Source organism: Paeniglutamicibacter sp., assembly GCF_046714615.1.
Lineage (GTDB): Bacteria > Actinomycetota > Actinomycetes > Actinomycetales > Micrococcaceae > Paeniglutamicibacter.
In genome coordinates this window covers 1-53,491 of the sequence record NZ_JBKKAP010000179.1, presented here as the reverse complement: position 1 = coordinate 53,491, position 53,491 = coordinate 1, and the positions used below count along the sequence as shown (strand labels likewise).

General features: G+C 67.7%; 50 protein-coding genes and 1 riboswitch. Of the genes, 19 read left to right on the top strand and 31 right to left on the bottom strand.

Annotation, left to right across the window (positions count from 1 at the left end):
* Positions 1-411: 411 nt before the first annotated feature.
* A complete protein-coding gene (locus tag ACLQ7E_RS21085; protein WP_411734540.1) occupies positions 412-1,428 on the top strand; it encodes an NAD(P)H-dependent flavin oxidoreductase in 1,017 nt (338 codons plus the stop codon).
* Positions 1,429-1,447: 19 nt separating this feature from the next.
* Here ACLQ7E_RS21085 and panC read toward each other — a convergent pair whose 3' ends face one another.
* From panC to dacB, 14 genes are all read right to left on the bottom strand, one after another.
* Positions 1,448-2,383, bottom strand: a complete 936-nt coding sequence (gene panC / locus ACLQ7E_RS21080; RefSeq protein WP_411734539.1) for a pantoate--beta-alanine ligase — start codon at positions 2,381-2,383, stop codon at positions 1,448-1,450.
* 34 nt (positions 2,384-2,417) lie between these two features.
* The gene (locus ACLQ7E_RS21075) at positions 2,418-3,314 is read right to left on the bottom strand and encodes a Rossmann-like and DUF2520 domain-containing protein (protein WP_411734538.1); all 897 of its coding nucleotides are present in this window, start codon (positions 3,312-3,314) and stop codon (positions 2,418-2,420) included.
* On the bottom strand, positions 3,311-4,861 hold the full coding sequence (locus tag ACLQ7E_RS21070) for a PH domain-containing protein (protein ID WP_411734537.1): 1,551 nt from the start codon (positions 4,859-4,861) through the stop codon (positions 3,311-3,313). Before ACLQ7E_RS21070 ends, ACLQ7E_RS21075 begins: the two co-directional genes overlap by 4 nt.
* The gene (locus ACLQ7E_RS21065) at positions 4,858-5,370 is read right to left on the bottom strand and encodes a PH domain-containing protein (RefSeq protein WP_411734536.1); all 513 of its coding nucleotides are present in this window, start codon (positions 5,368-5,370) and stop codon (positions 4,858-4,860) included. The genes ACLQ7E_RS21070 and ACLQ7E_RS21065 overlap by 4 nt, the downstream gene beginning before the upstream one ends.
* The gene (locus ACLQ7E_RS21060) at positions 5,351-5,851 is read right to left on the bottom strand and encodes a DUF3180 domain-containing protein (RefSeq protein ID WP_411734535.1); all 501 of its coding nucleotides are present in this window, start codon (positions 5,849-5,851) and stop codon (positions 5,351-5,353) included. Before ACLQ7E_RS21060 ends, ACLQ7E_RS21065 begins: the two co-directional genes overlap by 20 nt.
* Positions 5,852-5,855: 4 nt before the next feature.
* Positions 5,856-6,347 carry a 2-amino-4-hydroxy-6-hydroxymethyldihydropteridine diphosphokinase gene (gene folK / locus ACLQ7E_RS21055; RefSeq protein ID WP_411734534.1) on the bottom strand — a complete coding sequence of 164 codons (492 nt, stop codon included), beginning with the start codon at positions 6,345-6,347 and terminating at the stop codon, positions 5,856-5,858.
* Positions 6,348-6,352: 5 nt separating this feature from the next.
* Positions 6,353-6,721, bottom strand: coding sequence for a dihydroneopterin aldolase (folB, locus tag ACLQ7E_RS21050; protein WP_411734533.1), 369 nt, complete (start codon positions 6,719-6,721; stop codon positions 6,353-6,355).
* A 24-nt stretch (positions 6,722-6,745) separates the two neighbouring features.
* Entirely contained in the window at positions 6,746-7,663 is a 918-nt protein-coding gene (folP, locus tag ACLQ7E_RS21045; RefSeq protein WP_411734532.1) for a dihydropteroate synthase, read from the bottom strand.
* Between the two features lie 9 nt (positions 7,664-7,672).
* Entirely contained in the window at positions 7,673-8,275 is a 603-nt protein-coding gene (gene folE / locus ACLQ7E_RS21040) for a GTP cyclohydrolase I FolE (protein ID WP_411734541.1), read from the bottom strand.
* Between the two features lie 40 nt (positions 8,276-8,315).
* Positions 8,316-10,283, bottom strand: a complete 1,968-nt coding sequence (ftsH, locus tag ACLQ7E_RS21035; protein ID WP_411734531.1) for an ATP-dependent zinc metalloprotease FtsH — start codon at positions 10,281-10,283, stop codon at positions 8,316-8,318.
* 233 nt (positions 10,284-10,516) lie between these two features.
* Positions 10,517-11,068 carry a hypoxanthine phosphoribosyltransferase gene (gene hpt / locus ACLQ7E_RS21030; protein WP_217390814.1) on the bottom strand — a complete coding sequence of 184 codons (552 nt, stop codon included), beginning with the start codon at positions 11,066-11,068 and terminating at the stop codon, positions 10,517-10,519.
* Between the two features lie 152 nt (positions 11,069-11,220).
* Positions 11,221-12,273, bottom strand: a complete 1,053-nt coding sequence (gene tilS / locus ACLQ7E_RS21025; protein WP_411734530.1) for a tRNA lysidine(34) synthetase TilS — start codon at positions 12,271-12,273, stop codon at positions 11,221-11,223.
* Between the two features lie 31 nt (positions 12,274-12,304).
* Positions 12,305-13,462, bottom strand: a complete 1,158-nt coding sequence (locus tag ACLQ7E_RS21020) for a zinc-dependent metalloprotease (protein ID WP_411734529.1) — start codon at positions 13,460-13,462, stop codon at positions 12,305-12,307.
* 91 nt (positions 13,463-13,553) lie between these two features.
* Positions 13,554-14,978, bottom strand: a complete 1,425-nt coding sequence (gene dacB, locus ACLQ7E_RS21015; RefSeq protein WP_411734528.1) for a D-alanyl-D-alanine carboxypeptidase/D-alanyl-D-alanine-endopeptidase — start codon at positions 14,976-14,978, stop codon at positions 13,554-13,556.
* A gap of 131 nt (positions 14,979-15,109) precedes the next feature.
* Between dacB and ACLQ7E_RS21010 the strand changes: the two genes are divergently transcribed.
* Positions 15,110-15,595, top strand: coding sequence for an inorganic diphosphatase (locus ACLQ7E_RS21010; protein ID WP_217390818.1), 486 nt, complete (start codon positions 15,110-15,112; stop codon positions 15,593-15,595).
* 117 nt (positions 15,596-15,712) lie between these two features.
* Here ACLQ7E_RS21010 and ACLQ7E_RS21005 read toward each other — a convergent pair whose 3' ends face one another.
* The gene (locus tag ACLQ7E_RS21005) at positions 15,713-17,125 is read right to left on the bottom strand and encodes a PLP-dependent aminotransferase family protein (protein WP_411734527.1); all 1,413 of its coding nucleotides are present in this window, start codon (positions 17,123-17,125) and stop codon (positions 15,713-15,715) included.
* Between the two features lie 60 nt (positions 17,126-17,185).
* Between ACLQ7E_RS21005 and ACLQ7E_RS21000 the strand changes: the two genes are divergently transcribed.
* From ACLQ7E_RS21000 to ACLQ7E_RS20990, 3 genes are all read left to right on the top strand, one after another.
* On the top strand, positions 17,186-17,869 hold the full coding sequence (locus tag ACLQ7E_RS21000) for a YczE/YyaS/YitT family protein (protein ID WP_411734526.1): 684 nt from the start codon (positions 17,186-17,188) through the stop codon (positions 17,867-17,869).
* A 79-nt stretch (positions 17,870-17,948) separates the two neighbouring features.
* Positions 17,949-18,563 carry a hypothetical protein gene (locus ACLQ7E_RS20995; protein ID WP_411734525.1) on the top strand — a complete coding sequence of 205 codons (615 nt, stop codon included), beginning with the start codon at positions 17,949-17,951 and terminating at the stop codon, positions 18,561-18,563.
* A 122-nt stretch (positions 18,564-18,685) separates the two neighbouring features.
* Positions 18,686-19,102: a DUF1761 domain-containing protein gene (locus ACLQ7E_RS20990; RefSeq protein WP_411734524.1), complete on the top strand. Its 417-nt coding sequence runs from the start codon at positions 18,686-18,688 to the stop codon at positions 19,100-19,102.
* Between the two features lie 21 nt (positions 19,103-19,123).
* Here the strand turns inward: ACLQ7E_RS20990 and ACLQ7E_RS20985 are convergent, their stop codons facing one another.
* The 3 genes from ACLQ7E_RS20985 to serS form a co-directional block, all read right to left on the bottom strand.
* Positions 19,124-19,555 (bottom strand): hypothetical protein, encoded by a 432-nt coding sequence (locus ACLQ7E_RS20985; RefSeq protein WP_411734523.1) that lies wholly within the window; start codon positions 19,553-19,555, stop codon positions 19,124-19,126.
* A gap of 184 nt (positions 19,556-19,739) precedes the next feature.
* Positions 19,740-20,591 carry an HAD family hydrolase gene (locus tag ACLQ7E_RS20980; RefSeq protein ID WP_411734522.1) on the bottom strand — a complete coding sequence of 284 codons (852 nt, stop codon included), beginning with the start codon at positions 20,589-20,591 and terminating at the stop codon, positions 19,740-19,742.
* A gap of 182 nt (positions 20,592-20,773) precedes the next feature.
* On the bottom strand, positions 20,774-22,060 hold the full coding sequence (gene serS, locus ACLQ7E_RS20975) for a serine--tRNA ligase (protein WP_411734521.1): 1,287 nt from the start codon (positions 22,058-22,060) through the stop codon (positions 20,774-20,776).
* Between the two features lie 38 nt (positions 22,061-22,098).
* Here serS and ACLQ7E_RS20970 point away from each other — a divergent pair, with 38 nt between their 5' ends.
* The gene (locus ACLQ7E_RS20970) at positions 22,099-23,142 is read left to right on the top strand and encodes a diacylglycerol/lipid kinase family protein (protein WP_411734520.1); all 1,044 of its coding nucleotides are present in this window, start codon (positions 22,099-22,101) and stop codon (positions 23,140-23,142) included.
* Positions 23,143-23,193: 51 nt separating this feature from the next.
* Here ACLQ7E_RS20970 and pheA read toward each other — a convergent pair whose 3' ends face one another.
* Positions 23,194-24,123 carry a prephenate dehydratase gene (pheA, locus tag ACLQ7E_RS20965; protein ID WP_411734519.1) on the bottom strand — a complete coding sequence of 310 codons (930 nt, stop codon included), beginning with the start codon at positions 24,121-24,123 and terminating at the stop codon, positions 23,194-23,196.
* Positions 24,120-24,446: a rhodanese-like domain-containing protein gene (locus ACLQ7E_RS20960; RefSeq protein ID WP_411734518.1), complete on the bottom strand. Its 327-nt coding sequence runs from the start codon at positions 24,444-24,446 to the stop codon at positions 24,120-24,122. Before ACLQ7E_RS20960 ends, pheA begins: the two co-directional genes overlap by 4 nt.
* 258 nt (positions 24,447-24,704) lie before the next feature.
* Between ACLQ7E_RS20960 and ACLQ7E_RS20955 the strand changes: the two genes are divergently transcribed.
* Positions 24,705-26,087: an amidase gene (locus tag ACLQ7E_RS20955; RefSeq protein ID WP_411734517.1), complete on the top strand. Its 1,383-nt coding sequence runs from the start codon at positions 24,705-24,707 to the stop codon at positions 26,085-26,087.
* 52 nt (positions 26,088-26,139) lie between these two features.
* Positions 26,140-27,597: a peptide MFS transporter gene (locus ACLQ7E_RS20950; protein WP_411734516.1), complete on the top strand. Its 1,458-nt coding sequence runs from the start codon at positions 26,140-26,142 to the stop codon at positions 27,595-27,597.
* Positions 27,598-27,699: 102 nt separating this feature from the next.
* Here the strand turns inward: ACLQ7E_RS20950 and ACLQ7E_RS20945 are convergent, their stop codons facing one another.
* Positions 27,700-28,242, bottom strand: a complete 543-nt coding sequence (locus ACLQ7E_RS20945; RefSeq protein ID WP_411734515.1) for a DUF4190 domain-containing protein — start codon at positions 28,240-28,242, stop codon at positions 27,700-27,702.
* 144 nt (positions 28,243-28,386) lie between these two features.
* Between ACLQ7E_RS20945 and ACLQ7E_RS20940 the strand changes: the two genes are divergently transcribed.
* Positions 28,387-29,604, top strand: coding sequence for a M4 family metallopeptidase (locus tag ACLQ7E_RS20940; RefSeq protein ID WP_411734514.1), 1,218 nt, complete (start codon positions 28,387-28,389; stop codon positions 29,602-29,604).
* Positions 29,605-29,804: 200 nt separating this feature from the next.
* Positions 29,805-31,442 (top strand): phosphoglucomutase (alpha-D-glucose-1,6-bisphosphate-dependent), encoded by a 1,638-nt coding sequence (pgm, locus tag ACLQ7E_RS20935; RefSeq protein ID WP_411734513.1) that lies wholly within the window; start codon positions 29,805-29,807, stop codon positions 31,440-31,442.
* Positions 31,443-31,604: 162 nt separating this feature from the next.
* Here the strand turns inward: pgm and ACLQ7E_RS20930 are convergent, their stop codons facing one another.
* Positions 31,605-33,068: an aldehyde dehydrogenase family protein gene (locus ACLQ7E_RS20930; protein WP_411734512.1), complete on the bottom strand. Its 1,464-nt coding sequence runs from the start codon at positions 33,066-33,068 to the stop codon at positions 31,605-31,607.
* Between the two features lie 127 nt (positions 33,069-33,195).
* Positions 33,196-33,296, top strand: a riboswitch (TPP riboswitch).
* On the opposite strand from ACLQ7E_RS20930, the gene thiM reads away from it, so the two are divergent.
* The 4 genes from thiM (at position 33,288) to ACLQ7E_RS20910 (ending at position 37,695) form a co-directional block, all read left to right on the top strand.
* Entirely contained in the window at positions 33,288-34,106 is an 819-nt protein-coding gene (gene thiM, locus ACLQ7E_RS20925; protein WP_411734511.1) for a hydroxyethylthiazole kinase, read from the top strand. Its footprint overlaps the riboswitch before it by 9 nt.
* On the top strand, positions 34,106-34,765 hold the full coding sequence (gene thiE, locus ACLQ7E_RS20920; RefSeq protein ID WP_411734510.1) for a thiamine phosphate synthase: 660 nt from the start codon (positions 34,106-34,108) through the stop codon (positions 34,763-34,765). Before thiM ends, thiE begins: the two co-directional genes overlap by 1 nt.
* Positions 34,762-36,297, top strand: coding sequence for a bifunctional hydroxymethylpyrimidine kinase/phosphomethylpyrimidine kinase (gene thiD / locus ACLQ7E_RS20915; RefSeq protein WP_411734509.1), 1,536 nt, complete (start codon positions 34,762-34,764; stop codon positions 36,295-36,297). Before thiE ends, thiD begins: the two co-directional genes overlap by 4 nt.
* Before the next feature lie 78 nt (positions 36,298-36,375).
* Positions 36,376-37,695 (top strand): uracil-xanthine permease family protein, encoded by a 1,320-nt coding sequence (locus ACLQ7E_RS20910; RefSeq protein ID WP_411734508.1) that lies wholly within the window; start codon positions 36,376-36,378, stop codon positions 37,693-37,695.
* A gap of 131 nt (positions 37,696-37,826) precedes the next feature.
* Here ACLQ7E_RS20910 and ACLQ7E_RS20905 read toward each other — a convergent pair whose 3' ends face one another.
* The gene (locus ACLQ7E_RS20905; protein WP_411734507.1) at positions 37,827-41,081 is read right to left on the bottom strand and encodes a beta-phosphoglucomutase family hydrolase; all 3,255 of its coding nucleotides are present in this window, start codon (positions 41,079-41,081) and stop codon (positions 37,827-37,829) included.
* Positions 41,082-41,685: 604 nt separating this feature from the next.
* Here ACLQ7E_RS20905 and ACLQ7E_RS20900 point away from each other — a divergent pair.
* From ACLQ7E_RS20900 to ACLQ7E_RS20885, 4 genes are all read left to right on the top strand, one after another.
* Complete coding sequence (locus ACLQ7E_RS20900; protein ID WP_411734506.1) at positions 41,686-43,023, top strand: ABC transporter substrate-binding protein; 1,338 nt, start codon at positions 41,686-41,688, stop codon at positions 43,021-43,023.
* A gap of 153 nt (positions 43,024-43,176) precedes the next feature.
* The gene (locus ACLQ7E_RS20895) at positions 43,177-44,310 is read left to right on the top strand and encodes a carbohydrate ABC transporter permease (RefSeq protein ID WP_411734505.1); all 1,134 of its coding nucleotides are present in this window, start codon (positions 43,177-43,179) and stop codon (positions 44,308-44,310) included.
* Positions 44,310-45,263: a carbohydrate ABC transporter permease gene (locus ACLQ7E_RS20890; protein ID WP_411734504.1), complete on the top strand. Its 954-nt coding sequence runs from the start codon at positions 44,310-44,312 to the stop codon at positions 45,261-45,263. The genes ACLQ7E_RS20895 and ACLQ7E_RS20890 overlap by 1 nt, the downstream gene beginning before the upstream one ends.
* Positions 45,264-45,331: 68 nt before the next feature.
* On the top strand, positions 45,332-46,324 hold the full coding sequence (locus ACLQ7E_RS20885) for a hypothetical protein (protein ID WP_411734503.1): 993 nt from the start codon (positions 45,332-45,334) through the stop codon (positions 46,322-46,324).
* 23 nt (positions 46,325-46,347) lie between these two features.
* Here ACLQ7E_RS20885 and ACLQ7E_RS20880 read toward each other — a convergent pair whose 3' ends face one another.
* The 6 genes from ACLQ7E_RS20880 to ACLQ7E_RS20855 form a co-directional block, all read right to left on the bottom strand.
* Positions 46,348-47,205, bottom strand: coding sequence for a glycerophosphodiester phosphodiesterase (locus ACLQ7E_RS20880; RefSeq protein WP_411734502.1), 858 nt, complete (start codon positions 47,203-47,205; stop codon positions 46,348-46,350).
* 53 nt (positions 47,206-47,258) lie between these two features.
* Positions 47,259-48,089 (bottom strand): HAD family hydrolase, encoded by an 831-nt coding sequence (locus tag ACLQ7E_RS20875; RefSeq protein ID WP_411734501.1) that lies wholly within the window; start codon positions 48,087-48,089, stop codon positions 47,259-47,261.
* A 16-nt stretch (positions 48,090-48,105) separates the two neighbouring features.
* Positions 48,106-49,017: a carbohydrate kinase family protein gene (locus ACLQ7E_RS20870; RefSeq protein WP_411734500.1), complete on the bottom strand. Its 912-nt coding sequence runs from the start codon at positions 49,015-49,017 to the stop codon at positions 48,106-48,108.
* A 10-nt stretch (positions 49,018-49,027) separates the two neighbouring features.
* Positions 49,028-49,879 (bottom strand): alpha/beta hydrolase, encoded by an 852-nt coding sequence (locus ACLQ7E_RS20865; RefSeq protein ID WP_411734499.1) that lies wholly within the window; start codon positions 49,877-49,879, stop codon positions 49,028-49,030.
* 20 nt (positions 49,880-49,899) lie between these two features.
* The gene (locus ACLQ7E_RS20860; protein ID WP_411734498.1) at positions 49,900-50,709 is read right to left on the bottom strand and encodes an enoyl-CoA hydratase/isomerase family protein; all 810 of its coding nucleotides are present in this window, start codon (positions 50,707-50,709) and stop codon (positions 49,900-49,902) included.
* Between the two features lie 127 nt (positions 50,710-50,836).
* Positions 50,837-51,592 carry a substrate-binding domain-containing protein gene (locus tag ACLQ7E_RS20855; protein WP_411734497.1) on the bottom strand — a complete coding sequence of 252 codons (756 nt, stop codon included), beginning with the start codon at positions 51,590-51,592 and terminating at the stop codon, positions 50,837-50,839.
* A gap of 29 nt (positions 51,593-51,621) precedes the next feature.
* On the opposite strand from ACLQ7E_RS20855, the gene ACLQ7E_RS20850 reads away from it, so the two are divergent.
* Positions 51,622-52,008, top strand: coding sequence for a DUF5997 family protein (locus tag ACLQ7E_RS20850; RefSeq protein ID WP_411734496.1), 387 nt, complete (start codon positions 51,622-51,624; stop codon positions 52,006-52,008).
* Positions 52,009-52,035: 27 nt separating this feature from the next.
* Here ACLQ7E_RS20850 and ACLQ7E_RS20845 read toward each other — a convergent pair whose 3' ends face one another.
* Complete coding sequence (locus tag ACLQ7E_RS20845; RefSeq protein ID WP_411734495.1) at positions 52,036-52,467, bottom strand: universal stress protein; 432 nt, start codon at positions 52,465-52,467, stop codon at positions 52,036-52,038.
* 60 nt (positions 52,468-52,527) lie between these two features.
* Positions 52,528-53,226, bottom strand: a complete 699-nt coding sequence (locus ACLQ7E_RS20840; protein WP_411734494.1) for a dienelactone hydrolase family protein — start codon at positions 53,224-53,226, stop codon at positions 52,528-52,530.
* Between the last annotated feature and the right edge of the window lie 265 nt (positions 53,227-53,491).

The following is a 53,491-nucleotide window of genomic DNA, read 5'->3' as shown; positions in this document are numbered from 1 at the left end:
TTGGTATCAACAAACTTGGCACACTATTGAGTTCTCAAACAACAGACGCTTCCAACCTCCACGACCCGGGCTTATGATTCCTGCCGGCGCTTCGCTCTGGAGCAACTTTACTATCTTAGACCCATTCTAACCCGGAGTCAAATCGACTTCCGAAGTTCATTTGGAATTCCTTGCAATCGGCTCCGCGTTTCACCCTTTCGGGCTACGTTGCGGTGCTCGGTGCGAGAAATAACTCTACGCGCATCCGGCCCGAATGTCCAAACGGCGGGCACCTGCACCGCCGGAGCACCAAAACCCCGGGAACACGGGGCCGGACCCCGGCTTGGGACTGAATTTCCAGTCATTCGGTAGAAAATATCAATTGAGCGCTGCATCACAACGACATCACGGAGTCGGTCATAGACTGAAAATATGCCTGAACTTCCAGTAAACGCATCGGCCAGTCTCCATCCCGTCAACGCTTTGCAGCAGATGCTCGGCTACACCGAGCCCATCTTCAATGCCTCCATGGCCGGGGCGGCCGGCGGCGCACTGGCCGCTGCGGTATCGTCGGCCGGCGGCTTTGGCATGTTGGGCATCGGTGGCGATGTCACCAAGGAATGGATCGACAATGAGGCGTTACTTGCCTCGTCCTCCGGTCGGGGCTGGGGTGCCGGGCTCATGGCCTGGGTCCTGGCGAAGAACTTGGAACCCCTGGAGCATGTTCTGGCACATGGCCCGTCCTTTGTCTGCGTCAGCTTTGGCGAGCCCGGCCCCGCCGCCGCGCTGGCACATGAGTCCGGGACCTTGGTGGGAATGCAGGTCGGGAATGCAGCAGAACTTTCCCGCGCCTTGGAGGACGACATCGACGTGGTGATCTGCCGGGGGAATGAAGGCGGAGGACATGGGCGCAATGAAGTCTCCACACTTCCCCTTCTCCAGCTGGCCCTGGAGAAAACCTCCAAGCCGGTCATTGCCGCCGGAGGCCTGGCCACGGCGGCCGGGGTCGCCGCCGTACTGGGTGCCGGTGCTTCGGCCGCATGGATCGGCACACGCTTTGCCGCAGCGACGGAATCGATCAGCCACCGGAACATCAAGGAAGCCATTGGGGCCGCCGGCATTGATGACACCCTCTACACCCGCGCCTTTGACATCGCCCAGCGCATTGACTGGCCGCTTGAATACGGCGGCCGGGCCCTTCGCAACGACTTCAGCGACACCTGGGCCGAAGACCTCGAGGCCCTCGGCGCCGTCGTCGGGGCAAACGATGCCCTGACCAACTCCATCAACGACGCCCGCGCGAAGGCCGACATATCCTTGGCGCCTGTCTATGCCGGCCAGTCGGCGGGGCTGTCGGTGGCTGGGCAAAGCGCCGCGGAGATCATTGCCGACCTTGCCGGCTTCCGTTCGTTGCTGCTGCAGGCTGCCCGACTTTGGGATACCGCATAGGCGAACCGGGCAGGAAAGGTCAGTAGCCCAGTGTCATGTTGTCGATCAGCCGGACCTCGCCGACCTTCGCCGCCACCAGCAGCAATCCCTCTCCGGTGAAGGGGGTGTCCTGGCAATTGAAGGCCAGCTCCTGCAAGGTGTTCGGGTCAACCAGCTCGAAGTAGTCCAGCTCCACCAGCGGTTCCATCTCGAAGAGCCCCGCTGCGTCCTCCAGATGGAGAGGTTCGTGGCGATCGGCCCGGTCCCTGACCAGGCCCAGTGCCCGGTGGATCACCAGCGCCGCCTTGACCTGCTCCGCGGTAAGGAATTGGTTCCTGCTGGAAAGGGCCAGGCCTTCGGTGCTGCGGATGATCGGCACCGAACGGATTTCGACGGGGTAGTTCATGTCCGCCACCATGCGGTTGATGAGCACCAGCTGCTGCGCATCCTTTTGCCCGAAGTAGGCGCGGTAGGAAACGGGGACCCCGAGCGTGGCAGGGGGCATGGCAAAGTGGAGCAGCTTGGCCACCACGGCGAGCATCCCGTCGAAGTGCCCGGGGCGCGAGGCCCCCTCGAACTTCGAACCCAGCGCGCCGGAATCGAGCTTGATCAGCGGGCGGCCATCCGGGTAGACCTCGGCCGCCTCGGGGGCAAAGACGATGTCGGCGCCGGCGCGGGCCAGGATCTCGACGTCGGCCTCGAGGGTGCGCGGGTACCTGGCGAAATCCTGCGCATCATTGAATTGCAGCTCGTTGACGAAGATGCTGACCACCAGCACGTCGTTCTGCGCCCGGGCGGCGGACACCAGGGACTCATGTCCCGAGTGCAGGGCGCCCATGGTGGGCACCAGCCCCAGGGTGGCGGTGCCCCGCGCCGGCGCCTTCGACTCGATGGCCCGGGAAATCGCCGCCGAAAGCTCGGCTGCGGTGCGGACGATGCGGGGGGTGCGGCTGGCGGGATCTGCTGGTGTGCTCACCGGCCCAGTTTATCCGCCGGTTCCGCCGATGGACCTAGTGTGTCGGTGCGCCCAATGCGGCCAGGATCCCGTCGAGGGTCTCCCTGTTGATCAACCCGCGGGCATGGGCGCGGAGCGCGGTCGCCCGGCTCATGGCCAGGTAGCCCTCCCGGGTGTCCTCGCCGATGTCCTCTCCGGCCAGTGCGGCCCGGTGCGCGGCAACCGTCTGCACGTCCCCGCGGGCCACCGGCCCGGTCAGCGCGCCCTCCCCTGAAGCCAGCGCATTTTCCAGCGAGGCACGCATGAGCGCGGACAGCACCCGCTCGGGATGCTCGACGCCGATGCCCGCCAGGATGCCCGCCGCCTGCCCGGCAACCGTCACCAGGTGGTTGGAGGCGTGCGACAGGGCCGCGTGGTACTTGACGCGGTCCTCCTCGGCGATGACCACCGGTTCGCCGCCCATTTCCACCACGAGCGCCTGGGCGATGGGAAGAACCATGTTCGAGGCGCTGACACCGAAGACGCAGTCGCCCAGCCGCTCCAGGTCCATGCTCATCCCGGTGAACGTCATGGCCGGGTGGATCGCCAGCCCGATGGCGCCTGCAGCCATCGCCGGGGCCAGCACCTCGGTGCCGTAGCGCCCGGCGGTGTGGACGACCAGCTGGCCGGCCTGCCAGTGCCCGGCCGCGGCAAGCCCGGCGACCAGGTCCGCCAACGCGTCGTCGGGAACCGCCAGGATGACCAGTTCGGCGCGGCGCAGGATCTCGGGGATCTCCAGCACCGGCACATCCGGAAGGAGCATCTCGGCACGTTCCCGCGAGGCCTCGGAGACGGCATGGACGCCAACCACCTGGTGCTCGGCCGCGCGCAAGGCGGCACCCAGCACGGCGCCGACCTTGCCGGCGCCGATGACGCCCACCCCCAGCCGTCCAGGCTTGCCCGTGTTCCTCATGCGTCCCCCAGCCAGTGGTTTGAATCGGTTTGCTTCCGCGCCGCGGCGGCGCGGTCGGCCTGTTCCAGGAACAATGCCCGTCCCGCGTCGATGTCGAGCTGGCGCACCAGCGGCACCACGGGCCCCGGGATCGTGGCCAGCGACAGGTCCACCACGCCCAGGCGCCGCGCCAGCGGGCCCTGCCGCAGGGAAAGGCCCTGGGTGCGGGCATGCGGCACGATGGCGATGGTGCGGTGCAGCGCGCCGTTGCGTGCCACCAGCGCGGTGTCGGTCAGCGCGTAGCCCTGCCGGTGGTACGCCAGGGGGGAGAGCGGGCGGACCCTGGGCGGGGACACCACGAAGCCGTGGTCGGTGCCGCTTCCGTTGATGGCAGCGGCAAAGAATTCGCGCGGCGCCTCGACGCCGGGGGCAGGCAGCACCACCGAGAGCACCGCCAGCACGTCCTCGTAGGTGCCCACCGGCAGCAGCACGCTGCGTTGCTCGGCGTCGTTGGCGGCCCCGCCGCCGATGCCCGCAACATTCACCGTGACCCTGTACCAGCCCAACCGCCGCCAGAGGAAGGGCGCGGAGACCTTGATGGCCTGGACCCGGCCCGGGGGCACCGTTTGGTGGCGGGTGTCCAGCAACCCGTAGCCCAGGCGCAATCCGTCGGCGCTCGTGGCCGCCTTGAAGTTGTAGCCGGTGTTGAGGTTGTTCCACAGCGCGCCCGCCATGCCCAGCAGCGCCGGCAGCAGGTAGAACGGTGCGAAGCCGTCGATGGTTGACATGCCGATGGCCAGCCCGATGATGCCCAGCACCATGACCACGGTGGAGGGGCGCAACAGGATGGAACCGGCCAGCCGGCCCAACGGGACGCTTGCGACCACGCGCTCGCTGGCGGCCAGGGCGGTGCGAGGTGCCGCATCGGCGGGAGGGAACGGCGTCTGCGCCTCGGGACCGGATTCCTGACCCTGCGCGGCGGCGGGACCCGGGTCCCCTGCAGCTGTCGCCGGCGGGGCCGCGGGTGCCGGGGGCACAGGTGTTGCCTTCAGCCCGGCTGCGCGGGCCAGGATCGCGTTGCGCAGCTCGTGGGCCTCGGAAAGCTTCACGAAGGCCAGGTTCATGGCGGCGGAGCCCGAGTCGGCGACGTCAAAGCGCAGCTCGGCAAGCCCGAAGATGCGGGCGACCAGCGGCTGGACAATGTCGATCGACTGCACCCGGTCGATGCGTGCCTGGCGCTGCTGGCGGAAGACCATGCCGGAATTGACGTTCACGTGGCGGTCGGTGATCTGGTACTTGGTGAACCACCAGGAGCCCAGGAACCCCAACAGGATCAGCACCAGGATCCCGCCGCCAAAGAGCAGCGAAACCAGCAGCGAGGCGCCGGAGACGAAGCCGCGCCCGGGGCTTGGATCCTCGTCGCCGAAGAAGGAGGAGACGGTGTTTTGCCCGTAGACGAAGGCGATGGCAACCACCGCGAGCCAGCCGCGCACCAGGGGCGAGACCGGGTGGACCCGGTGCCACGGCATCTCGGGGCCGCGGAGCTCCGGCGCTGGTTCGGGGTTCACAGCCCGGCCAAACGCGATTCGCCGCGGGCCGCAAGCTGCTCACGCAAACGCGTGCCCTCGGCCACCGGCAGGCCGGGGATCTCCGCGGTGGCGTCGGCGGCAGCGGTGTGCAGCTTGACCTTGCACAGCCCCAGCATCCGGTCGATCGGGCCCACCGCCACGTCGACGAATTGCATCCGCCCGTACGGGACCACCAGGACCCTTTGGAACATCAGTCCCTGGCGCACCAGCAGGTCGTCCTGGCGTTCGGCGTAGCCGATCGCGGCGACCTGCCGCGGGATCAACACCAGGCGCACGATCTCGATGGCCAGCACGACGGCGGGGACTGTGACGGCCAGCCAGAGCGGGAGTCCTGTCCACACCCCGACCCGGTTCAGCACCAGCGGAATGCACAGCACCACCAGCGTCACCAGCGCGCCAATGGCCCAACCCGCCATGCGGACCTTCGCGTAGCTCGGGGACACCCGGGTCCAGTGGATTCCGGCGGGGTCAATTGGTTCCTGCGGCATAGCCTTCCTCGTCCTTGCCCTCGGTCTTGGCCGCCGGGTCTGAGGGATCTTCCGGGGGCAGCTTGCAGAACTGTTCCACAACCCATCCCACGATAACCATCGCCAGCGCGCCGCCGATCATCACCAAGGATGATTTCACCGCCTCGCTGCCCATCCCGGCTGCCGTGAGCAGCCCCAACAGGATCCCGCCGTGCCATCCGGCGATCGTGGACCCTGCATACACGCTGGCCTGGGCCAGCACCAGGGTCCGTGCCGCGGCAATCGGGTGTACGCGCTTCTTGCTGCGCCCCGAGGTGAAGGCCTTGATGCGGATGCCCATGACCAGGGTGAACAGGGCTGCAGCCCCCATGGTCACCAGCGAGGTCCAGTGCAGCACGGGCACCGGGTAGCCCCGGGTCGTGGCAAATATCTGCAGGGCGTAGCCGGAGACGATGCCGATCACCAGCACCGTGAAGACCCACAGGGGCCGCAGCGAATTCATGGCCCTAGGCCCCCGCTTCGGCACGTTTGATGCCCGGGGTGTCGGCTGCGGCGGCGGCCAGCTCGGCCACCGGCGTTCCTGCCAGCACGGCGCCGGGTTCCATCCAGGACCACGGCAGCAGCACGAATCCGCGCGCCGAGGCCCGCGGGTGGGGAAGGGTCAGCACCGGGTCCGAGCTGGTTTCGTCCCCGTAGGTGATCACGTCGATGTCAAGGGTGCGCGGCCCCCAGCGCACCTCGCGGGTGCGGTGGTGCGCCAGTTCGATCTCCTGGCAGGCGGCCAACAGCTCAAGCGGGGCCAGGGTGGTGTTGACGCGCAGCACGAGGTTCAGGAAGTCGGGTTGCCCGGCCGGCCCGCCCACGGGCTTGGTCACCGCGGTGTCCGAGACGCCCACCAACTCGATGCCCGCGGCGGCGGCCAGCTCCGCGACCGCGGCCTGGAGCGTTCCGGCACGTTCGCCCAGGTTGGAACCCAGGGCAAGGATGCAGGAGACCATCGGGCTCACTCCCGTTCGCGGTGGATGTGGATCGTGACGTCGGAAAAGGTCACGGTGATCGGGGCCTTGGGCTTGTGCACGATGACCTCCACCCCCGAGACGGTGGGGAAGGACGCAAGGATCGCCGCGGCGGTCTTCTCCGCCAGCGTCTCGATCAGGTCCCAGGGCCCGTCCTGGATCTGGGCAACCACGAGTTCACCGAGTTCCCCGTAGTGCGCGGTGTCGGCGACATTGTCGCTGGCAGCGGCCTTCCGGATGTCGGTGTGCAGCACGATATCGAGGGTGAAGGGCTGTCCGTCGCGCTTCTCGTGCTCGAAGACGCCGTGGTGCCCGATGGCGGTGATCCCCGTGAGGGTGATGGTGTCGCTGCGCATGGTGCTCCCGGCGCCCCTTGCTTCCTAGAGTGCCGGAACGCGGGCCGCGGACCAGGCGCGGGCGACCTTGATGGCGTCCAGGGAGGAGGGCACGTCGTGCACGCGCACGCCCCAGGCGCCGTTGGCCGCCGCAAGCGCGCTGGTCGCTGCGGTTGCGGCGTCGCGCTCCGTCGGGGCGGCGGGCTTGCCGTCGACCGTCAGCAGGGCGCCGAGGAAGCGCTTGCGGCTGGTGCCCACCAGGACGCGGTGGCCCAGCGCCGTGAAGCGCTCCAGGGCGTTGAGCAGCTCCCAGTTGTGCTCGTGGTCCTTGGCGAAGCCCAGTCCCGGGTCCAGGATCAGCGCCTCGGGCTTGACCCCGGCGGCAACAAAGCGCTCGCGCAGCGCAAGCATCTCCTCGATGACCTCGGAGACCACGTCGGTGTAATTGGCCTCGGTGACCATGGTGGCGGCGTCCCCGCGCCGGTGCATCAGCACGTAGGGGGCGCCGGTCTCGGCCATCAGCGCCGGCATGTCCGGCTCGTGGGTCAGCCCGGAGACGTCGTTGATGATGTGTGCGCCGGCCTCAAGGGCGGCGCGGGCGGTGGAGGTGTGCATGGTGTCGACCGAGATGATCGCCCCGGCCTTGGCCAGCGCCTTGATGACCGGCAGGATGCGCTTCTGCTCCTCGAGCGGGTCCACCGCCACTGCCCCCGGGCGGGTGGATTCCCCCCCGACGTCGATGATGTCGGCCCCGCCGTAGTACATGCGCAGGCCGTGGGAGATCGCATCGTCGGTGTTAAGGTACTTCCCGCCGTCCGAGAAGGAATCCTCGTTGATGTTCAGGATGCCCATGACCAGGGTGCGGTCGGCGGGCAGGTCGGCCAGGGTGCGGGCCGTGATTTTCTTGATGACCGGCAGGGGGCTGGTGGCCGGACCGGTTCCGGGGATTGCTCCAAGTGACATGGGGTTTATCTACTTTCCGAGGATGAGGCTCATGGCCTCTGCGCGGGTGGCCGGTTCGCGTAGCTGGCCACGCACGGCGCTGGTGACGGTCTTGGCGCCCGGTTTGCGGACGCCCCGCATGGACATGCACATGTGTTCGCATTCGATCACGACCATGGCGCCGCGCGGGCTCAGGTGCTCCATGAGTGCGTCGACGATCTGGGTGGTCAGGCGTTCCTGGACCTGCGGGCGGCGGGCAAAGACCTCCACCAGGCGGGCCAGCTTGCTCAGGCCCGTGACCTTGCCCTCGGGGCCGGGGATGTAGCCGACGTGGGCGGTGCCGTGGAACGGCACCAGGTGGTGTTCGCAGGTCGAGTAGAACGGGATGTCCTTGACCAGGACCAGCTCGTCGTGTTCGATATCGAAGGTGGTGCTCAGGTGGTCCGCCGGGTTCTCATGGAGTCCGGAAAAGAACTCCGCATAGGCCTTGGCCACGCGCTTGGGCGTCTCCACCAGCCCGTTGCGGTCCGGGTCCTCGCCAATGGCATGGAGGATCTCCCGCACCGCTTTTTCAATGCGGACCAAATCCACACCGCCGGCGCCCTGGGCGTTGTCATCTTCAAACTGATCGATCTCGTTCACCCTTCAGATCCTAGCGTGTGTGTGCGATCGGTTACTCGCCGGTGACGCCGCCGGTAGCGGCGGCCGCTGCGTCGGCCGCTACATCTGCGGCGATTTCCTTGGCGGAGAGGACCGGACCGGCGGCGTGCACCGGGCGGGTGTCCTTGCTCAGCCAGACGTCGCGCACGGGGCGCTTGACGAGGTCGTGGAAGATCTCCTCGATCTCCTTTTGGTTCAGCGTCTCGTGTTCCAGCAGCGCAAGTGCCAGCCGGTCAAGCACGTGGCGGTTCTCGGTCAGCGCTGCGTAGGCGTCGTCGTGCGCGGCGTCGATGAGCGTGCGAACTTCCTCATCAACCACGTTGGCCATGGTCTCGGAGTAGTTGCGGCTCGCGGCCTGGCCGTACATGGCGTCCCCGGAGGAGGAACCCAGCTTCACGGCGCCGATGCGTTCGCTCATACCGTAGTCGGTGACCATGGCACGTGCGGTGGAGGTGGCCTTCTCGATGTCGTTGGAGGCGCCGGTGGAGGGATCGTGGAACACGATCTCCTCGGCGACGCGGCCGCCCATGGCATAGGCCATCTGGTCCAGCAGCTCGTTCCGGGTCACCGAGTACTTGTCGTCGTCCGGCACCACCATGGTGTAACCCAGGGCGCGGCCACGCGGCAGGATGGTCACCTTGGTGACCGGCGCGGTCTGGCGCATGGCTGCCGCCACCAGGGCGTGTCCACCCTCGTGGTAGGCGGTGATCTTGCGCTCGTGTTCCTTCATCAGGCGGCTGCGCTTCTGCGGGCCGGCCATGACGCGGTCGATGGCCTCGTCCAGGGCGCGGTCATCGATCAGCTGGGCGTTGGAGCGCGCGGTCAGCAGCGCCGCCTCGTTGAGCACGTTGGCCAGATCGGCGCCGGTGTACCCGGGGGTCTTCTTGGCAACTGCCTTGAGGTCGACGTTGGTGGCCATCGGCTTGCCCTGGGCGTGGACCCTGAGGATATGTTCGCGGCCGATCATGTCCGGTGCCTCCACCGGGATCTGGCGGTCAAAGCGGCCCGGGCGCAGCAGCGCCGGGTCAAGGACGTCCGCACGGTTGGTCGCGGCGATCAGGATGACGTTGGTGGTCGCGTCGAAGCCGTCCATCTCGACCAGCAGCTGGTTCAGGGTCTGCTCGCGCTCGTCGTTGCCGCCGCCGATGCCTGCACCGCGGTGGCGTCCGACTGCGTCGATCTCGTCCACGAAGATGATGGCAGGGGAGTTGTTCTTGGCCTGCTCGAAGAGGTCGCGGACGCGGGAAGCGCCCACGCCGACGAACATTTCCACGAAGTCCGAGCCCGAAATCGAGTAGAAGGGGACGCCTGCCTCGCCGGCGACGGCCTTGGCCAGCAGCGTCTTGCCGGTGCCCGGAGGGCCGTACAGCAGCACGCCCTTGGGGATCTTGGCGCCGACGGCCTGGAACTTGCCCGGTTCGCGCAGGAACTCCTTGATTTCGTGGAGCTCCTCCACTGCCTCTTCGGCACCTGCAACATCGGCGAACGTCACCTGGGGCATGTCCTTGGTGATCAGCTTCGCCTTGGACTTGCCGAACTGCATGACCTTGGATCCGCCGCCCTGCGAACGCGAAAGGATGAACCAGAACAGGCCCACGATCAGGATCATCGGGATCATGAAGCCGAGCATGGAGGTGAACCAGTTGCTCTGCACGGGCTGGTCGGTGAAGCCGGTCAGGCTTGCCTCGTCCACGGCGTCAACGACCTGAGTGCCACGCGGCTGGGAGTAGAAGAACGAGACGTTCTTGCCCTTGTCCTCGCCGTCGATGGTCAGCGGGTTCTTCAGCGTCAGGTCCACGCGCTGCTCGCCGTCGAAGATCTTCGCCTCGGAGACCTTGTCGTCCTTGAGCAATTGCATGCCAACGGAGGTGTCGATGCGCCCGGAGTTGCCGCCCAAAAGCGTCGGCAGGAAAATCAGCAGCACCGCGGCACCCAGAAGCACCCATACGATCCAGCTGTTAAAGATCTTTTTCGCGTTCATTGATTGGGGGTCCCGCCCCATCCCTCCTGCTTTCAGGCCCTTGTCGGCCCGGGCGCCTGGGCGACGCCGGCATCTTGCTACAAGTTAATTAAGTAAACGCCCTCATGTGTACCCACGGATGGGCTTGGCGGTAAGTTCCCCTTTGGGCGTAAGAACACCAATGGCCGCCCCCGGGGAACCGGAAACGGCCATGGAACGCCGCAAAGGATGCGGGCGCGGGCGAGAGCCTCGCGCTACTGGTAGACGTGCGGCGCCAGGGTGCCGATGAAGTCCAGGTTGCGGTACTTCTCGTCGAAGTCCAGGCCGTAGCCGACAACGAATTCGTTGGGGATTTCCATGCCGACGTACTTCACGTCGATCTCCACCTTCGCGGCCTCAGGCTTGCGCAGCAGGGTGCAGATTTCCACCGAGGCCGGGCCGCGGGAGTGCAGGTTCGCCAGCAGCCAGGACAGGGTCAGGCCGGAGTCGATGATGTCCTCGACAATCAACACGTCCTTGCCCAACAGGTCGGTGTCGAGGTCCTTGAGGATCCGCACGACGCCGGAGGACTGGGTGCCCGAGCCGTAGGAAGAGACAGCCATCCAGTCCATGGTCACGTGCGAGTGCAGTGCGCGCACCAGGTCGGCCATGACCATCACGGCGCCCTTGAGAACGCCGACAACCAGGATGTCCCGGCCTACGTAGTCGGCGTCGATCCGGGCGGCAAGCTCATTGATCTTGGCCTGGATTTCTTCCTTGGTGTAGAGGACATGCGCCAAATCGGCGCTGACATCTTTCGAATCCACGAGGGCTCCTGGTTCTGGGGTCGGCGATATACCGGTCGAGGGGTTTTCTACCCACGAACTAGAGTGCCACAGTCTTGCTTGCGGTGGGGAGCACGGCACCGGCTTGTTGCCGCGACTTGGCGGCAAGCAGCCCCGGGGATGTGAGGCAATTCTCACCCTCCGCCGTCCCGCAGTGCGGTGGCGTCCAGCCGCAGGAAGGGTTCGGCACCGGCCGGCAGCCTGGTCCCGGCGATCCGGGTGGCATACACCGGGCCCTCGAGCTGGATCGGGCCGGCGGACTTCGACCCGAGCACCAGGGCGCCGAGGGGCCCCATGCGTTCGAAGTCAGGTGCCGGGGCACCCAAGCGCACCACGGCCAGGCGCAACGCGCGGGAGCGCAGCGGTTCGGGCATGGCGCGCAGGCGGCCCAGGTCGATGATGCACCCCGTGGAGGCGGCCCCGGGGATGGCCTCGCCGTCGGCAGCCGGGACCGCGGCGCGGATTGCCTCCTCAAGCGCCCTTGCGGCCAATTCGTCGAGGTATTCGGCGTCCGCGCGGGCCAGCGCGGCGGTCCGCGCCAGGGCGGCAGGCACCTGGTCCCCCAGCACGCTCCGCAGCACCGGCATCAGTTCGTGGCGCACCCGGTTGCGCAGGTAGCGCGGATCGGTGTTGGTCGGGTCGCTCCAGTACTCAAGCCCCTCGTGGCGGCAGATCTGTTCGATCTGAGCCCGGTCCAGGCCCAGCAGCGGGCGCAGGTAGGGCCCGCGGACGGCCGGCATCCCTGCCAGCGAGAGCGTTCCGGAGCCGCGGGCCAGCCCCAGCAGCACCTGTTCGGCCTGGTCGTCCAGGGTGTGTCCGAGCAGCACGTGGTCGGCGCCGGTTTGCTTCAGCGCCTGCCCGAATGCGGCGTAGCGCGCGGTGCGGGCGGCCTGTTCGCTGCCGCCATCCACGTCCACCTGGATAACCAGCACCTCGCCGAGGCCCAGGGCGCGGCATTGGGCTGCCGCCCGGCGGGCCACCTCGGTGCTCCCCGGTTGCATCAGGTGGTCGACGATGACTGCCCCGGCGTCGATCTCGTTCTTGCGGTGCAGGAATGCCGCGGCCGCTGCAAGCGCCAAGGAATCCGCCCCGCCGCTGCAGGCGACCAGCACCTTGCCGCCGGGCAGCACCATGGCACGGATCGCGTTGCGGGCCTCGGCCAGCACGCGCGGCAGCTTCCCGCCCATCGTTGTCCCTCTCCCCTGTGGGGGTGTGTGCCTAGTTGTTCGCCGGGGTTGTGTCCCCGGCCGTGTTCCCGCCCATGCGCGCCACCCATTGATCAGGGTGGTGCAGCTCGTGCTCGGATGGCAGGTTTTCCGGCCCCTCCCAGACCCGGTTGAAGCCCTCCATGCCCATGAGCTTCACTGCCCGGCCCACAAAGCGCTGCCCGTCGGCGTATTGGCGCATCTTCGCATCCAGCCCCAGCAGCTTGCGCAGCCACTTCTCCACCATGCCGCGGTCCTTGCCGCGGGCGCCGAAGCGCTGGCGGATGGTGCGCACCGAGGGCACGATCGAGGAGTCCACGGCGTCCATCACCACATTGGCGTGCCCCTCCAGCAACGACATCACCGCGGTGATGTGGGAGAGGATCTTCTTTTGCTCGCCGGTGCGCAGCGAGGCAAGCAACCCGGTTTCCGGGGTGGTACCGGTTTCCCCGAGGTCGGTGTCTGCCGCCTCCAGGTCCTTCTTGCCGCGGATGACCTCTGACGCGGCGGCGCGCAGACGCTCGCCCAGCGCCTCGGGCTCGGCCAGCAGCGAGGCCAGTAGCTCGGCGATCTTGGACTGCAGGTGTTCGCGCAGCCACGGGGCGGCGGCGAATTGCACCCGGTGGGTTTGCTCGTGCAGGGTGACCCAGAGCCGGAAGTCGTCGGTGTCGACCTTCAGTTCCCGCTCGATGGCCACGATGTTCGGTGCCACCAGCATCAGCCGGCCGCCGGCCGGAAGGTCGGCGCGCAGCAGGCCCGCGAAGGGGTCGTACTGGCCCAGCACCTTGGAGGACATGAACGCGAGGATGGCGCCCATCTCCATCCCGGTGGCCGTGGAGGAAAGAACCTGGGTGGCTTCACTGATCTTCTCGCCGCGGGTCTTGGCCAGGTTCTCCATGGCGGGGCCCAGCAGCGCCTCGAAGCTTTGCGTGTTCGCCTTGGCCCAGCCGGGCCGGTCGACGATGAGCACCTGCGAATCGCGCAGGTCCGCGGCCGCCGCCAGCCCGGTGATGCGGTGCACGTGTTCGACCGATGCCTCGGCCTTGGCGCGCAGGTCCGCGACCACCGAAGTGATCTCGGAGGGGGCCAGGCTCGGGCCGGCGCCGACCAGCTTGGCCGCGGTGGTGGCGGCGAGGTCCCAATTGATCAGCCGGAAGTCGGTGGTGTCCATGCCTTCCATCCCATCACGCTTTTCACCCGCGCGGCGGGATTGCGCGCTGGGCAAAAAATTCCTGCGCCCGGCAAAGGGACCACCGGGGGGGCTAGCGGCATCCACAGCCGGTGAGCACGGCGGCGGAGGCATCGAGGATCTGTCGATGCGGTCCGACGGCCCGGTCATTGGTGTTCACGAAGAACGAGAAGGCAAGCGCCCGGCCGTCCCGGGTCACGGTGAGCCCGCTGAGGCTGGAGACTTCCATGAGCGATCCGGTTTTGGCGCGCACCATCCCGCGCGTGTCCGCGGCGCCCAGCCGGGTGGACAGGGTCCCGGTGGCCCCGGCGACCGGGAGGGCGTAGCCGAGGTTGCGCAGCGACGCATGCTCCGAGGTGGCTGCGTATCCCAGCGCCCGGGCCAGGGCCAGGGGGGCGACGCGGTTGGTGTCGGCCAGTCCGGAGGTGTCCTTCAGTTCCATCCCCGTGGTGTCGATGCCGAGGTCGGCAAGCACCTGCGCCACCGCCGCGGCGCCGTGGGCGTAGTCCCCCGGCTGCCCCAGCTTCACCGCGACGAGGCGGCCGAGCGCCTCCGCCACGTAGTTGTCCGAGACCTCCAGCATGAACCGGATCTGTTCGCCCAGCGTGGCGGAGGTGACGGCAGCCAGTTCGGTGCCCTGCGCACCGGCGGCGGCGCGCGTGACCTCGGTGGCGACCTGCGGGCCGCCGGCCGATGAGCCCACGGCGGCGCGCAGCGCCTTGGCAAAGGTCGTGGCCGCAAACATGCCCGGGTCCCCCACCCGCTCGGCCTTGGGATTGGCGTTGGCGCGCGCCCCGTACATGGCGATGGGTGAAAGGGGCGAGATGTTGTTGGTGGTGACCAGCGACGCGTCCCAGTCGGGGTTCAGCGCCGGGCCGGCAAAGAGCGAGTCGTCCAGCTGGACTGACACCGCATCCCCTGTTTCCCCGGCGGCGTGCGCATCCAGCAGCGCCGTCGCGGCAAGACGCGCAAGCGTCTCGAGCCCGGCCCGGCCGCTGGCGGCCTCCGAACCCGTGCCGGCACCCAGCAGCACATCTCCCCCGCCCACCAGCACGACGGTGTTCGGATCCCTGAGCACGGCCTTGGTGGTGAAGCGATGCTCCTCGCCGATTACCTGTGTGGCGGCGATGGCGGTGAACACCTTCAGGCTCGAGGCCGGGATGCCCGGCTGGTCGCCGGCATGCGAATACAGTTCCTCGCCGCTTGCCACGTCGATGACGCTGGCGCTGACCGAGGCATCGGCCGGGGAGGAGGAAAGGATCGGATCCAGCTTCGCGGCCAGCATGGCGGCAACCGGTGCCGGCGCCGCGGGATCAAGCGGCGGCAGCGCCGTGGCAGCGGCAGCGGCGAGCACCCGGGGAACCGGCGCCTCGACGGCTTCCTTGGCTGCGGATCCCGAAGCCATCACCGGAATGAGGAAGAACGCCAGCAGGCCCAACAGCAAGCCCGTGACCACCGCCGTGACGCCCAGGCGCTGGATTTGGCTCGCATGCTTCATTCAACATCCCCGAAATCGTCGTAGTCAGCGTGCGCCATATACCCTTAAGCGCAGCTACCTAAGACTAGACGGCAATCGGACGCGCCCGCATCCGTGAGTGCCGCTGGTCGCGAGAGTCGAGGAGACTTTTCATGAGCCACGACGTCACCATCGAGATCCCTGCCGGATCACGCGTGAAGTACGAGATCGACCACGAGACCCACCGCCTGCGTCTGGACCGCGTGCTGTTCACTTCCATGCAGTACCCGACGCACTACGGCTTCTTCGATGACACCCTGGGCGAAGACGGCGACCCGTTGGACGCACTTGTCTTCATCCCGGGCGTTGACCTGTTCCCGGGCGTCGTGGTGGAGTCCCGCCCGATCGCCGTGTTCAACATGACCGACGACGGCGGCGGAGACGCCAAGCTCGTCTGCGTTCCTGCAGACAAGCGCTTTGACCACATCCAGGAGTTCGAGGACCTCGACGGGTGGCTCATCAAGGAAATCGAGCACTTCTTCCTGCGCTACAAGGACCTGGAGCCGGGCAAGTGGGTCAAGGCCGAGGGCTGGATGGGGCGCGCCGAGGCCGAGGCCGAGCTGGAGCGTTCGATCGAGCGTTACAAGGCCCAGGCCTAGGTTATTCGCGGCTTTGCCGCATCCCGGGGACGGGGCCCGACGTGTCGTGAGATCCGATGCTCGGGCCCCGTCGCCGTTTAACGCCGCGTGCCCGGGCTTGCGACATCGGTGCCGGTTTCAGGCCACCGCATTCCAGGCCCGAACCAACAGCGGCACGGCGCGGTCCAGTCGTTCGCCGTCAAGTGCGTAGGGCACGCGCAGCCAGTGGTCCAGGCCGTGGTCATCCACGGCAAAGGTGGAACCGGGGCTCAGCACCAGGCCGGATTTCCTGGCCTGCGCCACCAGGGCCATGGAGCGGGGTGCCGGGAGATTGCACCACAGCGACATGCCCCCGCCCGGTTTTTGGATCTTCCACCCGGGTAGTTGTTCAGCAAGGGCGCCATGGAGGCGATCGCGACTCTGCCGCAGCCGGGCCCGCGTCGGTGCGTCCAGTCCCGCGCGTTCGGTGATGAGCAGGCTCAGCACCAGTTGCTCTAGCACCGGTGCTCCGAGGTCGACGGTGGCCCGCACCTGGTTGATGGCCCCGACAAGTGCACGTGGTGCCCTGATCCAGCCCAGCCGCAGCCCTCCCCAGTAGGTCTTGCTGGCGCTGCCCACGGTGATGAGTCCCTCGGCAAACTTCGCCATGGGGAACACCTGCGGCCGCTCATCGAGCCACAGGTCGGCGTTGGTCTCGTCGATGATCCCCTGCGCGCCGTTCCTGGCCAATGCCCGCGCCCAGCGCTCCCGTCCCTCGTTGTCCAGCAACGTACCGGTCGGGTTGTGGAAATCCGGCAGGCACAGCATGGCGCCAATGCCGCCGCGTGCCAGCGCGGCCTCGATTCCGGGGATGTCGCTGCCGTCGGGTCCGATGGGCAGGGCGGTCATGCGGGCACCGTGCTGCCGCAGCGAGGTCACGGAATTGGGGTAGCTGGGGCTTTCCGCCAGCACCCGGGCACCGCGGGCAAGCACCGCCCGGGCCGCGGTGGCCACCCCCGACAGGGCGCCGGCCGTGACGATGATCTGTTCGGGACTGGTCGGCAGGGAGCGGCGGGTGTAGTCCTCCGCTATCGCCTCGCGCAGCACGGGCAGCCCCATCGGGTAGTAGCCCATCCCGCCAATGTAGCCGGGCAGCTGGTCAAGGGCGCGTTCGTAGTAGCTGGCCAGGCCCAGTGGGGCCGTGGGAGCTCCGCAGGTGAGGTCGATTCCCCCGGGCGGAAGCGTTTCCTGGACGCCCACGGCCAGCGGTTCGGAGCCTCCCCCGATCTCCCCGCCGGGAATCCGGATCCTTGTCCCCGAGCCCTGCCTGGCCTCGGCAAAGCCGCGTTCGCGAAGCTCCTGATAGGCGCGCGTGACGGTGGTGCGACTCATTCCAAGCTCGGCCACCAGTTCCCGCTCGCTGGGCAGCATGGTTCCGTGCAGCACCCGGCCGTTGGCCACGAGGTGCCGGATTCCCTCCGAAAGCCAGGTGTACGCGGGCTGGTCCCCCGCCCGCTCGCCCAGCATGCCGCTGAGGCGGCGGGCGGGAAGATGGCGCTGGATGACTGGCATGAGTCCAGTGTGCACCAATTGGCACTTTTTTTGAAGGCCACTTGCCGGGATGATTGATCCATGACAAAGTTCCGCTCCCCCGAATTGGCCCGACTGACACCACTCGCGCAATTGCGCGCCGGGCGACTTCCCCTGCGCCTCATCCAGCTCTTCGTGGGCCTGACGCTCTTTGGCCTGGCCATGGCGGGCTTTGTCCGTTCGGGGCTCGGCCTGGCCCCGTGGGACGTGCTCCACTACGGCGTCACCCTGCACACCGGCCTCAGCCTGGGCACAGTGGTGATCATCTTCGGATTCCTGGTCCTGCTGCTCTGGATCCCCCTGCGCCAGATGCCCGGTCTGGGCACCATCGCCAACGTCCTCTGGCTTGGCGTTTCGGCCGACATCGGATTGGCGCTCATTCCCGAGGCCCACGGCCTCCCCGCCCAGCTGGCCCTCTTCGTCGGCGCCCTGCTGGTGAACGGGCTCGGCGGCGGGCTGTACATCGGCAGCCAGCTTGGCCCGGGCCCGCGCGACGGACTGATGACGGGGCTTCATGCGCGAACCGGCGTCAGCCTGCGCCTGGCGCGCACCGGCGTCGAGGTCGTCGTGCTGGTCATCGGCTGGTTCCTGGGCGGCATCGTCGGTTTCGGAACCGTCCTGTACGCCGTGGCCATCGGACCGGTCACCCAGCTCTTCCTGCGCTTCTGCATCGTCGAGCTGCGCTCGGAGAGCCCCGCCGAGGAAGTGCGCGCGCCCGCCTCGTAGGCTCCCGGTCACCCGGCGGCTGCATTCCAAACCGGCGTTAAACCAGACGGAATCGGTGTTTCGCTGCATAATTGGGAAGGTGTACCTCGTAACCCTCAAACAACGTGATCGGCGCGCCGACGGCGACCTCGGCGACGAAATGCTGCGTTCCCTGTCCGGAATCGCCACGTTGACCCCGTTCCAGCGCTCCGGTTCGTCCCTGCTCATCGGCGTCCCCGAGCGCGCCGAAGATGCCGTCGATGCGACGCTCCGGGCATTGCGCAGCCACCATTGGATGGTCGGCCTCGGCGTCGGCAGCCTCTACGAGCCGGTGCCGCGCGAGGCGCAATATCTCCAGGGCACCGCACTGGGCTACGCCCACACCGCCGTGGAGCGGTCCGAGCACACCGGGGAACGCATACCGCTGAGTGTCATCGGCCCCGACGCTGCCGTCGCCGCGGAAGCCGAAGCGGTGCTGCGCCTGCTCGGGCAGATTGTCAGCACCCGCAGCATTGCCGAGTGGGCAGTGCTCGATCTGCTCACCCCGGGGGTGCGCGGACAGCAAAAGCATGTCGCGGCGGAGCTGGGCATCAGCGCCCAGGCCGTCTCCAAGGCAGTGGTTCGATCCGCATGGGTCGAGGAATGGGCGGCACGCCCGGCAGCCGCCAGGCTCTTGCGCTGGATTGAATCCCCCGACGCCACGTCCGCCCTCTAGGCCGCTTCAAGAATCTCCGGTTCCCTAGTCAACCAATGGTTTTGGACGTAGTATCGGCGATATTGATGACCCGTACACCGGGGTAGGGATTCCGCCCCGGACGATGGCACGAGGAGCAAACGATGGTTCCGGAAATTAATTGGATCGCCGTGGTAGTTGCCACGATTTCGACCATGGTGGTTGGCAGCATTTGGTACACGCCGAAGGTGTTCGGCAACTACTGGATGCGGGTGGCGAAGGTGACGCCCGGCGGAACCAAGACCGCGGTCATCCCGATCGTGGTGACCCTCATCGTCAGCTTCATCAGCGCCTGGGTCCTGGCCGGGGCTACGTACCTGTCGTTCGACTTCTACGGCGGTTCTTACCTCACCAACGCGCTATTGACGGCCCTGATCCTGTGGGGCGGCTTCACGGCGGCGCGGTTCATCACCCACGATGCCTTTGAAGGCCGACCCATGGGACTCACCGCATTGAACTGCCTCCACGAGCTCGTGACATTCATGGTGATGGGCCTGATCATCGGGTTGTTCGGCGTCTGATCGGCAGCATCGGCCCCGGCGTTACTTCTTCGGGGCCGGCGACGGCAGCGGTTCCTGCTCGAATTCGAGCCACCCGATGGTGTACTTCCCGCCGCGCTCGAACACGTCAAAGCGCTCGCCCTCGGGGTGGCTAGGAGTGCTCAACGTCAGTTGGGACCATTGACCTATGGTCGAATCCGCCACAGGTTCCACGGTAAACCCGGAGGCAACGCCCAGCCGGCTGAATTCGGCTGACAACCTGTCGAATTGCTCTCCCACGGTGTCGGTCCCGCCCGTGGTGGTCACCCTGCATACCTCGACCTGGTCCCCGGCAAGCGTCGAATCCACCAAGTGGTCCATGGCCTGTTCGATGTCGGGTTTGCCGGTATTGCAGATGACATCCGGGGAAGTGCACCCGGTCATCAGCACCCCGGCGCCGAACAAGGACAAGGCAAGGATTCCGGCGCGTTTCATGGGTTTAAGCATAGCCAGTGAATCGATGGCGCGCGTTCGCGATCCAACCCATGGGCGCAGACAGGGAACGAAGATTCCACGCAAATGCCCTTGGTCCTCGTACTCGCGACCTTCGGGCGGCTTGAGCCGAACGTCCGCCGCGGCGCAGTGCCGTGGCGGACGTTGCGGTGGTTCCGGACCGTACTCAGGCGGCCTTGCGCACCAGGAGGTCCTGCAGGACGATCGCCAGTCCGTCGTCGTCAACGCCGGCGGCGATCTCGTCGGCCACGGCCTTGACTTCGTCGGGGGCCTGGCCCATGGCCACGCCACGACCGGCCCAGGACAGCATTTCGATGTCGTTGCGGCCATCGCCCACGGCAATGGTCTGCTCGATTTCGAATCCGCGACTTGCACGCAGGGCCTCGAGGCCGCTGGCCTTGGTGACGCCCTCGGCGGCGATGTCCAGCCATGCCGTCCAGCCCACCGAATAGGTGACTCCGGACAGTCCCAGGGTGCCGACGGCTTCGCCGAATTCCTCGGCGGTGGCGTCGGTGGAGAAGACCACCAGGCGAACGGCGGTGGCTTCAAGCATCTTGTCCAGCGTCACCGGGGTGGCAACGACGCCGAAGCTGGCATCCTCGAAGCGCTCGGTGGAAAGGAATTTGCCCTTGTCGTCCTCCAGCGCGTATTTCGCGGTGGGCATTGCCTTGAGCAGCGCACGCAATGCCGGAGCAGGGTCAAAGGTCTTGCGTTCGATGACTTCGTAGCCGTCTTCCAGGTCGGAGTCGATGCGCACGGTGACGCCTCCGTTGCAGCAGACGGCATAGCCGTTTTCAATGCCGAGCATTTGGATGACCGGCAGTGTCGCACCGAGCGAGCGTCCGGTGGAAATAACGACCTCGTGTCCGGCCGCGACGATGGCGCGCGCCGAGTCCTTGACCGCCCGGCTCATCGCCCCGTCGTGGTTGACCAGGGTGCCGTCGACATCAAGGCAGATCATGTAGGTATCGGTTGCTTCTGACCGGTCTTCGATGCCGGTTCTTGTCATAACTGTCATTTATCCAGTGAAGCATCAAATCCACTATCTGGGCATGAGCCAACGCACAATGTGTCGTGAACGATGCGTGAATGTCTCCGGAACCGCCGGTTTCCCCGGCGCCGAAACCGGTGGTTAACCGCCGTTGGGAGGAGGCTTATGCCTCCTCCCAACGGTTCGTGCCTTGGTCCTTGGTCCTTGGCCTACAGGACTGGAAGGACTTCCATGCCACCGAGGTACGGGCGCAGCGCCACCGGCACGTTGACCGAGCCATCGGCGTTCTGGTGGTGCTCCAGGATGGCGACGATCCAGCGGGTGGTCGCCAGGGTGCCGTTGAGCGTCGACACCGCACGGGTCTTGCCCGGCTTGCCGTCGGCGCCGATTTCGCGTTCGCGGATGTTCAGGCGGCGGGCCTGGAAGGTGGTGCAGTTGGAGGTCGAGGTCAGCTCGCGGTACGCGTCCTGGGTCGGGACCCATGCCTCGCAGTCGAACTTCCGCGCCGCGCTCATGCCCAAGTCCCCGGCCGCGGTGTCGATCACGCGGTAGGGCAGCTCCACCTTGGCGAGCATTTCTTCTTCCAGGGCCAGGAGCTTGGTGTGTTCGGCCTCGGATTCCTCCGGGGAGCAGTAGACGAACATCTCGAGCTTGTTGAACTGGTGCACGCGGATGATGCCGCGGGTGTCCTTGCCCGCGGAACCGGCCTCGCGGCGGTAGCAGGAGGACCAGCCGGCGTAGCGAGTCGGACCGGCCGACAGGTCAAGGATCTCGCCTGCGTGGTACCCGGCCAGGGCGACCTCGGAGGTGCCCACCAGATACAGGTCGTCGCGTTCGAGCTTGTAGATCTCGTCGTCGTGCTCGACGTCGAAACCGGTGCCCTGCATGGTCTCGGGGCGGACCAAGGTCGGGGTGATCATCGGGATGAAGTCTTTTTGCAGGGCCAGGTCCAGGGCCATGTTCATGAGCGCGATTTCCAGGCGGGCGCCGACGCCCTTGAGGAAGTAGAAGCGCGAGCCCGAAACCTTGGCGCCGCGTTCCATGTCGATGGCGCCGAGCAATTCGCCGAGCTCGAGGTGGTCGCGCGGTTCGAAGCCCTCGGCGGCGAAATCGCGCGGGGTCCCCACGTGCTTGACGACGGTGAAGTCGTCCTCGCCGCCGGAGGGCACCCCGTCCAGGATCAGGTTCGGGATGGAGCGCTGCAGCTTCGTGTAGGTCTCCGAAGCGGCGTCGGAGGCGGCCTGCGCCTCTTTGACGTTCTTGGAGAGGTCCTTGACCTCGGCGAGCAGTGCCTGCTTTTCTTCGCCCTTGGCCGCACCGACCTTCTTGCTGAAGGCATTCTGTTGGGCACGCAGCGCCTCAAAGGATGCAATCGACTCGCGGCGCGCCGAATCGGCGGCCAAAATCGCATCGATCAGGGACTCATCCGCCCCGCGGGCGCGCTGCGAAGCGCGGAAGGTATCTGGATTTTCACTGAGTACTTTTACGTCGATCACGCCATAAGCCTAGCAATCCCCGTTAGTCTGGGAAGACTATGCAACGCAATCGACTCTTTGCCCTGATCAGCGCGGGTGCCGCGGGCACGGCGGCAACGATTAGTTGGCTCTCCGTGCGCCGACTCGTTGACCGCAATCGCCCGGCATCCCTGGCTCCCGTCGTGGGCACTGCCACGTCCGCCCTCAAGGTGGCATTGGTGGTGAATCCGTCCAAGTCGGGAACGGATGAAGCGATATCGGCAGTACAGCATGTGTGCGCCGAGGCAGGCCTGGTGGAGCCCTTGGTCTATGAGACCGAGGTGGATGACCCGGGACAGGGTGCAGCCCGCAAGGCCCTGGAGGCTGGCTGTGACGTGGTCATTGCCGCAGGCGGCGACGGCACCGTCCGCGCCGTGGCCGAAATCCTGCGCGACACCGATGCCACCCTCGGGCTGATCCCGCTGGGCACGGGGAACCTGCTGGCCCGCAACATGGATATACCGCTCGAGGACATGGGCACTGCAGCATTCGGGGCCGTCCGCGGCCCGGTGCGCACCATCGACACCGGCTCAATCACGCTGAACCACCTCGACGGAAGCACCAGCGAGCATGCATTCCTGGTGATCGCGGGCGTGGGCACGGATGCCGACGTCATGGATGACACCAACGAGGAGCTCAAGGCCAAGGTCGGCTGGCTGGCCTATTCGGAGGCCGGGTTCCGGCACCTGCCGGGCAAGCGCAAGAAGATCTCGATCGCCCTGGATGGGGGTTCCGAGCAGACCCGTAGCGTTCGTTCGGTGCTCTTCGCCAATTGCGGGAAGCTGCAGGGCCTGGACCTGGTTCCTGAGGCAAAGATCGACGACGGCGTGCTCGATGTGGTGGTGCTCAGCCCGCGCAGCGCCGCCGGCTGGGGCTGGATCTTCCTCAAGACCGCGTTCCGGGCCCGCGGAGCGATCCCGGTGATGGGTTTCTACCCGAGCGCGTCACTGAGCGTCCGTTGCCACGAACCCATGAACACCCAGATCGACGGGGACGGCACCGGGCTGGTGAACGGGCTCCAGGTTTCCGTGAAGCCCGCATCACTGAAGATCCGGCTGGGCTGACCGCCCGAGGTTGCCGGGGCGGGCGGCTAGTCCGGCCCCGGCCGCTCGAACCTACGTGGCCAGGCGCGTCTTGAGCCCGTGTACCCATTCATGCGCCTTGGAAAAGGCGTCGTCGGAGTTGTGCGCATCCACGGAAGAGGAAAGCCCCTCGGCCGCCGGATAAGATCCCAGGAACCGCAGGTCCGGGCAGACACGATGCAGGCCTGCAAGCGCGTCGGCAACTCGTTCCTGCGCCAGGTGCCCGTCGACGTCCACGGAGAAGAAGTACTTGCCCATGCCCTCGCCGGTGGGCCGCGATTCGATGCGGCTGAGGTTGACCCCGCGCACCACGAACTGTTCCAGGATGTCCATCAGGGCCCCGGGGCGGTCTTCGGCCAGCGGCAGGATGACGGTGCTCTTGTCCACTCCGGTGGGTGCCGGAATCGGACCCGGGCGGGCAACCAGGACGAATCGGGTGACGGCTCCCTGGTAGTCCTCGATGCCTTCGCGCAGGATCTTCAGGCCGCGTTCCCGGGCCACCAGCGGCGAGCAGATCGCCGCGTCGTGGCCGGTTTCCTCGTCCAACAGGCCAAGCGCACCGGCTGCCGTTGAGGAGGCGGGAACGAATTCCGCACCGGGAATATTCGCTTCGGCCCATCCGCGGCACTGCGCCCAGGCATGGCCGTGGGTGGATACGGTGCGGATCTGCTCGAGCGAGTCGATGTTCTGGCGCACCGCCAGCACAAAGCTGATGGTCACCAGGGCCTCGCGCATGATTTGCAGGGCCTCCCCGGTGGCTATGGCGTCCAGCGTGGCGGACACCCCGCCCTCGACCGAGTTCTCGATCGGGACCATGGCCGCGTCGGCTTCGCCGCTGCGGACCTTGTCCAGTGCCGCGTTGACGTTGGCTGCCGGGATGCGTTCGGCGTCCGGGGCGCCGGGAACCTGCAACAGGGCGGCCTCGGTGAAGGTTCCCGCGGGACCCAAATAGGTGTAGATCATCGGACGTTGGGCTCCTGCCCGTTTTCGCTCTCGAGCTTCAACCCGGCTTCGAGCCAAGCTCCGGATCCGCCTGCGATGTTGAAGGCGCTGTATCCCTGGGAGACCAGCCAGCCCGCGGCCTGGGCCGAGCGTCCACCGGTGCGGCAAATGATGTAGGCGTCGGTGTCGGGGTCGAGTTCCTCGAGACGGAGCGGCAGGTCGGCCAAGGGGATGTGGATGGCGCCCGCGGCGTGCCCCTCGACCCATTCGTATTCTTCACGGACGTCGAGGATCAGCGCGTCGGCGGGAATCTGGTCGACCGAAACCGTTTCAAAATCACTCATGGCTCTCCTTTGGCTCACCAGTTGTTCTGTTGCCCACAAGCCTAGCGCCGGGCGTGTTTGCCCATGGATTCGGTGAAGCGCATGTTGCGCCCGAAGCCACGATTGAAGCCGGTTCTTCAGGCGCCGCCCGGGGGCCCGCGCCCGCGGACGCCGACCCGTACTAGGCTCAAGGGTGGGGATCCAGGGCCCGGTCCGTTCCGGCGGGGCCCTGCCGGGTGGCGGCAGGCGCCGCCCCCGTCACTGCACAAGGAGTCGTTGATGTCCGAGATTGCCAGGTTGACCGCGCTGGAACTTCGCGATGCGATGCGCGGCGGGAAACTGGGCGCCCGCGAGGCCGCCGGGCACTTCCTGGCGCGGATCGAGGAACTCAACCCCTCCCTGGGCTCGTTCATCACCATCACCGCCGAGCAGGCGATGGCCACTGCCACGCGCGCCGATGAGCGGCACGCCGCCGGGGACCGGCTCGGGATGCTCCACGGCATGCCGCTGGCCTACAAGGACCTGCTGGACGTGGCTGGCGTGCCCACCGGCTACGGGACCGCTGCCTTCGAACCCGTTGTTGCCGCAAAGGATTCGCCGCTGGTGGCCACCCTGTCGCGGGCGGGTGCCATTTCACTGGGAAAGACCCAAGTGCCTGAATTCGGGTTGAGCTGCCACTCGGAAAACGATGTGGCACCCCCTGCCCGCAACCCGCTGAACCCGGCACTGTCCGCCGGCGGTTCCAGCGGCGGGGAGGCGGCGGCGGTGGCGTCCGGGATGCTGCCCTTCGGTCCGGGCAACGACGGTGGCGGCTCGGTCCGCATCCCCGCTTCGGCCTGTGGCCTGATCGGGCTCAAGCCCGGCCTGGGAACCATCCCCAGCGACGTCCTTGACGGCACGCTCGACGGCTTCGGGGCTCCCCGGCTCACGGTCTCCGGCCCGCTGGCCCGCACCGCCCTGGATGCCGCCCTGCTCATGGATGCCATGATCGACCCGACCCGGGAAACCTATCTGGACGCCCTGCGGGACGGTGCCGTCGATGCGCTGCGCGGCCTGCGGATCGGAGTCAGCACCGACAGCCCCTTTGCCTCGGCGTATGAGATCAAGCTCGCGGCGGACGCCCATGCGGCGCTGAACCGGGGGATCAAGGGGCTCGGCGCACGGGGCCACCATATCGAGGAGGCCGAGATCTTCTACGACGCCGCCTACCCCGAGACGTTCTCCACGGTGTGGACCAGCGGCCTGGCAGCCGCCCCCATCCCGGCGGGCAACGAGGCGAAACTGGGCACCCTGGCACGTTCCTTCCGCGAACGCGCCACGATCCGCGATCCCAAGACCTCCGCAAAGGCCGCCCGCCGGCTGACGGAAATCGCCGCGGACTTCCGCACCCAGTGGGGGCACTACGACGTGGTGCTGACTCCCGCCATGGCGTTCGCTCCCCCAGAAATCGGCTTCTACACCTCGCAGGACGCGGACACCGACTACATGCGCCAATGCCAGTACACCCCCTTCACCTCGATGGTGAACGTCTCCGGCCTTCCGGCCATCACGGTTCCGACGTTCACGACCGCCGGCGGACTGTCGATGGGCGTGCAATTGATCGGCCGGGCCGGTTCGGAAATCCAGCTCCTGGCACTGGCGGGGCAATTGTCCGAAATGTGAGATTGGTCTACAAAGTGGGCATGACGCGCGTCACGGGCGAAAAATTGATGACATGTCTATATCCACCTCGCTGAAGGATCAGTCCTCGACCGGTTTCTTTGGCCACCCCAAAACGCTTTCGAATCTGTTCAGCATCGAGATGTGGGAACGCTTCTCCTTCTACGGGATGCAAGCGATCCTGGCGTACTACATGTACTTCTCCGTCACCGACGGCGGACTCGGGATCCCCCAGGACCTGGCGCTGTCGCTGGTCGGCGCCTATGGCGGCGCCGTCTACCTGAGCACCATTCTTGGCGCCTGGCTCGCCGACCGCCTGCTGGGATCCGAGAAGGTCCTGCTCTGCTCCGCCTTCCTGATCATGGGCGGACACATTGCCCTGGCCGCCCTGCCCGGCGCGACCGGCCTGGCCGTCGGCCTGGTCCTGGTTGCCGTGGGCTCGGGCGGGTTGAAGGCCAACGCCACCGCCCTGGTTGGTTCGCTGTATTCCAAGGAAGACACCCGCCGCGACGCCGGCTTCTCCATCTTCTACATGGGCGTGAACATCGGCGGCCTGCTTGGCCCGCTGCTCACCGGTTTCCTGCAGCAGCGCTGGGGCTTCCACGTCGGTTTCGCCGCGGCCGCGGTCGGCATGGCCATTGGCGTCGCGATCTACCTCAGCGGCCGCAAGAACCTGCCCGAGTCGGTCAAGGTGGTCGGCAACCCGCTTCCCGCCAACGAGCGCAAGAAGTACCTGATCGGTTTCCTCGCCTTCATCGTCGTCGTCGTGGTGGCATTCGCGTTGAAGATCATCACCGCGGAATCACTGGCACGCACCATTGCCTACGCCGTCATCCTGGCCTCGGTCATCTACTTCACCCTGATGCTGCGTTCCAAGCGCGTCACCGCGGTTGAGCGCAAGCACGTTCTGGCCTTCATCCCGCTGTACATCGCCTCGGCCGCGTTCTGGGCGCTGTTCCAGCAGCAATTCACGTTCATCGCCGTGTACTCGGAGGAACGACTGGACCGCTCGCTCTTCGGCTGGGAGATGCCCGCCTCCTGGGTCCAGTCGATCAACCCGGTCTTCATCATCGTGCTGGCAGGCATCTTCGCCGCCCTGTGGACCAAGCTGGGCACCCGCCAGCCGGGCACCGTGGTCAAGTTCTCCGTGGCGCTGGTCCTTGTCGGCCTGGCATTCCTGGTCTTCATCCCGATGAATTCCCTGGAGAAGACCCCGCTGCTGGCGCTGGTCGGGATCCTGCTGCTGTGCACCCTGGCAGAGTTGCTGCTGAGCCCCATCGGACAGTCCGTGACCACCAAGCTGGCCCCGGCCGCCTTCGGCACGCAGATGATCGCGTTGTTCTTCCTCTCGGTGTCACTGGGCACCACGCTGGCCGGCATCCTGGCCGGTTTCTACACCGAGGGCAATGAGGTCACCTACTTCCTGGCCCTCGGCGGCACCGCCATCGTCCTGGGCGTTGCCCTGTTGCTGGCCACCCCGGCCCTGAAGAAGCTGATGGGCGAGGTCCGCTAGCCACGTCTCGTCCCGCCTCCCAGGTGCGGGGCCACGAACGCAGACAGCGGCCACACCCGGATGCCGGGTGTGGCCGCTGCTTTCGTGCCCGCGAATCCCGTCCTAGTACGACGATGCCAGGGTGCTTCCCAAGAAAATCACCACGACGATCATCAGCACAATGAACGCTGCTCCCAGGTAGCCTGTGACGAGCCCGGCAATGGCGACCCCGCGCATGTGCGGTTCGCGGCGCAAGGCAAGGTGTCCGCAGATGATCGCAACCACTTGGGGAAAGAACAACATCCCCGCGGTGAACAACCCGATGATTCCGGCCACCAGCGACACGATGGACAACGCGCTGGTCGGGCGCTGGAGCTGGTAGCCGGGCTGCGGGTAGCCGGGCTGCGGAAATCCGTTTTGGAGATGGCCTTGCTGCGGGTAACCGGGGTTCTGGTAGCCGTTTTGGCCCGGTTGGCCTGCCTGACCCGCACTGCCAGGCCGGCCCGGGCCGTTGCCCAGACCCACCGGCGGGGCGTCCAGCGGTTGGTCCAGGTAGGGGTTTCGCGGCGGTGCCGCATGCGGATTGTGCGACCAGCGCGGATCCCTCGGATCGTCAAACGACGGTCCGGTCTCGGGATCGTGCGCTGCGTCCTCTGGATTCCCCATGATTCCTTTTCCTCACCTGTGCCCGGCGGCCCGTGCACCCTCATGCACCGGCGCGGCGCCGTCTCTGGCCCCCAGTTTAGCCACAATTGCCTGGCACAGCGTGCTCACATTCACTGCTCAGGAACCGGTGCGAGAGTTGGCACCATGAACAAGGCAGCACACCCTCCGGCCGCAAACCCCCACCCCCGGCACCATGCCGTGCCCCCGTACCTACTGATGTCGATGGCTGCCTGCGACGGCGCCTGGGAAGCGCCGGAGGCCATGCGCAAGTTCATTTCCCGTCCGCCGGGCCCCGGGGAACCGGAGGGCCCCGGACCCGAGGCGCGGACCCGCATCGCCACCCGGGCACGCCAGACCCTGCTGCTGGACCAGGCCCTGCTGCATGAGCGGGCCACCACACCCACCGACATCGGCCGGCTGATAGAACCCTCCGGGCGGCTGAAGCGAACCGTCTCCGACGCTCAGGGCGCCGAGACCACCCCCGGAACCACCGCACGCGCCGAGGGCAGAACCCCCGTGGCGGATCTTGACGCGAACCGTGCCCACGACGGGCTGGGCGCGGTCCACGGGTTCCTGGTCGGGATGCTTAAGCGCAATTCGCTCGATGGCGCCGGACTGGGACTGCGCGGCACCGTGCACTACGGGCAGCACTACGACAATGCCTTCTGGGACGGAACCCAGATGGTCATGGGCGACGGGGATGGGGAGATCTTCAATTCCTTCACCTCCTCGCTCTCGGTGATCGCCCACGAGATGGGCCACGGCCTGCTGCAACACACCACAAGCCTGGCCTACCGGGGCCAGTCCGGGGCGCTGAACGAATCCATCGCCGATGTCTTTGGCGCGCTGGTGGAACAGTTCGTGGCCGGGGACGACGCGGCAAGCGCCAGCTGGCTGATTGGCGAGGGGCTCCTCACCGACAAGGTGCAGGGTGCGGCCCTGCGGTCCATGGCGGCACCTGGCACCGCCTACGACGACCCGATCCTGGGCAAGGACCCGCAACCCGCAACCATGGCCGGCTACGTGGACACCGACGAGGACAACGGCGGGGTGCACCTGAACTCCGGCATCCCCAACCACGCGTTCTACCTCTTCGCCACGGCCCTGGGCGGCAATGCCTGGGAAACCGCCGGTTCCCTGTGGTTCAACGTCATCGCCACCCGCGCGCTGCCCGAGGACGCCGACTTCGGCACCTTCGCCGAACAGACCTTGCTCCAGGCCCGCCGCGACCACGGAGAAGGGTCCGAGGTGGAGCTCGCCCTGGCCCGGGCCTGGGACACCGTCGGCGTGGTCCCCCGGGTGAAGGACTCCGATGACGAATCACCCGACACGGGACGTGCTCCTCGCCCGCGCCGCCCGTGACGCTTTCAGCTACTCGCTGGACAGCGACAGTGCGGAACATTCAATGCCCGACACGCTGCCCACGGGTCCGGCCCGCACGCCGGCCGGACGCGGGATGGCCTCCGCGCAACGGCGCCGACCGCACGCCGGTGCCAGAAACCCGGACCCCGCACCGCGACTTGTCCGGCCGCGGGAGGGCAATCAATGAGAAACTGGGGGACATGGCCCATCCTCGCGCCGGGACCCCGGCACTGCCCCAAGACCTGATCGATCTCCCTGCGGTGCGCGACGCGTACTTTGACATCCACCCGGATCCCGCCGACCCCGCGCAGCGTGTGGTCTTTGGCACCTCCGGGCACCGCGGCACCTCACTGAACGGCTCCTTCAACGAGGACCACATCGCTGCCACCACCCAGGCCATCGTCGAATACCGGCGCGGCGCCGGGATCACCGGGCCGCTCTTCGTCGGCAAGGACACCCACGCGCTCTCGGACCCGGCACAGGACACCGTGCTGGAGGTCCTGGCGGGCAACGACGTCGCCATCCTGGCCGACGCCCGCACCGGGTGGACCCCCACCCCGGCCCTGAGCCACGCCATCCTGGCGCACAACGCCGAGCGCACGGCCCCGCGCGCCGACGGCATCATCATCACCCCCTCGCACAACCCGCCGGCCGACGGCGGGCTGAAGTACAACCCGCCGCACGGCGGCCCGGCCGACACCGACGCCACTTCGTGGATCGCCAACCGCGCCAACGAACTGCTGGAGGCCAAGCTGGCAGGGGTCAAGCGCACCTCGCTGGGCGCCGCGCGCCTGGGCGGGAAGATCGGCACCTTCGACTTCATGGCCTCCTACGTCAACGACCTGCCCTCGGTGCTGGACCTGGATGCGATCCGCTCCGCGGGGCTGCGCATCGGCGCCGACCCGATGGGCGGGGCCGCGGTGGACTACTGGGGCGCGATCGCCGAAACCCACAAGTTGGATCTCACCGTGGTGAACCCGGGCGTCGACCCGCGCTTTGCATTCATGTCCCTGGACACCGACGGGAAGATCCGCATGGACTGCTCCTCGGCCGACGCGATGGCCTCGCTGATCGCCGCCCGCAGCGCCTATGACATCTCCACGGGCAACGATGCAGACGCCGACCGCCACGGCATCGTCACCCCCGATGCCGGGCTGATGAACCCCAACCATTTCCTGGCCGTGGCCATCCAGTACCTCTACACGCACCGCACCGGCTGGTCCAAGGATGCAACGATCGGCAAGACGCTGGTCTCCTCCTCGATGATCGATCGGGTCGCGGCGTCACTGGGCCGCACCCTGGTCGAGGTCCCGGTGGGCTTCAAGTGGTTCGTCCCTGGCCTGTTGGACGGCTCCGGCGCCTTCGGCGGCGAGGAATCGGCCGGCGCGTCCTTCCTGCGCCGCGACGGGCGCACCTGGACCACCGACAAGGACGGAATCCTTCTGGCGCTGCTGGCCAGCGAGATCACCGCGGTCACCGGGTCCTCCCCCTCGATGCACTACTCCGCGCTGGCCGCGGAACACGGGGCGCCCAGCTACGCGCGCATCGACGCCCCGGCCGACAGGGCGCAGCGGGCACGGCTGGGCAACCTCGCGGCCTCCGACGTTGCAGCCGAGGTGCTCGCGGGCGAGCAGATCACCGCGCGGCTGACCGAAGCCCCGGGCAACGGGGCGAAGATCGGCGGGCTGAAGGTCACCACCGAAAACGCCTGGTTTGCTGCCCGCCCCTCGGGCACCGAGGACAAGTACAAGATCTACGCAGAGTCCTTCCTGGGCGAGGAGCACCTGGCCCGGGTGCAATCGGAGGCGAAGGACATCGTCTCAGCGGTGCTCGGATAATCAGCCGCCCGGCCCGGCGCCTCACACTGAGGGAATGCGCCGGGAAGGCCGGAGGCTCCCCCTGTGCGGGGAGCCTCCGGCCTTCGTCGTTCCTGCCGGGGAATCCGCGCAACGGTGCGGAACAACCGTGGCCCGCAAGTGCGTATGCGGATTGTGGAATATTTACATGAGGCGGTCGATGAGCTTGGACTTCGCCCAGGTGTAGGGCGGGTAGATCGCCTTGAGCGTGTCCACCACGGTGGTCTTGCCCATCACGGCACGCATCTGCGAGAGCCGCTCGAACCCATGCCGCCCGTGGTATGAACCCATGCCGGAGGCGCCCACGCCGCCGAAGGGGAGCCCCGGGACGGCCATGTGCACGTTGGGCGCGTTGTGCACGATGGCACCGGCCCGCACCTGGTCCCCGAACGCGGACTGCAGCCTGGGGTTCTCGCTGAACAGGTAGGCGACCAGCGGGTTGGGGCGCGCATTGATGAAGCGCACCGCCGCGTCGAAGCTTTCCACCGCGATGATCGGCAGGATCGGGCCGAAGATCTCCTCGCGCATCAGCGGCGAGCCCGGATCCACGTTGGCCATCACCGTGGGCTCGATCTTCAGGGTGTCGGCGTCGTACCCGCCACCGATGAGGACCTCGCCGTGCTCCAGGTAGGAAACCAACCTGTCGAAGTGGGCCTTGTTCACGATGCGGCCGTAGTCCCGGCTGGCCAGCGGGTTCTTGCCATAGAACCCGGTGATCGCCTTGGCGAGCTGCTTTTCCAGGTTCCGGGCGGCATCGCCCACCGCCAGCACGTAGTCGGGCGCCACGCAGGTCTGCCCGGAATTCATGAACTTTCCGAAGGCCAGCCGGCGCGCCACCGCCACCGAAGTCCCGTCCATCACCACGGCCGGGGACTTCCCGCCCAGCTCCAGGGTCACCGGCGTCAGATGCTCCGCAGCGGCGCGGGCCACGATCTTCCCCACCCGCTCTCCGCCGGTGAAAAAGATGTGGTCAAAGTGTTGTTCCAGCAAGATTTTGCTGGTTGATGCCCCGCCCTGGACGACGGCGCACGCCCGGTGGTCCAGGAACTTGGGGACCAGCCGGCCCAGCACCGCGGAGGTCGCCGGGGCCAGCTCCGAGGGCTTGAGCACCGTGACGTTGCCCGCGGCGATGGACGCGACCAGCGGGGCGAGGATCAGCTGCAGCGGGTAGTTCCAGGCACCGATGACCAGCACCACGCCCAGGGGCTGCGGCTCGATCTTGGCCGCCGCGGGATGCAGGGCGAGCGGGATCTTCACCGCCTTGGATTCCATCCACTCGGAGAGGTGCAACTGCGCGTGGTCGATTTCCGCGCGCACCATGTCGATCTCCGTCATCTTCGCCTCGACCGCACCCTTGCCCAGGTCGTCGGCCAGTGCATCGATGAAGTCCTGTTCGTGCGCCTCCAGCATGCGCTCGAGTGCCTTGAGCTGCGAGGCCCTGAAACGGCGCGGGTGGGCCAGCCGGGTGGCCACCACGTCGTGCATCGAGGCGACGATCTCCACGATGTTCTCCGGCAGTTCGGGCACCACTTCGGGCAGCTCGAGCTCGTTCAACGCCGTCGACTCGCGAGGCGCTGCGGATTTATGTGAAGTGTCGGATGTGCCCATGTCCTGAGCCTACGGCCAGTGTGGCATCGGCAACAGGCCGCCACGCCTTGCGGGGGGGCCGGGGCGCGCGGGCTCCGCGTGGCGACATCGACTTGCCCGCCCCGGCGCCCGGTGGGATAGGCTCGCGCATAGTGACACGGGGTGTCGGCGCGCACGCGACCGGCTGAGATGAAACCCGTAGAACCTGATCTAGTTCGTACTAGCGGAGGGATGTTGCTCATGGAATCCATGGCGCCTTCAAGACTTGTAACACCCGGCGAGCTCGCCGATGCCCTGGGCGCCCTGCGCGCCTCCACACCCCTTGTCCAGTGCCTGACCAACGCCGTGGTCACCAACTTCACTGCCAACGTGTTGCTGGCCGCCGGGGGCTCCCCCGCCATGGTCGACGTGCCAGGGGAGGCAGGTGACTTTGCCGCGATCGCGGCGGGGCTGCTGGTGAACCTTGGCACCCCGAACACCGAGCAGGCAGCGGGCATGCGCGAGGCTGTTGCCGCCGCCGGCGCCGCCTCGACGCCCTGGGTGCTGGACCCCGTGGCGGTCGGGTCGTTGCGCGTGCGCACCTCGCTGGCCCGTGAATTTGCGGCCGCCGGACCCACCGTGATCCGCGGCAACGCCTCGGAGATCCTGGCGCTTGCAGGGGCCTCTGAGGGCGGGCGCGGGGTCGAATCCACCGATTCGGTTGCCGCTGCAACCGACGCCGCCATGGCGCTGGCCAGGCGCAGCGGCGCCGTCGTCGCGGTCTCCGGGGAAGCGGACCTGGTCACCGACGGGGTGCGCACGGTGCACGTGCACGGCGGCAGTGCGATGTTGACCCGCATCACCGGCGGCGGGTGCGCGCTGGGCGCGATCTGCGCCGCCTTCCTGTCCACCGGACCCGACCCGCTGGTGGCCACGGTTGCCGCGCACGCCTTCTACTCCGTGGCTGCAGAACGCGCCGCCGCGGTGAGCCACGGGCCGGGAAGCTTCGCCGTGGACTTCCTGGACTCGCTGTACTCGCTCGCCCCGGCCGACCTGGCCCAAGCGGCGGTGCTTTCCTGATGCCGACCTCCGGAATCTACCTCGTGGCCGACTCGGCCTCGACCGCCGGCCGCCCGTTGGCCGAGATCGTGAAGGCGGCGGTGGACGGCGGAATCACGACGGTGCAGCTGCGCTGCAAGGACCTGGCGGCGGCGCACTTCCTGGACATCGTCCTGGGCTGCGCCCGGCACACCGCCGGCCGCGCGCAGCTGCTGGTCAACGACCGCGTCGACGTGTTCCTGGCCGCCCGCGCGGCCGGGGCCGACGTGCAGGGGGTGCACATCGGCCAATCCGACCTGCCCGCATCCCTGGTGCGTGGGCTCATCGGGCCCGACGCCGTGCTGGGGCTCAGCGCCGCCACCGATGCGCAGATCGAGGCGGCAAACCGGCTGCAGTCCAGCTCCCCGGGCACCATCGACTACCTGGGGGTCGGCGCCGTGCACGCCACCCCGACCAAGAAGGACCACCCCGAACCGCTGGGACACGCGGGCCTGGCCCGCGCCGTGGGACTCAGCGGCCTGCCGGTGATCGCCATCGGCGGGATCGACGCCGCGGATGTGGCCCCGCTGGCCCGCACCGGGGCCGCCGGCGTCGCGGTGGTCCGCGCCATCTGCGCCGCGGAGGATCCGCGCGCCGCAGCCACGAACCTACGCAGCCTCTGGGAGGGCACCAAGCCATGAACACCCCGAACACCAGCACCGTGAAGAACATCCTGTCCATCGCCGGATCCGACCCCTCCGGGGGCGCCGGGATCCAGGCCGACCTCAAATCCATTGCCGCGGCCGGCGGCTACGGCATGGCAGCCATCAGCGCGCTGACCGCGCAAAACACCCGCGGGGTGCGCAGCGTCCACGTGCCGCCGGCCGGATTCCTGACACAGCAATTGCGCGCGGTTTCGGAGGACATCGCCATCGACGCAATCAAGATCGGGATGCTCGCCAACGCGAGGGTCATCGACGAGCTCGGCGACTGGCTGGCAGGCATCCGCGCCGCCGCCCCCGCGGGCCACGGGGTCCCGGCGGTGGTGCTGGACCCGGTCATGGTCGCCACCAGCGGGGATACGCTGCTGGATGCCGAGGCCGACGCGGCGCTGCGCCGCCTCTTCACCCACACCGACGTGATCACCCCCAACATCCCGGAGCTCGCCGTGCTGGCGCGCGGCGTCGTGGCCACCGAGTGGGAGCAGGCGGTGGACCAGGCGCGCGTCGTCGCGACCGAATACGGGGTCCTGGTGCTGGCCAAGGGCGGGCACCTAGAAGGGGAAACGTGCCGCGATGCGCTCATCGATGCCGACGGCGTGCTCGTGGAGGTCGTCTCCCCGCGGCTTGACACCGCCAACACGCACGGCACCGGCTGCTCGCTCTCCTCCGCCCTGGCAACCTTCTACGCCCGCAGCGGGGACTGGGGATCGGCCCTGCGCAACGCCAAGGCCTGGCTGTCCGAGGCGATTGCCCGGGGGCACGAGCTGGCGGTCGGCGGCGGGCACGGCCCGGTGAACCACCTCGCAGCGCTCTGGGACGGGGTGCGCCCGGCCGATTCCCTGGATTCGATGACGCAGTGGTGGGAGAGGATCGCCGGCATCCGCGTGCGCATCGACGAGCTGGCGTTCATCCGCCGGCTCAAGGACGGATCCCTGGAGACGGCGGACTTCGAGGACTACCTGGGCCAGGACTCGCTGTACCTGCGCACCTATGCGCGGGTCATGTCGCGCGCCTCGGAACTGGCCCCCACCACGACCGAGCAGCGGTTCTGGGCCGCCAGCGCCGCCAGCTGCCTGGAGGAGGAACTCTCGCTGCACCGCGGCCGGCTCGCCGAGGAAGTCCCGGAACCCTCGCCGGCCACCACCGCGTACCTCAACCACCTGCGCGCGGACGCCAATGACTACCCGGTGCTCGCCGCCGCGCTGCTGCCCTGCTTCTGGATCTACCAGGACGTGGGCAAGCGGCTGGCGGCGGCCAACCACCCGGCGCACCCCTACGCGGACTGGCTCGCCGCCTACTCCTCGGTTCAGTTCGACGACGTCACGGCGCGGGCCATCGAACTGGTCCGTTCGGTCCATCGGCGGGCTGACGGGCCCACGCGGGAGCGGATGTGGCGCGCATTCGAGGCCTCGTCCGAGCACGAGCTGGACTTCTTCGCGCAGACTGCGGCGGATGCCCCCGGCGCCGGGGTGGGGCTCATCACCCCGGGTGTCGCACTGCCCGTGGGGTGAGTAAAATGCACACGGGGGTTTTGCGCGCCGCGTGCGCGCCCCCGGCATTTTTCCGCACCCTGCGCCCGGAAGGCACCCATGAGCAACCGATTCGGCATTGGCTGGAGCCTGCACGGCGACGGCAAGTCCATCTCCCCCGGAACGGTGGTGGCCCCGAACGAGCGCCTGCACTGGCCGCAGACCATCTCCATCGGCGTGCAGCACGTCATGGCGATGTTCGGGTCCACCGTGCTGGTCCCGGCGATCACCGGGTTCCCGGCCACCACCACCCTGTTCTTCTCCGGCGTCGGCACCCTGTTGTTCCTGCTGATCACCGCCGGGCGGGTGCCCAGCTACCTGGGCTCCTCCTTCGCGTTCATCGCCCCGGTCTCCGCGGCGATGGCCGGGCACGGGATGGCAGGGGCCCTGGGCGGCATCGTCGTCTCCGGCGCTGCGCTCTTCGTCATCGGACTGATCGTGCAGAAATCGGGCACCGGATGGATCCACGCCCTGATGCCGCCGGTGGTCATGGGCACCATCGTCGCGCTGATCGGGCTGAACCTGGCTTCGGCCACGCTGAAGCCGATGCAGGACTTCCCGCTGACCACCTTCGCCACGGTGCTGGCCATCGTGGTGTCCGCGGTGTTCTTCCGGGGACTGCTGGGGCGCCTGTCCATCCTGCTGGGCCTTCTCGTCGGCTACCTGGTGGCGCTCTCGCAGGGCCAGGTGAACTTCCAGCCGATCGTTGACGCCCCGGTCATCGGGCTGCCGGTCTTCACCGCCCCGAGCTTCCACCTGGACACGATGCTGGTGTTCCTGCCGGTGGTGTTCGTGCTGATCGCCGAGAACATCGGGCACGTCAAGACCGTGGGATTGATGACCGGACGCGATCTGGATGCGGTGAACGGCCGCGCACTGATGGCCGACGGCGCGGCGACGCTGCTTGCCGGCTTCGGCGGCGGCTCGGGCACCACCACCTACGCGGAGAACATCGGCGTGATGGCCTCCTCGCGCGTGTATTCCACCGCCGCCTACTGGATCGCGGGCATCGTGGCGATCCTGGTGGCGTTCTTCCCGAAGTTCGGCGCGGTCATCAACACCATCCCCGCCGGGGTCTCCGGGGGCGCGGGCATCGTGCTCTACGGCATGATCGGGATCATCGGCGCGCGCCTGTGGGTCCAGAACAAGGTCGACTTCTCCAACCCCATCAACCTGATGACCGCCGGCACCGGGCTGATCATCGCCATCGCCGTCACCACCGCCCTGGACTTCGGCGGGGTGTCGCTGGGCGGCATCGCGCTGGGCACCATCGCCACGCTGGTGATCTACCACCTGATGCGCTCCATCGCCCGGGCCCGCGGCACCGAGCCGACCGACGCCGGGGAAATCAGCGGGGCCACGCACTCCAAGCTCGGCTAGTTCGCCTGGTTCGCCTAACCTGCGCAGTTCGCAAGAATACGCACGAAAACCGGGCGGGGAACCTTTGACAGGTTCCCCGCCCGGTTTTTCGTGCCCGGCGCCGGCCCGGTCCCGGGCGAGGGGCCGCGCAGCTATCCGATGACGGTGATCGGCGGCTCGTTGGCCAGCTCCTCCTCGCGCGTGAGCTTCTTCATGCTGGAGGTCAGCAGGGAACCGTCGTCGCGCTGCAACGCAAAGACCGCATCGATGGACGGCTCGCCCTCAATCACCGGTCCCTGCCCGTGAAGCTCGACCGACACCTCCGGGTTGGCCGGGGACAGCGTGTACTTCACCCCACGCACCCTGAACGACACCTCGTCCTCGCCTTCGCCCAGCGACGCGGTCAATGCCTCCGCCTCGAGGTGGAAGTGCACCGAGGAGTCGTTGCGGCGCAGGCTGAACTCCAACCCGCCCCACTCCGCGGGCAGCCGCGGGTCGAAGAGCCATTCGCCGGTGTCGTCGCGCAACCCGCCAAAGCCGTACACCAGCGCCGCCCACACCCCGCCGGTGGAGGCCACGTGCACCCCGTCGGCGGCATTTCCGTGCAGGTTCAGCAGATCCACGTTCAGCGCATGCTCGAAGTACTCGTAGGCCAGGTCCTGGTAGCCGACCTCCGCGGCGAGGATCGCCTGCACCGTGGCCGAGAGCGTCGAGTCCCCGGTGGTCAGCGGGTCGTAGTAGTCGAAGTCGGCACGTTTTTGCTCTGCCGTGAAGTCCGAGGAGCGCAGCCACAGTGCCAGCACCGTGTCGGCCTGCTTGAGCACCTGGAAGCGGTAGATCACCAGCGGGTGGAAGTGCAGCAGCAGCGGGCGGTATTCGGCGCCGGTGCCCGGCACGTCCCACACCTCCCGGTTCAGGAACCCGGCGTCCTGCGGGTGGATCCCCACGGTCTCCGAGAACGGGATGAACATCGCCAGGGCCGCATCCGACCAGTCGCGGATTTCCCGCGGCCCGATGTCCAGCTCCTTGATGATGCGCGCGTGGTCCTCGGGGAACTCCTCGGCCAGGTAGCCCATGAGGTTCACCGCGTAGTTCAGGTTGAAGCGCGCCATCACGTTGGTGAAGGTGTTGTCGTTGACCACCGCGGTGTACTCGTCCGGGCCCGTGACCCCGTGGATGTGGAAGCTGCGCCCGGTCTTGGTCTCGCGCCAGAAGCCCAGCGAGTTCCACAGCCTGGCGGTTTCCACCACAATTTCCGCACCTCCCCCCAGCAGCAGCCCGGTGTCCCCGCTGGCGCCCACATAGCGGGCCAGGGAATACACCACGTCGGCGTTGATGTGGTACTGCGCGGTCCCTGCCGGGTAGTAGGCGCTGGCCTCCTCGCCGTTGATGGTGCGCCAGGGGAAGAGGATGCCGTGCTCGTTCAGCGTCGCGGCCCGGCGCCTGGCCGCGGGGATCATTGACACCCGCGCGCGCAGCGCATTGCGCGCCCACTGCGGGTTGGTATAGGTCAAAAACGGCAGCACGTAGATCTCGGTGTCCCAGAAGTAGTGCCCGGAGTAGCCGTTGCCCGAGACCCCCTTGGCGGAGATCCCCAGCCCGTCGGAGCGCGCCGAGGCCTGCGCCAGGGCGAAGATGTTCCAGCGGATCGCCCGCTGCAGCAGCGGGTGGGATTGGACCAGCACGTCCGAATTTCCCCAGAACTCGGTGAGAAACTCGCGCTGGGCCCAGAACAGCTCGTCGGCGCCACGCGGAACCAGGTGACGCAGCGCCCGCACGCAGCGGTTGACCATCTCCGTGGCGTCGTGCCGCCGCGAGGAGTGGAAGGAGGCGAACTTGTCGATGTGCAGGGCCTCGTCCTTCTCCAGGTAGGCGGAGACGGTGTGCTCGACGCGCTCGGGCGTGACGGTTGACTGCTCGACGAAATCCGTGGTCTCCCCGGCGATGCGGGTGACATGCGAGATGGCGGCTGCAACCGACATGTTCGAGCCGCGCAGGTAGTAGCTCAGCGCGCAGATCCCGTCCTTCTCATGGGTTCCGCCCGAAAGCATCGACTCCTCTCCGCTGCCTGCGGACTTGCGCGGGTCGAAGGGCACCTCGCCGGCATCGGATTCGGCGGGGGTCGGGACGGGCCGCGCGCGCGACTGGCCGACCAGCGCCGATTGGACGAAGACGTGGGCGGGGGCATCGAGCAGCCGCACGGTGACGCGGAACAGGGCCAGGTGGCGTTCGGAGAAGGAGATCATCGACCGGGTGCGGACCATGACGCGGTGCCCCTCGGCGGTGCGCCAGAGCGTGTCGGAGATCAGCGTGCCGTCCCTGAAGTCCAGACGCAGCTCGTCCTTGAGGATCTCGGTGCGCCCGATCTCCAGGGCCTCGTCGTTGATGTAGACGCGCACGGTGCGGGCGTCGGGGGCCGAGACCATGGTCTGGCCGGTCTCCGCGAGCCCGAATGCCGATTCGGCGTGGCGGATCTTCCAGGTCTCGTGCAGCCCGTTGATGAACATCCCCTCGGTGCATTCACCGATGCCCAGTGAGTCCCCGCGCATCCCGAGGAAGCCGTTGCCCAGCGAGAAGATCGTCTGCTCCACGGCGGGGTCGATGGGGCGCGGATGCACCCGGGTGTAGGACCAGGTGTCCAACTCCCAGTCGTCGCGGGCCTGCTGGTTGACCAATTCGTCGAGGTCGGCAACCACGATGTCGGCCCCGGCGGCCCGTAGCGCCTCTTCGGGTTGGTCCCGGGCCACGGCCACCACGAGCCCGAAGCCGCCTGCAGCCGCGGCCTGGACCCCGGAGATCGCGTCCTCGATGACGACGCATTCGTTGACCGACCAGCCCAGGTCGCTGGCCGCGGCCAGGAAGGTGTCGGGGGCCGGCTTGCCCGGCAGGTTGCGCGCGGCGGCCTGCAGCCCGCCGATCACGACGGAAAATTCGTCGCGCAGCCCGGCCGCTTCCAGCACCTCCTCGGCATTGCGCGAGGAGGAGACGACAGCGACCTCGAGCCCTGCCTGTTGGATCTGGCGCAGGTAGGCCAGCGACCCCGGGTAGGGCTCGATTCCCGTATCGTGCAGGATCGCGCGGAAGACCGTGTTCTTGCGGTTTCCCAGGGCGCACACGCTCGAGGTGCCGGGAGCATCGGTGTCATTGCCCCACGGCAGCTCGATCCCGCGGTCGGCCAGCACCGCCGCGACTCCCTCGTATCGGGGCCGCCCGTCGACCAGGGCAAAATAGTCGTCCTCGGTGTAGGACTTCTCGATCCCTGCCTCGGCGAAGAACTCGTCGAAGAGTTGCTGCCAGGCCTCCCGGTGGACCTCCGCGGTGGGGGTCAGCACACCGTCCAGGTCAAAAAGCACGGCCTTGAAATCGCGGCGCCGATAGTCGGCGCCGGTGGCGAGGGCTTCACGCATGGTGTTGAATTCCCATCTCTGTCTCGCGGTGGCTCCCGGACCCACGGAACTTCGGGGGCGTTCGGGTGCGGCACCGCCTCAACGGCTTTTCCCGCGGCCACGGATCGGGGGCGTATCTGCGCCCCCGTGTCGTGCCGGCGGGCCCTGCACTGCCCAGCCTAGTCACCGATCAACTCGCGCGGGAAGCACGCAGGGCAATTCGGCCGTGTCGCACCACCTGCGTGCGCCGGAGAGTTCACGCCCTCGCGGGGCACGGCGGGCACGCGGCAGCGGTCATCATGCGGGACTTGGGTGGAACCAACCCGCAGATGCGGTTCTTTTACCCAAAACTTCAAGTCAATTCGTAATTGTTACCCAGGTTCCATGGTCCCAGCCCTTGAAAACCACCCTCCGGTTCTACAAGATGAGCAGTAGAAGAGCCTCGAGACCTTCACGGCCGCGAGACACTTCACCTTCATGGGGGGACCATAAGGTGATTCTGCCGGGGGGGACATCCATCCCCGCCGGCCGGTGCCGCCGCGAAGCTCGCGGCCGGCGGATCATTCCCTTCCCCCGTCCCAGACGTACCGGGCGGCAACGGCCACCCGACCGAGCAGGAGGAATGATGAAAACTTCACCACGGGGAAAGGCGTACGCCTCCCTGGCGTCCCTTGGCGTTGCTGCCCTGGTTCTCACCGGCTGCGGCGGGGGCCCGGGCGCACCGGAAACCAGTGCGGCCAGCACCGGCGGCAGCCCGGCGGCGGGCAAGGCGGAGGTCACCTTGTACGGCACCATCGCCGATGCCGAGGCCAAGCTGCTCGAGAAGTCCTGGGCCGACTGGTCCGCGGAGAACAACATCAAGATCAAGTACGAGTCCTCCAAGGAGTTCGAGACCCAGATCGCCGTGCGCGCCCAGGGCGGCAACGCCCCGGACCTGGCGATCTTCCCGCAGCCGGGGTTGCTGGGCGACCTGGCCACCCGCGGCTACCTCAAGCCGGCGCCCGAGGGTGTCAAGGCGAATGTCGCCTCGGGCTGGTCCGAGGACTGGGCCAAGTACGGCACCGTCGACGGGACCCTGTACGGGGCACCGATGATGGCCAGCGTCAAGGGCTGGGTCTGGTACTCCCCGGCCGAGTTCAAGGAGAACGGCTACGAGGTCCCCACCACCTGGCAGGGGTTGCTGGATTTGACCGCCCAGATCGAGAAGGACAAGGGCGAACCGCCCTGGTGCGCCGGCTTCGGCTCGGGCGATGCCACCGGCTGGCCCGGCACCGACTGGGTGGAGGACCTGGTGCTACGCCAGTCCGGCAAGGACGTCTACGACCAGTGGGTGGCCAACGAGGTGAAGTTCTCCGATCCGCAGATCAAGTCCGCGCTCGATGAGGTCGGCAAGATCCTGAAGAACCCGAAGTATGTCAACGCCGGCTACGGCGACATTTCCTCGATCAACGCCACGGCCTTCGGCGACGTGGCGGACGTGATGGTCAGCGGCGACTGCTCACTGACCCACCAGGCGTCGTTCTTCAGCGGATTCATCACCGACGCCGGCGGCAAGGTCGGCCCCGACGCCGATGTGTGGGGCTTCGTCACCCCGTCCATCGACGGGTCGGGCAACGCGGTCACCGGCGGCGGGGACATCATCGGCGCGTTCAGCGACGATCCGTCGGTCGTGAAGGTGCAGGAGTACCTCTCCAGCCCCGAGTGGGCCAACTCCCGGGTGAAGCTGGGCGGGGTGCTCTCGGCCAACAAGGGACTGGACCCGGCAAACGCCTCGGACCCGTTGCTGCAGGAAGCCATCAAGATCCTGCAGGATCCGGAGACGACGTTCCGCTTTGACGCTTCCGACCTGATGCCAGGTTCCGTGGGCGTCGGCACCTTTTTCAAGGGCATAGTCGACTGGATCAACGGCTCCGATTCCGAGACTGTGCTCAAGCAGATCGAGAACGGCTGGCCCTCGAGCTAGTCCGCACGCGGCCCCGGTCCGGGCGGGTTCAACCCCCGCTCGGACCGGGCGCCACCGCCGCAAGCGTTTCCCGCCCGCCTCCCGTGCCGGGCCCTCCGCCCGGTGCGGGGGCCCGGCACGGGGGACATTTTCGAAAGGCCGGCAACCGGCATCATGACAATGTTCCTGCTTTGGCTCAGCGGCCTGCCCACGCTGGCACAGATCCCCATCGTCATCGGGGTGTTCCTGGCCGTGGTGGTGCTACTGCTCTTCCTCATCGAGCTGGCGCCGCGACGCGGGCGCAAATACACCATCATCCGCGCGACTGCCTGCGTCGTGTTCCCGCTGGCGATGGTCGCGATCCTGGATTCCTACACCTGGGCCATCATCGCCGCCGGGTTCCTGGGCCTGCTGCTGTTCTGGCTTGACCTTCGCTCGCGGCACGGGGCCGGGTACGTCTTCGCACTCGTGGGGTTCCTCTCCCCCGCACTGCTCCTGCTGGCTGCCGGGTTGATCGTTCCGACCATCCAGACCACCATCGCCTCGTTCATGAATTCCCGCGGCACCGAATTCGTGGGGCTGGAGAACTTCACCTGGATCTTCACCCAGCCATCGGGCGTCCGCACTGTGCTGAACACCGTGATGTGGGTGTTGATCGCCCCGGCGGTCTCCACCATCGCCGGACTAGCCTATGCGGTGTTCATCGACAAGTCCCGCGGCGAGAAGTTCTTTAAGGTCCTGGTGTTCATGCCGATGGCCATCTCGTTCGTCGGGGCCTCGATCATCTGGCGCTTTGTTTACACCGATCGGCCCGCCGACGCCGAACAGATCGGGCTGCTGAACCAGCTGATCGTCTGGGCAGGCGGGGAACCGGTCCGCTTCCTGCAAAACGAGCCATTGAACACCGTCGCACTGATCGTCGTGCTGATCTGGGTGCAGACCGGCTTCGCCATGGTGCTTCTCTCCGCGGCGATCAAGGGGGTGCCCATCGAACAGCTGGAGGCCGCCGAGATCGACGGGGCCAGTGCGTGGCAGCGCTTCGCCAACGTCACGCTGCCGGGCATCCGATCCACACTGGTGGTCGTGCTGACCACGATCTCGATCGCCTCGCTGAAGGTCTTCGACATCGTGCGCACCATGACGGCCGGCGCAAACGACTCCTCGGTGATCGCCAACGAGATGTACACCCAGTTCCGCAACTTCGAGGCCGGGCGCTCCGCCGCGTTCGCCGTCATCCTCTTCGTGATGGTGATGCCCATCGTCATCTACAACGCCCGGCAGATCAAGATGCAAAGGGAGCTGCGCTGATGTCCACGCTTGCCAAGGCCACGCCCTTGACCCCCGAACCGGCCAACGGGTCTTCCCGGCGCCTCCGAACCGCCTCGCTGGCCAAGTCCCGGCTCACCAACCGCTGGGCCACCCTCGCGGCGCTGGTCATTGCCGCGCTGTGGACCATCCCCACCATCGGCATGCTGGTCTCCTCCTTCCGGCCGGCGCAGCTGGTGCGCACCACCGGTTGGTGGACGATCTTTGAAAACCCGGGTTTCACCACCCAGAACTACACCGACGTCCTGCAGGCCGGCAACTCGCAGCTGACCATGGCCGGGTCGTTCATCAACTCCATCGCGATCACCCTGCCTGCCACGGTGATCCCCTTGCTGCTGGCCACCATGGCCGCCTACGCGTTCGCCTGGATGCGCTTCCCCGGCAGGGACCTGCTCTTCATCCTGGTCTTCGCGCTGCAGATCGTGCCCATCCAGATGGCGCTGGTGCCGCTGCTGCGGCTCTTCGCCGCCGGGGAGCTCTTCGGATACCCGGTCATCGGGGCGTTCGGCCAGGCCGGCTACGCGCAGGTGTGGATCGCGCACACGATCTTCGGGCTGCCGCTGGCGATCTTCCTGCTGCACAACTTCATTGCCGAGATCCCCAACGAGATCATCGAGGCGGCCCGGGTGGACGGGGCCAGCCACGGGCAGATCTTCTTCCGCATCGTGCTGCCGCTGACGGCCCCGGCCATCGCCGCATACTCGATCTTCCAGTTCCTCTGGGTCTGGAACGACCTGCTGGTCGCGTTGATCTTCGCGGACGGCCCGGTCGCCCCGATCACCAAGTTGCTGGCGGAGATCACCGGGACCCGCGGGCAGGATTGGCACCTGCTCACCGCCGGGGCGTTCCTGGCGATCATCGTGCCGCTGGTGGTCTTCTTTGCCCTGCAGCGCTACTTCGTCCGCGGGCTCCTGGCCGGATCCGCCAAGGGCTAGGGGCCGGTGCGCCGGGCCGGCACCGGCCTCACAGGAAAGCCGACGCTTCACTGGCTAGGATAGAGGGCGTGGCTCAGTGGATTAAGACATGGATGGATGACAGCTGGCGCGCCGAGGTGCTCGCTTGGGTGGACATGGCCTGCGAGGCATATTCCCTCACGCGCATAGGTCCACCTCAGGACGCTTCTTCATCGGTCCGCTCGAAGCACCTGCGCGTTCCCACCGACGCCGGGACACTCTTCTTCAAGGCGGTGGCCCCCGGGCAGCTCTTTGAGCCTCCGTTGACCGCTGCGGCCGCGACCTTGGTCCCGGAAAGGTTGGTCATGCCGCTTGCGATCGACCCGGAGCGTGGCTGGATGCTCTCCCCCGACTACGGGGCGACGCTCGACGAGCTGGCCACCACCCCCGAGCTGTGGGCACGGGCGCTCGGTGCCCTCGGCGCGCTGCAGCGCGAGGTCGTCGACTCCGAGGAGGCACTCTTCGACGCCGGCCTGCAGATCCAGGATCCCGCGTGGATCCCGGAGGAGTTCAACAATGCGCTGATGCTGCATGCCTCGCTGCCCAAGGAGCACCCGCTGGGCATTCCGGCCCGCGATGCCGACCACGCCTTCGGTGCATTCAAGGACATCGAGGAGGCCTGCGCGCAACTAATCGCCGGGCCGATCCCGCTGAGCCTGGAGCACGGCTCCTTCGACCGCCGCCGGGTCTTCGCTCCCACGGATGAGAAAACCGCGCCGCGGATCCTGAACCTGGGCGACGCGCACTGGGCGCACCCCTTTGCCTCGCTGGCCCGTCCCATCGAGCGGATGCGGATCGATTTCCGCGCCCCGGCCGACGACCCGCGGATCATGGCCGCCATCGGCGCGTACCTTTGGGCCTGGGACGACTACGGGTCACCGGACGAACTCTACGAACTGGTGGCCCCCGCCCTGCGGATCTCCCCGCTGCACACCCACGAGACCTGGCTGCAATTGCTGGCGGATGCCGACGAACCGGCGCTGCGGCGCTGGGCCCCGAAGGTACTTGGGCCGCTGGCGTCACTGGCGACCGCCACCGCCTGATCCCCGCGGGTGTCCGGGCGGCCTCAGCCGGCCTGCAGGTTTTGCGGCCAGATGCCGCGCTCCGTCATGACGCGGGCCAGGATGTCGGCGCGGTCGCTCATGATCCCGTCGACCCCCATCTCCAGCAGCCGGTGCATGTCCTGCTCCTCGTTGACGACCCACACGTGGACCTGCAGCCCGGCGGCGTGGGCATTGCCGACGAACCGTGGCGTCACCACGCGGATTGGCCCGTGCTGTTCGGGAACCTGCAGTACCGCAACCCGCCGGAACGCTGCACGCGGCAGCGGGGCAATGTTGCCCAGTAAGACCGCAGCCGCAACCCCCGGCACCCCGGGGCTGGCGGCGACAGTCGTCCCGTGGTGCCCGCCGCCGGCCAGCAGGCGCTGGACCGTGCGCCGGCGCCGCCCGCCGAAGGAGGCCACCAGCACCCTCCCGTGCGCACCGTGGCGGCCGATGGCCCCGGCCAGCAGCGCGGCGGAGCCCGCGTCCTTCACATCGACGTTGAAGTGCGCCCGCGGAAACGCCCGAAGCAACTGGTCAAAGGTGGGAATGGGTTCCCCCGCGACCCGCAGGCCGGAAAGCTCCGCCGCCGTGCATTCGGCCACCCTGCGCGGATCCCCGGCGAGCCGGGACAGGTCCTCGTCGTGGAACACCACCAGCACCCCGTCGCGGGTGGCCCGGACGTCGGTTTCCAGATAGGCGAAGCCGAGATCGTGCGCGGCGGCGAATGCCTTCAGGGTGTTTTCCCCACCCGCAGGCGCAAACCCGCGGTGGGCGAATGCCAGCGGGGACCCGGCCAGCGCGGAGCCCGCGGTGTTGAGCAGATAGGGTGCCGTGCCGACCCGTGCCGTGTCCATCATGTCCTTTTCATTGGTGGCCATCGCGGTGTTCACCGCCGCCGCGTGTCGCCGGCCGGGAGCCCAGGGCCCGTTTGCTACCGCGGTTCGGGAACCTGCCCGTTGCGCGCAAGGATGCCCTCCAGGATGCGCGCCACCCCGTCATCCTCGACCCCCGGCGCCCGGTAAGCGGCGGCGTCCAGCGCCGAGGGATGCCCGGAGGCCATCGCGTACCCGTGCCCTGCCCAGGCCAGCATCTGCAGGTCGTTGGGCATGTCCCCGAACGCGACCACCTCCCCGGGGTCGATCCCCAGCCTCGCGGCGTAGGCGGCAAGCGCCACCGACTTGTCGACATCCACGTGCGCCATTTCCAGCAGCGAGACATCGAACGCGGAATGGGTCACCGACACCAGGTGGCCCAGGTCAGCGGCGACCGCGGCCATGAAGTCGTCGGAGTTCCGGGTGCGGGACTTGGCCAGGAACTTCACCACTCCCTCCTCGCGCAGCAGGGCGGAGCGCAGGTCCAGGGTGTCGAAGGTTTCAAGCCGGGCGGTCTCGGCGCTGTCGGCGAAGCCTGGCCCCAGGTGCAGGCCGCGGGTGGTTTCCGCGGCGAAGGTGGCGCCCGGTTCGGCGCGCAGGATGATCCGCTTCGCCTCGACGAGCAGGTCAGGCTCGATGGTTTCGGCGCGCAGCAGCCGTTCGGTCTCCAGGTCGTAGAGCACGGCCCCGTTGGAGCAGATCACGGCGCCCAGGTGGCCGAAGGCGCCGCGGACCGGCTCGAGCCAGCGCACGGGCCGGCCGGTGACGAACACGACGTGCATCCCGGCCTCGCGGGCGCGCCTGAACGCCTCGATGGTGCGGGGGGAAATCGTCCCGTCCGCGCGAATAATGGTTCCGTCAAGGTCGCTGGCGACCAACCGCACATCCATGCCCGTTGCGCCTTCGCTAGGGGATTTCGTTCCGGGTCGGCGGGTTGGCGCCGGGCCGCGAGACGGTGATGGCTGCGGCCCGGGCCGCGTAGTCCAGGATCTCGGTGAGCGTGGCGGTGTCCAGGGCGTGGAGGTGCTCGCGCTGCGCGCTGCCCAGCAGCCCGCGGACCTCCAGGGCGGAAATCATCGCCGCGATGAAGGAATCCCCTGCACCCACGGTGTCGGCGACATCGACGATCGGTGCGGTGGTGCGCGCGGTGCCCGCCTTCACCAGCCCCCAGGGGCCGGCCGAGCCGTAGGTGGCCACGACCATCGCGGGTCCGGATGCCAGCCAGGCCGCGGCGGTATCCTCGACGCTGCGGTGCGGGTAGAGCCACTCAAGGTCGGAGTCCGAGGCCCGGACCACGTCGGCCAGCGCCACGAAGCGTTCGACGTTGGCGACCGCCCGAGAATGGTCGGTGATCAGCGAGGGTCGGATGTTGGGGTCGTAGGTGATGGTGGCGTGCGGGCGGGCCGCCTCGATGAGCCGGCGCACCTTGCCCGCGCCGGGCTCCACCAGCGTTGCCAGCGAACCGGTGTGTACCAGCCGGGCGTCGGCCAGCGCCGGGGTGTCGGCGGGCAGCTCGGGCAGGTCCCAGTGCAGGTCGAAGGTGTAGCTGGCGGCTCCCACGGGATCCAGGATGCCGCGCGCGGTGGAGGTCGGGTGGTCGTCGGGGCCGCAAATGTGCCGCACGTTGTTCGATTCCAGCGCATGCTGGATCTTCACGCCGAATTCGTCGTGCCCCCAGCGTCCGATGAAGGTCACGGGGTGTCCCAGCCTGGCCAGGCCCACCGCGACGTTCAGCGGGCTGCCGCCGACGAAGGTGCGTGGCGCGCTGATCCCGCCGGAAAGCACATCGACCAAGGCCTCGCCTATGACCGTCAGCACATCGGGCTCCTCATCGTTTTTCTGGGGGTGACGACTTCAATATACCGGTCGGTAGCCCGTGGACCGGCAGATTGTGAGACTGCTCGCCCCGTGCAACGCCGCCGCCGAGTTCCAGCAGGGCCGACACGGTGGCCGCCCAGGCCGGGTCCCCCGGGTCGATCAGCCCGTAGTGGTCCCCGTCGAACTCCCGATAGTCGACGCGAACCCCGGCTTCCCGCGCCCGCGCCGCAAAGGATCGGGCCAGGCCAACCGGTACATCCGCGTCCGCGCGCCCGTGCAGCATCACCAGCGGCACCGCCGGCAGGGGCCGGGCCGCAGGGTCCGCGACGATCCACGCCTCGGAACCGGATTCCGGGGAACAACCCATCAGCGTCCCAGCGGCGTCGTTGCCCAGACCCAGCGTGTGGGCCAGGCCCAGGTCCAGCACCCCTGCCTGCGAAACGACCCCGTCCAGGGGCCTGCGGTTCCCGGGCAGCGCGCCTGGCGCCCCGGCCGGCAGCAGGTACCTGCCCGCGGCCCAGAGCGCCAGGTGCCCGCCGGCAGAATGCCCGATCCCGATGCGGGGGCCGTCGGCGAGCCCGGCCGCGGCCAGCGCGGCATCCAGGGCGTCGATGCCCGCGGCGATGTCCTGGAAGGTCTCGGGGTAGCCGCCGTCTCCCCCGGCGGTGCGCCGGTATTCCAGGTTCCACGCCACGATGCCGCGTGCGGCCAGGTCGGCCGCCAGCGGGCGGCCCAGTTCGGCGCCGTAGGTCTGTCGCCAGAAGCCGCCGTGCACAATGACCGCGACCACCTCGTGCAGCCGGTCCTCGGGCACCCACAATTCGGCGTATTGGCTGGGGTGTCCCCCGTAGTCGTGACGCACGGGGCGTGCCGTGTCCGCCACTAGCGGCCCGGGAACTCCGGGGCGGCCTTGGCCACGAAGGCGGCGCGCCCCACGACCGAGTCCTCGGTCTCGAAGGCCCTGACGAAGGAGCGGGCCTCGGCCTCGAGCCCCTCAACCACGTTCAGCCCGGCGATCTCGTTGAGCGCGTTCTTCACGTTGGCCACCGCGGTCGGGGCCTTGGCCGCGATCTCGGCGATGGTTTCCTCTGCGGCGGCCAGCAGTGCCGCGTTGTCGTCAAGCACCCGGTTCACCAGCCCGATGCGCAGCGCCTCGGCGGACTTGATGCGCCGGCCGGTGTAGATCAGTTCGCGGGCCATGCCGATGCCCACGCGCTGCTGCAGGCGCACGGATCCACCAAAGCCGGGAACCAGCCCGAGGTTGACCTCAGGTTGGCCGAAGCTTGCGTTCACCGAGGCGTAGAGGAAGTCGCAGGCCATGGCCAGCTCGCAGCCGCCGCCCAGGGCGAAGCCGTTCACCGCCGCGATCACGGGAACCGGCAGCGCCTCCAGGCGCAGCGTGACATCGTGCATCCGCCGCCCGTAGGCCAGTGCGGCCGCCGGGTCCATGGAGTTCATTTCCACAATGTTGGCCCCGGCCACGAAGGACTTGTCCCCGGCGCCGGTGATGATCACCCCGCGCACCTGCCAGTGCGCGTCGGTGCCGATTCGTGCCAGCATGCCGGTGAGCGCGTGCAGGTCCTCGACCACGGCCGCGGCCAGCGCGTTCATCGAGGCCGGCTGGTTGATGGTCACGAGCAGCGCATCCTTGCGCTGCTCGACGAGCAATGTCTCGTAGGTCCCGAAATCCATGTGCACTCCCTTGTGATTGGCCTTTGAGACCAGCGTCTCATGTTTGCCCATCACCGCCGAGCTGGCGCGCGCATGTGAATCGGCGCTTAGGCCACCTCGGGACCCGGGTGCGGAACCGGAAGCCGGGTTAGCGCTTACGCCCCCGGGAGGCGGGCTTCGTCCCCCGTTTGGCGCCGGGCCGGCCCGAGCGTGCGCCCGACTTCTTCTTGGCTTCCTTGGCGTTCTTGGCCGCCGCAGTGTCCGCGATCTGTCGCTTCTTGCGCGCTTCGACCGCTTGTTCCTGCTGCTTCTGGGCCACAGATGCCTGTCGGGAGGAATTTTCCCCGCGGCCGCGAACCACGCCAATGAATTCCTCGATCACCGGGTCCGTGGGGTCGTCGCCCTCCGGAGCCAGCCAGGCGATGCCGATGACGGTTTCCGGGACGCCCGACAATTCCTTGTGCACGACGTCCTTGCGGCCATGCAGGCGCGCAACGCCCATTGGCAGCACCAGCAGACCGGCTCCCGAGGAGCACACCTCCATGGCCATAGCCGTCCCGCCGACTGATTCGGGGTAGTCGGCAAGGTCCAGGAAGTTCTCGCCCTTGAGTTCGGCGAAGGGCACCACCTCATCATGGAGCTCGATGTCGTGGTCCTTGGGCGCACAGACGACCTGTTGCTCCTCATAGAGCGGAATCACGTGGATCGCGGGGGTCTTGGGCGAGGTTCCAGCGGCAAAGCGGACGAAAACGATGTCCGATTCGCCGCTCTGAAGGCGCGCCAAGATCTCCCCGCCGTCGTAGCGCAAGGCCAGCAAGGGATTTTGTGGATAGCGTTCGTTCCACCGGCTCAGCCATTTGCCGGGCGTGACACCCGGTACATAGGCGATTTTTAGTCCTGTCACCACCCCAGCGTACCGGTACGCTTATGCACATGAGCGAGAAAACCCCACAGAACATGAAGCCGGCGACTGCCGCAAAGAAATTGGGCATCTACCTGCCCGCGGCTCCGGCCGAGTTCCAGGAGGGTCCGGTCACCCGGGCCGAGCTCGACGAAATGCTGGCCAACCCGCCGGCGTGGCTTGAGGAATTGCGGGCCAACGGCCCGCATCCGCGCCCGGTCGTGGCGCACAAATTGAACGTGTCGATTTCCGGACTGGCGCGTGCGGAAATCACCGAGGCCCTGACCACCGCCGAAATCGAGGCGCTGCTGGCCGATCGCCCGGAGTGGTTGCAGGAAGAGCGTGCTTCGCTCGCCGCGGTGCGCGCCGAGGAGACGCGTGTGCGTGATGCTGCGGCCGCCAAGGGCGACCGCAGCTAACCACTAACCGAACAGGTCCGTGGAGTCTTACTTCACGGTCTTGACGATGTACACGTCGCACGAGGCTGCGTGTGCCACGGAGGTGGCCACGGAGCCAAGCACGCGGCCCAGGCCCTTCATGCCGACGTTGCCGACCACGATCAGGGTGGCGTTCAGGCGCTCGGCCTCGGCGACCAGCACCTCCTGCGGCTTGCCGTGTGCCGCGGATGCGGTGATCTTGGCGGTCGGTTCGGTGATGCGCAGCCCGGCCGCGCACTGTTCGGCGACCTTTCCTGCCTGCTCCGCGTCGTCAAGGATCCAGGTGTCGGTGCCGATCTTTACGACTTCGGTGTTGTCCGAGGTGTGGGCGGTCACGACGACCAGTTCCGCATCCATGCTGGTGGCGATGCGTGCCGCGCGTTCGGCGGCCCGCTGTGCGGTCTCGCTGCCGTCAACACCGACGATGATGGTTTCTGCCATGTTCTGACACTCCTTTTGGTGTGGCCACCTGCGGCGGCCGGGGTTGGGTGGGAAAACTGTCTAGGAAATATTCTGCCGCAGGAAGTCCACTGCACGGCCCCACGCAACGCGCGCGGCCTCGGGCCGGTAGTTGCCCGACGGGTTCGCATCGTTGTGGAAGGCGTGCGGGGCATCGTAATAGTGGAACGTGACCTCGGCCCCGGATTCCTGGCGGATCTGCGCCTCCTGGGCATGCGCCTTCGCCACCGGGTAGGAGGAGTCCTCGTTGGCGTAGTGCCCCTGGATCTTGGCACGCACCCCCGAATAGCTCTGTGGCACGCCCTGGCCGACACCGTAGAAGGGAACGGCTGCGGAGATTTTCTCCCCCTGCTGCGCCGCAAGTGCCAGCACGAAGCCGCCGCCCATGCAGAACCCGATGGTTCCCGCGGTGGAGCCGGTGACCGCCTCCAGGCCCAGCAGGTAGTCGACGGCGCCTGCCAGCAGCTTCGCCCCAAGCTCCTCGGGCAGCTTCGACATCATCTCCGAGGCCTCCGCCCCGTCGTGGGCCACCGAGCCGCCGAAGAGATCCGGCGCCAGGGCTACAAAGCCCGCTGCCGCAAGGCGGTCGGCCACGTCGCGGATGTGGTCGGTCAATCCCCACCATTCCTGGATGACGATGACGCCCGGGCCCTTGCCGCCTTCGGGCAATGCGAGGTATCCGTGTGCGCCCTGCCCCTCGGAGGGAAATGAAACGTTCTGGTGCGGTGTCTGGGACGCCATGCTGCCGACTGCTCCTGTCCTACATGCTTCTTTGCCGGTGGAAAAAGCTCGAATGTCTCCCAGTCTATGCATGGGCATGGGGCGACCTCCCCCCAAATCGCCGCCGTATTCATCACAGGACGGGCGCCCGCGCACCTCGGGCAGATTCTAACGGTCGTTGCAACACCCCAGATCTTTGGGAGTTGCAACGACCGTGTCGTCTTTAACGAAGAAATCACCAACCAACAAGAATCCTTCAGGCCCCCGGAAGTACTCCTCCGAGGAT

Excerpts from the sequence above, each read along its gene's own strand:
- ACLQ7E_RS20850 (WP_411734496.1), top strand. The coding sequence starts at position 51,622 with ATGAGCGAGAAAACCCCACAGAACATGAAGCCGGCGACTGCCGCAAAG.
- ACLQ7E_RS20890 (WP_411734504.1), top strand. The coding sequence starts at position 44,310 with ATGTCCACGCTTGCCAAGGCCACGCCCTTGACCCCCGAACCGGCCAAC.
- ACLQ7E_RS20945 (WP_411734515.1), bottom strand. The coding sequence starts at position 28,242 with ATGGGGAATCCAGAGGACGCAGCGCACGATCCCGAGACCGGACCGTCG.
- ACLQ7E_RS20900 (WP_411734506.1), top strand. The coding sequence starts at position 41,686 with ATGAAAACTTCACCACGGGGAAAGGCGTACGCCTCCCTGGCGTCCCTT.
- thiE (WP_411734510.1), top strand. The coding sequence starts at position 34,106 with ATGCCGACCTCCGGAATCTACCTCGTGGCCGACTCGGCCTCGACCGCC.
- pheA (WP_411734519.1), bottom strand. The coding sequence starts at position 24,123 with ATGATCTACACCTATTTGGGTCCCGCGGGAACCTTCACCGAGGCCGCC.
- folP (WP_411734532.1), bottom strand. The coding sequence starts at position 7,663 with ATGTCACTTGGAGCAATCCCCGGAACCGGTCCGGCCACCAGCCCCCTG.
- ACLQ7E_RS20905 (WP_411734507.1), bottom strand. The coding sequence starts at position 41,081 with ATGCGTGAAGCCCTCGCCACCGGCGCCGACTATCGGCGCCGCGATTTC.
- folK (WP_411734534.1), bottom strand. The coding sequence starts at position 6,347 with ATGGTCTCCTGCATCCTTGCCCTGGGTTCCAACCTGGGCGAACGTGCC.
- ACLQ7E_RS21065 (WP_411734536.1), bottom strand. The coding sequence starts at position 5,370 with ATGCCGCAGGAACCAATTGACCCCGCCGGAATCCACTGGACCCGGGTG.
- ACLQ7E_RS20960 (WP_411734518.1), bottom strand. The coding sequence starts at position 24,446 with ATGAGTGATTTTGAAACGGTTTCGGTCGACCAGATTCCCGCCGACGCG.
- ACLQ7E_RS20895 (WP_411734505.1), top strand. The coding sequence starts at position 43,177 with ATGACAATGTTCCTGCTTTGGCTCAGCGGCCTGCCCACGCTGGCACAG.
- ACLQ7E_RS20955 (WP_411734517.1), top strand. The coding sequence starts at position 24,705 with ATGTCCGAGATTGCCAGGTTGACCGCGCTGGAACTTCGCGATGCGATG.
- folB (WP_411734533.1), bottom strand. The coding sequence starts at position 6,721 with ATGCGCAGCGACACCATCACCCTCACGGGGATCACCGCCATCGGGCAC.
- ACLQ7E_RS21005 (WP_411734527.1), bottom strand. The coding sequence starts at position 17,125 with ATGCCAGTCATCCAGCGCCATCTTCCCGCCCGCCGCCTCAGCGGCATG.
- pgm (WP_411734513.1), top strand. The coding sequence starts at position 29,805 with ATGGCCCATCCTCGCGCCGGGACCCCGGCACTGCCCCAAGACCTGATC.
- ACLQ7E_RS21085 (WP_411734540.1), top strand. The coding sequence starts at position 412 with ATGCCTGAACTTCCAGTAAACGCATCGGCCAGTCTCCATCCCGTCAAC.
- ACLQ7E_RS20860 (WP_411734498.1), bottom strand. The coding sequence starts at position 50,709 with ATGGATTTCGGGACCTACGAGACATTGCTCGTCGAGCAGCGCAAGGAT.
- ACLQ7E_RS20845 (WP_411734495.1), bottom strand. The coding sequence starts at position 52,467 with ATGGCAGAAACCATCATCGTCGGTGTTGACGGCAGCGAGACCGCACAG.
- dacB (WP_411734528.1), bottom strand. The coding sequence starts at position 14,978 with ATGAAGCATGCGAGCCAAATCCAGCGCCTGGGCGTCACGGCGGTGGTC.
- ACLQ7E_RS20950 (WP_411734516.1), top strand. The coding sequence starts at position 26,140 with ATGTCTATATCCACCTCGCTGAAGGATCAGTCCTCGACCGGTTTCTTT.
- ACLQ7E_RS21000 (WP_411734526.1), top strand. The coding sequence starts at position 17,186 with ATGACAAAGTTCCGCTCCCCCGAATTGGCCCGACTGACACCACTCGCG.
- ACLQ7E_RS21020 (WP_411734529.1), bottom strand. The coding sequence starts at position 13,462 with ATGGACACCACCGACTTCCGGCTGATCAATTGGGACCTCGCCGCCACC.
- ACLQ7E_RS20930 (WP_411734512.1), bottom strand. The coding sequence starts at position 33,068 with ATGGGCACATCCGACACTTCACATAAATCCGCAGCGCCTCGCGAGTCG.
- ACLQ7E_RS20875 (WP_411734501.1), bottom strand. The coding sequence starts at position 48,089 with ATGGATGTGCGGTTGGTCGCCAGCGACCTTGACGGAACCATTATTCGC.
- ACLQ7E_RS21060 (WP_411734535.1), bottom strand. The coding sequence starts at position 5,851 with ATGAATTCGCTGCGGCCCCTGTGGGTCTTCACGGTGCTGGTGATCGGC.
- ACLQ7E_RS20910 (WP_411734508.1), top strand. The coding sequence starts at position 36,376 with ATGAGCAACCGATTCGGCATTGGCTGGAGCCTGCACGGCGACGGCAAG.
- ACLQ7E_RS20980 (WP_411734522.1), bottom strand. The coding sequence starts at position 20,591 with ATGACAGTTATGACAAGAACCGGCATCGAAGACCGGTCAGAAGCAACC.
- ACLQ7E_RS20940 (WP_411734514.1), top strand. The coding sequence starts at position 28,387 with ATGAACAAGGCAGCACACCCTCCGGCCGCAAACCCCCACCCCCGGCAC.
- thiD (WP_411734509.1), top strand. The coding sequence starts at position 34,762 with ATGAACACCCCGAACACCAGCACCGTGAAGAACATCCTGTCCATCGCC.
- ACLQ7E_RS20880 (WP_411734502.1), bottom strand. The coding sequence starts at position 47,205 with ATGGCCACCAATGAAAAGGACATGATGGACACGGCACGGGTCGGCACG.
- ACLQ7E_RS20990 (WP_411734524.1), top strand. The coding sequence starts at position 18,686 with ATGGTTCCGGAAATTAATTGGATCGCCGTGGTAGTTGCCACGATTTCG.
- thiM (WP_411734511.1), top strand. The coding sequence starts at position 33,288 with ATGGAATCCATGGCGCCTTCAAGACTTGTAACACCCGGCGAGCTCGCC.
- ACLQ7E_RS20840 (WP_411734494.1), bottom strand. The coding sequence starts at position 53,226 with ATGGCGTCCCAGACACCGCACCAGAACGTTTCATTTCCCTCCGAGGGG.
- tilS (WP_411734530.1), bottom strand. The coding sequence starts at position 12,273 with ATGGGCGGGAAGCTGCCGCGCGTGCTGGCCGAGGCCCGCAACGCGATC.
- ACLQ7E_RS21075 (WP_411734538.1), bottom strand. The coding sequence starts at position 3,314 with ATGAGGAACACGGGCAAGCCTGGACGGCTGGGGGTGGGCGTCATCGGC.
- ftsH (WP_411734531.1), bottom strand. The coding sequence starts at position 10,283 with ATGAACGCGAAAAAGATCTTTAACAGCTGGATCGTATGGGTGCTTCTG.
- ACLQ7E_RS21010 (WP_217390818.1), top strand. The coding sequence starts at position 15,110 with ATGAGCCACGACGTCACCATCGAGATCCCTGCCGGATCACGCGTGAAG.
- ACLQ7E_RS20970 (WP_411734520.1), top strand. The coding sequence starts at position 22,099 with ATGCAACGCAATCGACTCTTTGCCCTGATCAGCGCGGGTGCCGCGGGC.
- ACLQ7E_RS20985 (WP_411734523.1), bottom strand. The coding sequence starts at position 19,555 with ATGAAACGCGCCGGAATCCTTGCCTTGTCCTTGTTCGGCGCCGGGGTG.